Consider the following 57,671-nt stretch of genomic DNA (forward strand, 5'->3'; position numbering starts at 1 on the left):
GCCAACCTGCTGACGATCATCCGGCTGATCCTCGTGCCGGTCTTCGTGCTGTTGCTGTTCGCCGGCCCCGACGACGACGGATGGCGGTACGCGGCCTTCGTCGCCTACGCCGTCGCCGCGATCACCGACCAGGTCGACGGGTCCATCGCCCGCCACTGGCAGCTGGTCACCGACTTCGGCATCCTCGTCGACCCGATCGCCGACAAGGCGCTGACCGGCGCCGCGCTGATCTCGCTGTCCGTGCTCGGGGAGCTGCCGTGGCCGGTGACGGCGGTGATCCTGCTGCGCGAGGTCGGGGTCACGCTGCTGCGGCTGTGGGTGATCCGCTTCGGGGTGATCGCCGCGAGCCGCGGGGGCAAGGCGAAGACGCTGCTGCTGAACGTGGCGATCGGGCTCTACGTGCTGCCGCTGGCAGGGGTCGCCGCGACCAGCCGGGCGGTGATCCTCGCCGCGGGGGTGGTGGTCGCCGTCGTCACCGGGGTCGACTACGTGTACCGGGCGCTCGCGCTGCGGCGCCGCGCCGCGCGCGGCGCCACCGGCGAGCCCGCGGCCGGGACGGGCATCACCGACGACGAGGGGCTGACGGATGCGCGCTGAGCTGCTGGCGGTGGGGGACGAGCTCCTCTACGGCGACATCGTGAACGGCAACGCCGCGTGGCTCGGCCGCCAGCTCGCCGACGTCGGGGTGACGGTCGCGACGTCCACGGTCGTCGGCGACGACGTCGACGTGATCGCCACGGCGATCCGGGTGGCGCTGGAGCGCGCCGACGCCGTCGTGATGACCGGTGGTCTCGGGCCGACCCAGGACGACCTGACCCGCGAGGGCATCGCCGCGGCGGCCGGCGTCGAGCTGCGCCGCGACGACTTCCTGGAGGCCGAGCTGCGTCGGCGGTTCCGGACGATGGGCCGGCGCGCCGCCCGCGACGTCCCGGTGATGAACTACCGGCAGGCGGACCTGCCCGTGGGAGCGCAGCCGCTGCCCAACGGGCCGGGCACGGCACCGGGCATCCGGATGGAGATCGGCACGGGCGTCGTGTACGCCATGCCGGGCGTGCCCTTCGAGATGAACGACATGTTCACCGGCAGCGTCCTGCCCGACATCCTGCGCCGCGCGGGCCAGCCGGCGGTGGTCGTGCACCGGGTGCTACGCACGGCGGGGATGTGGGAGTCGGTGGTCGCCGAGGCGCTCGCGGCCGAGGTCGACCGGCTGGCGCCGATCGGCAACCCGCGGATCGCGTTCCTGGCCAGCGGCGGCCAGACCCGGGTTCGCATCACCGCCCGGGCACGCGACCGGGCCGAGGCCGAGACGTTGATCGCCCCGGTGGAGGCCGCGGCGCGCACGGCGCTCGGCGCCGGGGTGTACGGCGGCGAGGAGGACTCGCTGGAGAGCGTCGTGCTGGGGTTGCTGCGCGCGCGGTCGGCGACGCTCGCCGTCGCCGAGTCCATCACCGGCGGGCTGCTCGCGGGCCGGCTGACCGACGTGCCCGGGGCAAGTGTGGTGTTCCGCGGTGGCGTCGTATCCTACGCGACCGACGTCAAGGCGTCGGCGCTCGGGGTCGATCAGGCCCTGCTCGCCGCCGAGGGGGCGGTGTCGGCCAACACCGCCGCGGCGATGGCGGCCGGAGTGCGGGCACGCCTCGGTGCCGACTATGGGCTGGCCACCACGGGTGTCGCCGGGCCGGGGGAGCTGGAGGGCAAGCCGGCGGGTACGGTGCACCTGGGCCTCTCGGGCCCGGACGGGACGATCACCCGCTCGCTCCGTCTGCCCGGCGATCGCACGCGGGTGCGTGCCTTCGCCGCCGTGACCGCTCTGGACCTGGTGCGGCGTACTCTGGCGGGACTGCCGGGCAGCGAGATCGCCACCTTCGGTGACGACACCGCCAGCGGGTCGCGGGAGTAATCGCCGGACCCGAGGTGCTTACACAGTTACAGTCCCATCAACGAGGGCCCGAGGGCCACGGTGGTGGGTATACGGTGAACGCATCCCGCGGACGAAGGAGGAGGCTCGATGGTCCTGCTCCGACGCATGATCGGCGAGGCGTTGCGCCGCCGCCGTCAGGATCAGCACCGCACGCTCCGGGAGGTGTCCTCGGCGGCCAGGGTGTCGCTGGGCTACCTCTCCGAGGTGGAGCGTGGGCAGAAGGAGGCCAGCTCCGAGCTGCTCGCAGCCATCTGCGAGGCGTTGGGAGTCCGGCTCGCGGACCTGCTGCGCGAGGTGAGCGAGGACCTGGAGCTCGCCGAGCTGGCGGTGGGTGCGGGCGTCGGCGGGGCCACGGTCGTGGTGCCGGCCCGCCCGACGGTCGTGGATCGGGCTGCCTGAGCTCTCCCGGTCGCGCCCGCTCGACGGCCGCAGGCCCTGCCTTGGGCCGGTCTTCGCGTGCGACCTCCCGCTGGTCACTGCCGGTGTTCGAGGCCGGCCAGGCTTCGTGTGCTGTGGTCCGCACTAGCATGGTTCCTGTGCGTCGACGGTCTTCGGTGACGGAGTGGGACGGTACCGGGAGCTCCGCGTACGGATCTCTTTCCGGGGCACGCCAAGGAACGCAAGCGGCTCCGACCCGAGAGGACGAGCATGAGTGCGATCCGTAGCCCGCTGTCCGACGAGGCCCGTTCCGTCACCGGCGAGGCGTTGCAGGGCGCCTTGGTCGATCTGATTGATCTGTCCCTGTTCGCGAAGCAGTTGCACTGGAACGTCATCGGCCGGAACTTTCGCAGTGTGCACCGCCAGCTCGATGAGATCGTGGAGCTGGCCCGCCGCTACGCGGACGCCGTCGCCGAACGGGCCGTAGCCATCGGGGCGAACCCGGACGGCCAGTCGTCGACCGTCGCCCGCGGCACCCATCTGCACGGAGTCGAGGTCGGTTATCTCGCCGACGAGAAGGTGGTCCGGCTCATCGCCGACGTGCTCGCCGAAGTCGTCACCCGTATGCGCATCCGGATGGACGCGACCGAGCAGCCCGACCCGGTCACCCAGGATCTGGTCATCGACGTCGTGCGCGAGCTGGAGGAACAGCACTGGATGTTCCAGGCGATGGTCTGAGCCCGGCCCGCCACCGGGGCCGCCGCCACCAGGACCACCGGCCCGAACGGGCGACTCCGGTGGCGGCGCGCGGGTCGGTCTGNCACTCTCCCCGGGTAGTTCTCACGGTGCAGCTTGAGTCGGTCGTCGTCCCCCCGGGCATGGCTCCCGGGCCTGGCCCGCAGGGAGAGAAGATCAGGTGAGCACCGCCTCGCAACCCGAGGAGGATGACGCAGCCCCGGAGCACCTGCCGATCCAGGTCTGCAAGGCGTGTAACGGGTTGGGCGAGCAACTGGTCGTCTTCGCGACGGCGCGCGGNGGCTTCGTGCCGGCCTGCCGCTCGTGCGTGGTCTGCCAGGGACGGGGCCGCACCGCGCTGTGCCCGCCCGTCTGACGGGATGNCCGCCCGTCTGACGGATGGACGACGCGATTGGTGTACCGGCCGGGTCACCACCGGGCCGAGGTCGTGCGACGATCGTGGTATGGCGAATGTCGTCCGCAAGATTGCCCGGTATCTCTCTGCGTCGGCGAACCNCAAGTTCGACGAGCGGGCCGACCCGCGGGTGCAGATCGACCAGGCCATCGAGGAGGCGCGCCGCCAGCACGAGGCGCTCGTGCAGCAGGCCGCGCTCGTCGTGGGAAACCAGCGTCAACTGGAGATGCGGCTGGCCCGTCAGGCCGAGGAGGTCGCCGGCCTGACCGAGTCGGCCCGCTCCTCGCTGCTGCTGGCGGATAACGCGCGGGCCTCGGGTGACCCGGTCTCCGCGGCGAGCTACGAGGAGACCGCGCAGGCATTCGCCGGCCAGCTCGTCTCCGCGGAGACCTCCCTCGAGGATCTGAAGAACCTGCACCGCCAGGCGGCGGCCTCCGCGGCCCAGGCGCGCACGGCGGTCGAGGACAACACGGCGCGGATGCAGCGCCACCTGGCCGAGCGGGCCCGGCTGCTGACCCAGATCGAGCACGCCGCCATGCAGGAGCAGATGACCCAGGCGATGGAGGGCATGTCGTCGCTGGCCCCGGCCGGCGACACCCCGACGCTCGCCGAGATCCGCGACAAGGTCGAGCACCGCTACGCGGTGGCGCTCGGTCGCCATGAGCTCGCCTCGCAGGGGATGGAGGCGCGGATGGTCGAGGTCCGACGCGCGACCATGGACGCCCGGGCCCTGTCTCGGCTGGCCGAGCTGCGCGGCGATCTCGGCAGCGGGACGCCGGCGGCACTCGGTGCCGGGGCCGACCCGCAGCGGCCGTCGCTGACCAAGGGGCAGTCAGACGGCGAGCCGTACCGGGCGCCCGACGCCGGCGGCCGGGGCGCGCCACCGCCTGCCGCGGGCGGGCAGGGCGCCGACGGGCCCGCGTCCGCGCCCGGTGGGCCGGCGGCGTGAGCCGGGTGGGGAGCCGACGGTGACGGACTGGCCGACGCGCGACGGTCGGGCGGACTCCCCCGGCGCCCCCGGTCCCGCAGCCTCCCCCGGTCCCGCGGCCTCCCCCGGCGCCCCCGGCCGGGCGTGGGATCGTGTTCAGGCGCTTCTCGACGGGCGGTCCAGCGTGGCACGCGCGACCGCGGCCGCCGCAGCCGCCGTCGTACCCGCTCTGCCGGCCTGGGTCGGCGCCGACGTCGAGCGACGGTCGCTGGAGCGGGCCGAGCGCCGGGCCGGGCGCGGGCTGCGCTGGGCCCGGCGGCGGGAGGCGGCCAGCGTGTCGATCTGGACCGGGGTCGCCGCGCTGACCCCCGTGGCCGCCGTGGCGTACGACTCCTGGGGCTGGCTGGTGGCCGGCGGGGCCGCGCTCGCCCGGGCGGCCCTCGCCGGGCGCGAACTGGGACTGCTGCGGCGGGCCGACAACGGGCTCCCGCTGCCGCGTACCCCCGCGCCGAGCCTGTGGGAGCTGCGTCGGTCTGCGGCCGCCGAGCCGCTGCGCCGCGGGGAGGCGGGGCTGGCCGCGCTCGTGGCGATGACCCGTTCCCTCGGCCCGGGCCCGGCCCGAACGTTCCTGCAGACGGCAGTGGCCGGCGCGGCGGAGCTGGTCGACGGGCTGCGCGTCGGTGCGGCCCGGGTCGTCGCCTGCGAGGCGGCCGTTCGGGCGATCTCCCATCCCGGGCGGCGGGCCGAGCTCGCCCGGAGCACCGAGGCCCTGGTGGCGACGATGGCGACGTCAGTCGCCGTCTTCGACGACCTGCTCGCCGCGGCCGGCGAGACGGTCGGTACCGTGTCGTCGTCGGCACCCGGCCTGATCAGGCTGCGCGAGGACACCGAGGCGCTGCGGGAGTACGCGGCGGCCCTGCGGGATCTCGCGGGCGTCTAGCCGTCCGGCTTGCCGCAGCCCCGCCGCGCGCGGCTGGAGCACCCATGCTCGGGCCGGTACGAACTGCGAGGCTCCGACCACGTGTCGTCTATTCGACTGGGTGGCACCTTCGGGTCGTAGATCGCCACGTTTACAGCCGGTTCACTGAATACGGTGCGTAACGAATGGCAATTAGGCATACGGTCCGTTGGGCTGGAGAACGCCATTCTCTTGGCTTTCTCGGCGTTTTGTCACCGTTTGGTGGTGTTGCTCCGGCGTAGGAGCGTTGGTTCCGGGTCCGTGGAGCGTACGGTGCGTGCATGTTGGGCGGCCGTGCCGCGTGTACGGAGAAGTCGGGACTGGCTTGCCCAGGAGTGGATGTGTAATGTCCGGCTTGTCCAAAGTCCGCTGCTTGGCACTCAGCGGACATAGAAGACCAAGGCGCATCGCGGTTCTGCTGGTGCTGGCGCGCACCAGGCCGGCCGTGATCGCGCTGGGGGGTGGCGCGGTCCGAGCAAGTCAGAGGTGGACTGAACCGTGACATGCCCTGCCGGGGAGTTCCCCCCGGTTGATTCCGCAACCGCGACGGCAACTGCAACGTCCCTGGCCGAGCTGGACCGGCCCTACAGCGAGCAGCGTTGGTCGCTGATGCTGCCCCACCGGNAGCGGCTGATCCACATCGCTCGCCGTCGGCTGCCGAGCAAGGCCGACGCGGAGGACTGCGTGCACGAGGCGTTCATCCGTGCCGCGGGCTTCCGGGACCTCGACGCAAGCCGAGTCGGTCAGTTCCTGACGACGACGGTGCTGCGCCTGTGCGTCGACCACCACCGGGCCCGTCAGCGCGCGGAGCGGGCGGTCGTCCGCGGGTACCTGCAGCCGTGGGAACCCGCGCCCGACGACGCCGTCTGCGACCGGGCGGAGGCCCGCTGGCTGCTGGCCCGGGCCGGTTCGCTGCGTGGCCGTGAGCGTCAGGTGATCATGGCGCGGGCGGCCGGGATGAGCACGCGGGAGGCGGCGGCGGACCTGGAAATCAGCCTCAAGGCGGCCGAGGGTGCCTTCACCCGTGGCCGGGCGCGGCTGATCTCCTTCTCCCGGAACTGACGGTTCGCCAGGATCGGGCGTGTACTACGCGCCATCACGCACCATCAGGCACCACCTTCCCCGGCATCAGGCCGGCGGACGCGGCCGGAGCGCGCCTCGGCGCCTCGGTTCGCACGTCCGCGACGGGCGACGGCTCCTGCGGGAGCCGCCGGTCCGGCCTGGCATCGGGGGCACCAGGTGGTGCGCCGGCTCTCGTCGTCGACCCGGCCGGGTATCCGGCTCTGGTCGGCTGTGAGTATCCGGCTCCCGCACCGCCGGCAAGGCCGCCCGGCCCGGCCGTAGACCCAGTGCTCCTCCCCGGGTCGCATTGACCCGGTCGTCACCTGATGCCCACCGTGGGCGCCGGTCCTGATCATCGCTTGGGCTCGTCGCACGAGTCCCGGTAGATCGGGTACGTCGCCCACGGGCGTCCAGGGTGACACCCCGGCGACAAAGCAGGCCTCGGTCCGCCAGATGTTGCCCAGGCCGGCGATGATGCGCTGGTCGAGCAGCGCGGCACCGATCTGCCGCTGCGGCGTTGCCCGCAGCGCCGCCACCACAACGTCCAGATCCCAGTCCGCGCCGAGCACGTCCGGGCCGAGATGGCCGACGGCGTCCTGTTCGCGNCTCGTCGCCAGCAGCTCGACGACCGCCAGCCGGTACCCGACCGCAACCTGCTCCGCGGTGGTGAGCACGACCCGGATCTGCCAGGCCGGACCGCCCGACCAAGCCACCCCCGGACGGTAGAGGTGCCACGAGCCCTCCATCCGAAAATGGGTGTGCAGGCTCAGCCCGCCGTCGAACCGGGTCAGCAGGTGCTTGCCGCGCGCCGCCACCTCGATGATCCGCTGGCCGGAGAGGTCGGCCGTGGCCAGGTGGGGCACCCGGAAGTCGGTGCTCAGCAGCCGCGCGCCGGCGAGTGCGGCGTCCATCCGCCGGGCCGCCCGCCACACGGTGTCGCCCTCGGGCATCCCCGCCTCCCCCCGCATCCTCCGCGCCTGCGTGGCCGATGCCTGCGCCGTCCACCTTCCGCCGTTCGACGCCTCACGTCACCTGCCGCTGCAGGTCCGGTCCCGGTCCCGGTCCCGGTCCCGGTCACGGTCACGACTGGGGCGCATCGGCCGGGCGGGGCGAGCGGCGTTGCGGGAGCCGCCGGGCGACCACGATCGCGCCGAACAGCCCGATGCCGACCGTGAGGCCGAAGGCGACCGCGAGCCCGGTGTCCGGCGCGCCGGTCGTCGCCTGGCTCGCCGCGACCGCCACACCGCTCACTCCGGCGCCGAACGCGGTGCCCAGGTTGTCGCTGAGTGCCACCGCGGTGCTGGCCACCCCGTGCCGGTCGGGCGGCGTCTCGCCGAGGACCAGCGTGACGATCGTCGAGTACGACAGACCGATTCCCACCCCGGCGACTCCCCAGCAGGCGATCGGGACGGCCAACGGCACGCTCGCGGGCAGCAGCACGGTGGCGAACCCGCCCGTGCCGAGGGCGACCAGTCCGAGTCCCGCCCCGATGAGCTCGCGGTACGACCGGCGCTCGGCGAGTCGGGCCTGCGTCCAGGAGCCCGCCGTCCAGCACAGAGTCGCCGTGGACACCGCGAGTCCCGCCGTGGTGGTCGACGCGTGCCGCACCGCGGTGATCGACAATGGCACGAAGGTGTCCGCGCCGAAGAAGGCCCAGGTCAGTAAGCCCCGGGCGGCCACGGCGGCGGGGACACCGGGACGCAGGCGTAGGGTGCCGGCCGGCAGCAGCCGGCGCAGCGGGCCGAGACCGCAGGCGACGCCGGCGGCGATCAGTGACAGGCCGGGCGGCGAGCGGTTCGTCAGCCCGGCCAGGACGAGGCCCGCGCCGCCGCTGATCCGCGCCGCCGCGACGATCGGGATCCGGACGTGCCCGCCAGCCGGCCGTCCCGGTAGCGCGCGCAGCGCCCGGAAGGGGATGCCCCCCGCGGCGACGGTCAGCGGCAGCAGCCCGCCGAAGACCCAGCGCCAGCCGGCGTGGGCGGCGATCAGGCCGGCCAGCGCCGGCCCGCCGAGGCCCGGCACCACCCAGGCGGTGGAGAGCACCGCAAACACCCGGGGGCGCAGCTCGGCGGGGTAGACGCGGCCGATCATGGCGTAGGCGATCGCCGGGATCGCCCCGCCGCCGAGGCCCTGCAACCCCCGGCCGACGACGAGCACGCCCATCGTCGGCGCCAGGGCGGCGAGCAGCAGCCCGGCGCAGAAGAACAGCAGCCCGACGGCGAACGGGCGGGCCGGCCCGGCCCGGTCGGCGNCGGCGCCGGCCAGCACGATGCCGACCGTCGTGCCGAGGAAGAACGCACTGGTCGCCCAGCCGTACAGGCCGACGCCGTCGAGATCGGCGGCCACGTCCGGTAGCACCGTGACCACGGCGAGGGCCTCGAACGCGACCAGCGTGATGATCGTGACGAGACCGACGGTCAGCGCCCTGATCCGTCGGTCCCACAGGGACCGCACCGCCGGCCCGCGACCGCCTTCTTCGCGTGCCCCGACCTGGTCGGTCAAGCCCGCAGCCGCAGGCCGCGCGGCGTCGGATGGAAGCCGGCGCGTTCGAGGGCGGCNCCGAGGCCACTCGCGGCGATCGGCTCCCCGTCGGCCTTCTCCACGGTCAGCCGGCCGAGTGATCCGTCCGTGACGGCGCGGGCCAGGGCGTCCACGGCGGTCCCGGTGAGGCGTTCGTCCGCCGTCCACGACAGCAGTGACCGCCCGCCCCGCTCCACGTAGAGGACGAGTTCGCCGTCGACGAGGACGACCAGCGCTCCTGCCTTACGGCCGGGTCGGTGCCCGGCCGCCGCGTCCACCCCCGGTTCCGGCCGGTCCGGCCACGCCAGTGCGGCACCGAAGGGGTTGGCCGGATCGGTGGCCGCGAGAACCACGGCCGCGGGCCCTGCACCGGCCCGGCCCACCGCGGAGGCGGGCCGGCGGGGATCCGCCTGCGCCCACGGCCCGCCGTCATCCGCCGAGGTGCCCAGGTCGGATCCGATCGGAGGCGGCGCCCAGGAGGGGGCCTGGGCCGCGTCGCGCTGCGCTGCGGCGATCGCCCGTAGCCGATCGACCGCGCCGGGCACGGCGAACTGGGCGGCGCCCAGCGACTCGACGAAGTAGCCGCGCCGGGCCCGGCCCGCGTCCTCGAACGCGCTGAGCACCCGGTAGACCGCGGCGAAACCGCCGGGCGGGCGCTCGCTGGTCACCGCCCCCCGGGTGACGATGCCGTGCCGGTCGAGCAGCGCCTCCGCGAGCGCGTGGCCACGGCGGGTCGGGTCCTCGTCGCGCTCGGGTAGCAGCGACCACCGGCCGGCCGCGGTGGGGGGGCCGGTCCGCCGCGGCAGCATCGGCCGACCGTAGCGGGACTGCCGCGGCCGCGGGGCCCGTCGCCCCGCCCCGGGTCCGGCGGTCCCGCCGGTGGCACTCAGGGCGACGCGCAGCGGCGCGAGAGTGTCGTTGGTGATCAGGCCCGCCCAGACGAGATCCCACAGGGCCGCGGTCAGGGCGGTGTCGTCGAGCGAGCCGACCCGATCCGACAGGGCCCGGAAGAACAGCGCCGCGCCGTCCGCGAGGGCGTCGAGGACCGCGGCATGCGGCTGCCCGGCGGCGGCGTCGAGGTCGGCCGCGGGCAGCAGGAGGGCGGCGGCATCGGCGGTTACCAGCGTCAGCCAGCCGTCGCCGCCGGGCAGGCCGCCGGCACCCGCCCAGTGGACCTCGCCGGCGGAGCACAGTTCGTCCAGCATCGCGGGGGAGTAGTCGGTGACCCGGGCTGGCAGGACGAGCTGCTCCCAGGCGCTCGCCGGGATCAGGACGCCCTGCAGTTGTTCGACGGCCCGCAGCACGCCGTCGACCCCCCGGCCCCGACCGCTGGTCACCCCCTGCCAGGTGGGTAGGAAGGCGCCGAATGCTCGGGTCGGCACGGCCTCGACCTCGCGGCGCAGCGCGGCGAGACTGCGCCGGCGCAGCGCGCGCAGCACCCCGGCGTCGCACCACTGCATGCCCGTGCGCTCGGGATGCAGCTCGCCGCGCACCAGCCGGCCCTCGGCCGTCATGGTCTCGAGCACCCCGACGACGACCGCCGTGCCCAGTCCCAGACGCCGCGCCGGTTCCTCGGCATCGAACGGACCGTGGGTGCGGGCGTACCGGGAGATCAGATCGCCCAGCGGGTCGCGCGCCGGCTGGGTGAACGCCTCGGGCACCCCCACCGGCAGGGGGACGCCGAGGGCGTCGCGCAGCCGGCCCNCGTCCTCGACCGGCACCCAACGTTCCTCACCGGCGATGCGTACCCGCAGGATCCTGCGATCGTGCTCCAGCTCGGCCAGCCAGGCCGGGGTGGCGCCCCGGTCGATGGCCTCCTGCATGGTCAGGTCGCCGACGATGCGCAGCAGGTCGGCGACCCCCTCGGCGTCGCGGGCGCGCCGCTCGGGAGCGAGCCGGGTGAGTTCGGCGGTCACCTGGGCGAGCGCGGCGGGATCGATCAGCTCCCGCAGGTCGGCCTCGCCGAGCAGCTCGGCGAGCAGCGAGCTGTCCAGCGACAGCACCTGGGCGCGGCGTTCGGCCAGTGGTGCGTCGCCGTCGTACAGGAACGCGGCGACGTAGCCGAACAGCAGCGACGAGGCAAACGGCGACGGGGACGCCGTCTCCACCTCGACCACCCGCAGCGATCTGGCTGCCACCGCACGCATGAGCCCGACCAGCGCCGGGGTGTCGAACACGTCCTGCAGGCATTCCCGCATCGTCTCCAGCACGATCGGGAAGTCGCTGAACGTGGCGGCGACGGTGAGGAGCTGAGCGCTGCGCTGGCGCTGCTGCCACAGCGGGGTCCGCCGCCCGGGGGTGCGCCGCGGCAGCAGCAGGGCCCGCCCGGCGCACTCCCGGAACCGGCTGGCGAACAGGGCGCTGCCGCCGATCTCCGCCCGCACGATCGCGTCGATCTCGTCCGGATCGAACAGCGCGAGATCCGCGCCCGGCACCTCCGCCGCGTCCGGGATCCGGGCGACGATGCCGTCGTCGGTGTGCATGATCTGCACCTCGGTGCCGTACCGCTCCCGCAGCCGGGCCCCGAGCGCCAGGGCCCAGGGCGCGTTGACCGGGGCGCCGAACGGCGAGTGCACGGCGAGGCGCCAGTCGCCGATCTCGTCCCGGAACCGCTCGACGACGATCGTGCGATCGTCTCCCAGGTGCCCGACGGCGGCCCGCTGCTCGTCGAGGTAACGCAGCAGGTTCGCGGTGGCCCAGTCGTCCAGCCCGGCGGCCCGCACCCGCTCGGCCGCGGCCGGCGCCGGCAGCCGGCCGACCTCGCGCAGGAAGGCGCCGAGCGCGCGACCGAGCTCGGCGGGCCGACCGGGGGCGTCGCCGTGCCAGAAGGGCAGCCGGCCGGGGCGGCCCGGCGCCGGGGTGACCAGCACCCGGTCCGCGGTGATCTGCTCGATCCGCCAGCTTGACGAGCCGAGCAGCACGACGTCACCGACCCGCGACTCGTAGACCATCTCCTCGTCGAGCTCGCCGACCCGGCTGGCCTTCTCCCCGACCAGGAACACACCGAACATGCCCCGGTCGGGGATCGTTCCGCCGCTGGTCACCGCAAGCCGCTGCGCGCCGGGCCGGCCACGCAGGATGCCGGTGGTTCGGTCCCAGGTGATGCGGGGACGCAACTCGGCGAAGGCATCGGAGGGGTAGCGCCCGGCGAGCATGTCGAGCACGGCCTCCAGGACCGAGGCCGGCAGGGACGTGAAGGACGCGGCCCGCCGGGCCAGCGCGCCGAGATCGTCGACGGACCAGTCGTCCATCGCCGTCATCGCCACGATCTGCTGGGCGAGCACGTCCAGCGGGTTACGCGGAGCGTGGACCTCCTCGATCGCCCCCGCCCGCATCCGCTCGGCGACCACGGCGCTCTCGAGCAGGTCCCCGCGATGCTGCGGCAGGACCACGCCGAGGCTCGTGGCGTCGACCTGGTGACCGGCGCGGCCGACGCGCTGCATGCCGGCGGCGACGCTGGGTGGCGAGCCGATCTGGACGACGAGGTCGACCGCGCCCATGTCGATTCCCAGTTCCAGGCTGGAGGTCGCCACGACCGCCGGCAGCCGCCCGGCCTTGAGATCATCCTCGATGAGCAACCGCTGCTCCCGGCTGACACTGCCGTGGTGTGCCCGCGCGACCTCCGGCCACCCGGCGGTGCCGCCGCCCTGGCCAGCCGCGCCCATCATCGCGGCCGGGGCCACGCGCGCCGGGGTTGCCCCGGTGCCGTCGAGCCCGGCCGCGACCGGGCTCGACTCCGGCCCCCCGGCCGCGGCTGCGGCCTCGACCAACCGGTCGGCGTAGAGCTCGTTCAGCCGGGCGCACAGCCGCTCGGCGAGCCGCCGCGAGTTGGCGAACACGATCGTCGACGAGTGCGCCAGCACCAGGTCGAGNACGCGTTCCTCGACCGCCGGCCAGATCGACGCCCGTGGCGGGGCGGCCGCGGCGGAACCGTCCGACGGCGCGTCGACGAGCGGCTCGCCCAAGTGGGTCATGTCCGCCACGGGGACCACGACCTCGATCTCGAGGGTCTTCGCCGCCGGCGGCCGGACCACCGTCACCGGGGCCGCCCCGCCGAGGAAGCGCGCGACCTCCTCGACCGGGCGCACCGTGGCCGACAGGCCGATCCGCTGCGCCGGCGTCTCCAGCAGCGCGTCGAGGCGCTCCAGGCTGAGCGCTAGGTGGGCGCCGCGCTTGGTGCCGGCCACCGCGTGCACCTCGTCGACGATCACCGTGCGGACTCCGCGCAGCGCCTCGCGGGCCGCGCTGGTCAGCATGAGGAACAACGACTCCGGCGTGGTGATCAGGATGTCGGGCGGACGGGTCCCGAAGCTGCGCCGCTGGGCGGCCGGAGTATCGCCCGAACGGACGCCCACGATGATGTCGGGCTGGGGCAGGCCAAGGCGTTGAGCGGCGCCCCGGATCCCCGCCAGCGGGGCGCGCAGGTTGCGTTCCACATCGATGCCGAGCGCCTTGAGCGGGCTGATGTAGAGCACCCGGCACCGGCGCGTCGGCTCGGGCGGCGGCTGCGAACGGGCAAGTGTGTCCAGGGACCACAGGAACGCGGCGAGCGTCTTTCCGGAGCCCGTCGGGGCGACGACCAGCGCGTTGCCGCCCCCGCGGATCGCCCCCCACGCACCGTGCTGGGCGGGCGTCGGGGCGGCGAAGGCCGCGCCGAACCAGCTCCGCGTCGACGCGGAGAACGGCGCGAGCGGATCCGGCTGGTCGGTGGAGCTGCGGCTGGGCACGTCGTCCAGTCTGCGACGCGGTACCGACAGATTCCGGCGTCCGCGGTCCGTCGGGCTCGGTGGTCCAGCCGGGCCGGCCCGGCTGCGCCGGGTGCGTTCGGGTCCGGCGGATGCCCNCCGAGGCGTGGACCGATCGCCGCGGCGGCGGTTGACCCGGTCCTTTCCGGGCGGTGCACACTGGTGAGGTGCGGCTGACCGAGTTCTGGGCGAAGATGGACACACGGTTCGGTTCGGCCTACGCGGAGTCGTTTGCCCGCGATCATGTGCTCGCGGGGCTCGGCGGCGCGACGGTGGAGGCCGCCCTGGCCCGCGGTGACGACGCCAAGACCGTGTGGCGGGCCGTGTGCGACGCGTTCGACGTGCCCGCTCGGGAGCGTTGAGCGGGCGGATCGGCGTGTCGCCGATCCGTCGAACGCTTGTTCGGCTAGAGTTATCCCCATGCGGGCACTTATCCACAGATCACCCCCGGCCCTCGAAACTGTCGGACCCACGGCCTAACGTCACCCCCGTGGCCAAGAATCGACGACCTCAGCATGGAGTAACTCCAATGGCGGCAGGACTCGACCGTGACAAGGCGCTGGACAATGCCCTGGCGCAGATCGACAAGGCGTTCGGCAAGGGATCAGTCATGCGATTGGGGGACGACACCCGGNCGCCGATCCAGGCCATCCCCACGGGCTCGATCGCGCTGGATGTCGCGCTCGGTATCGGCGGCCTTCCGAAGGGCCGCGTCATCGAGATCTACGGCCCGGAGTCGTCCGGGAAGACGACCGTCGCCCTGCACGCCGTGGCGAACGCGCAGGCGGCCGGCGGCATCGCGGCGTTCATCGACGCCGAGCACGCCCTCGACCCGGAGTACGCGGGGAAGCTCGGTGTCGACATCGACAACCTGCTGGTCTCCCAGCCGGACACCGGTGAGCAGGCACTCGAGATCGCGGACATGCTCGTGCGGTCCGGTGCGCTGGACATCATCGTCATCGACTCGGTGGCGGCGCTGGTCCCGCGGGCCGAGATCGAGGGTGAGATGGGCGACAGCCACGTCGGCCTCCAGGCCCGGCTGATGTCGCAGGCCCTGCGCAAGATGACGGCCGCGCTGGCGAACTCCGGCACGACCGCGATTTTCATCAACCAGCTCCGCGAGAAGATCGGCGTCATGTTCGGTTCGCCGGAGACCACGACCGGTGGAAAGGCGCTGAAATTCTACGCGTCGGTGCGCCTCGATGTCCGCCGTATCGAGACGCTCAAGGACGGCACGGAGGCCGTGGGTAACCGCACGCGGGTCAAAGTGGTGAAGAACAAGGTCGCCCCACCGTTCCGGACCGCCGAATTCGACATCGTCTACGGCGGTGGTATCAGCCGCGAGGGNTCCCTCATCGACATGGGCGTCGAACACGGCATCATCCGCAAGTCCGGTGCCTGGTACACCTACGACGGCGACCAGCTCGGCCAGGGCAAGGAGAACGCCCGGTCGTTCCTGCGGGACAATCCCGACCTGGCCAACGAGATCGAGAAGAAGATCAAGGAAAAGCTCGGCATCCTGCCCAGCGTCGAATCCGACGTTGTGGCACCGGTCCCCGTCGACCTCTAACCGATGGTGGGAGCCGGTCGGCGCGATGCCGAACGCCGTCTGACCGCCGGCACCGACGCCGCAGGCGATCCCGGTGCCGGTCGGCCGACGGATCCGGTCGTCGTCGCGCGGGAGATCTGCCTGCGCCTGCTGGCGACGCGGGCGCGCAGCAGGGCCGAACTGGCCACGACCCTGCGCCGCCGAGGCGTGGCCGACGACGTCGTCGCGACGGTCCTCGACCGACTGGCCGCGGTCGGGCTCGTCGACGACGGTGCCTTCGCCGCCGCCTTCGTGTCCTCGGCGCGAACCCACCGCGGGCTCGGTCGGCAGGCGCTCGCCGCGGAACTGCGCCGGCGAGGGGTCCAGCCGGACGTGGTCGAGGCGGCCACGTCCGTTCTCGCCGCGGAGGACGAGGAGGAGACGGCCCGAGACCTCGTGCGGCGCCGGCTGCGATCGATGGACCGATTGCCCGAGCAGGCGCGGGCGCGACGGCTGCTGGCCATGCTCATGCGGCGGGGCTATCCGGCCGAGCTCGCGATCCGGGTCGTGCAGGAGCAGGTCGGCGCCGGTGCCGACGAGGGCGAGCCGCCGCCGACGACGTGGGACGACGGCGACCTCGACCCCTCCGCCTGAGCGCTAGCGGGAATTCCGCCGATTGTCAATGTGACGAATTTCTTGACCGGAGAATGTGACCCGACTTATTCTCCCAGAAAGGTGACAGGATCCCCCGCGGGGACGCGGTGACGATAGCTCGTTCAACTTCACAAGGAGGCAGCCGCCGCGAGCGGGTGTCCGAGTCGCTATGCCGGGTGGGCCATCACTGTTGATGGTCTGCTCCAGCGTGCCGTCGTGGGCTCCTTATCGTAATGGTGGAGTCCGCGTGCTGCCCCTCCACGGCTGTGATCGCGCCGGGTCGTGGGTCCTTCGCCGCTCCGATCCAGCCCGCCTGGGCGGGTCCGACGATAGCGGAGGGAGCAGCGGTGGACGGCGTTCTCGTCATCCTCTTGTCACTCGTTCTCGTCGTGCTCGCCGCGCTTATCCTCGCCGTGGCGTGGCTGGTGCGCACGGCGCGGGGGGATCGGCATTACGGCGCCGCGATACGCGCAGCCCGGAGCTCCTCGGGTATCGCGGCCTCGGCCGACGCGCTTCCGCTCGACGACGACTCCGAACCCGCGGTGCGGGTGCTGCCCCCCGTCCGGTCCGCGGCCGGTGGCGACCAGCAGGCGCATGACGCTCCCGCTGCGGCCGGCGGTGAGTCAGCGGCCGCACCGGACGCCGGCGCCGACCCCCCAGCCCCCCGGACGCCACGCCACGATGCGGCACCCGCGTCGGGGCCCGGGGCAACGGGCGGTGGCGCGCCCGCGCCGGCCACCGGATCGCCCGCCGACGCGGATGCGGGCCGGATCGCCGAGACGGTCGTCACCGGGGCGACCAGGCAGGATGCCTCGACGGAGGTGGCATCGGTCGATGGGCCGTCGCGGGAGCCGGCGTCGCGGGAGCCGGCGGCCGTGTCGGCGGTGTCAGCGGTGTCGGCGGAGTTGTCGGGGTCGGTGCGGCGGGCGGCCGAGCGGGAGGCGGCGCAGATTGTCGCGCGCGCGGAACGTGAGGCCGCGGAGCGGCTCGCCCGGGTCGAGCGGGAGGCCGCGGAAATCCGCCGACGTGGCGAGGACGAGGTCGCCTCGCTGCGCAACCAGGCCCGCGCCGAGGCCGCAGCCGATGCCTCCCGCGCGGAGGCCGCGGTGCGCGACGCGGCCCGTGTCGAGCTGGAGGCCGCCCGGGCCGAGATCGCCTCGGCCCGGACCTCCTTCGAGGACGAACTACGAGTCCGGCGGGCCGAGCTGCGCGGCCGGGAGGAGGCGCTCGCGGCCCGGGAACAGCGGGTCGAAGAGCGCACCGCCGGTCTGGACGAACACGCCAGCCGGGTCGCCGGGCGTGAGCAGGATCTGCTCGACCGGGAGGACGAGCTGGCCCGCAGGACGGCCGAGGCGGCGGATGTCGAGGCCGCCCGGCAGGCGGCGCTGGAGCGGATCGCCGAGCTGACCGCCGCCCAGGCCCGGGCGGAGCTGGTCTCGACCATCGAGCACGAGGCCCGCCGCGAGGCCGCCCTGCTGGTCCGTGAGATCGAGTCGCGGGCCGAGGAGGAGGGAGAGGAGCGAGCCCGCCGGATCGTGACCACGGCCATCCAGCGGGTCGCCTCCGAGCAGACCACCGAGTCGGTCGTGACCGTGCTGCACCTGCCGGGCGACGAGATGAAGGGCCGGATCATCGGCCGCGAGGGGCGCAACATCCGGACCTTCGAGTCCGTCACCGGGGTGAACGTGCTGATCGACGACACCCCGGAGGCGGTCCTGCTGAGCTGCTTCGACCCGGTGCGCCGGGAGATCGGCCGGATCACGCTGGCGGCGCTGGTGTCCGACGGGCGCATCCACCCGCATCGCATCGAGGAGGAGTACGCGCGGGCCCAGGTGGAGGTCGAGGAGCGCTGCGTGCGGGCCGGCGAGGACGCGCTGCTCGAGACCGGGATCTCCGAGATGCACCCCGAGCTGATCACTCTGCTCGGGCGGCTGCGTTACCGCACCAGCTACGGCCAGAACGTGCTCGCACACCTCATCGAGAGCGCTCACCTCGCCGGAATCATGGCAGCGGAGCTGCGGATGGCACTGCCCCTGGCGAAACGCGCGGCCCTGCTGCACGACCTCGGCAAGGCGCTGACGCATGAGGTCGAGGGTTCCCACGCGCTCATCGGCGCGGACGTGGCGCGCCGCTACGGGGAGACCGAGGAGGTCGTGCACGCGATCGAGGCGCACCACAACGAGGTCGCGCCCCGCTCCCTGTGCGCCGTGCTGACCCAGGCGGCCGACCAGATCTCCGGCGGCCGACCGGGGGCGCGCCGCGACAGCCTCGAGTCGTACGTGAAGCGGCTCGAACGGATCGAGCAGATCGCCGGTGATCGCCCGGGGGTCGACCGGGTGTTCGCGATGCAGGCGGGCCGGGAGGTGCGGGTCATGGTCGTCCCCGAGGAGGTCGACGACGTCGCCGCCCACCTGCTCGCCCGCGACGTAGCCCGGCAGATCGAGGACGAACTCACCTATCCGGGCCAGATCCGGGTGACCGTGGTCCGCGAGACCCGGGCGGTGGACACGGCCCGCTGACCAGGCGGCCGGCCGGTTCAGGTCCGGGGCGGTTCAGGTCCGGGTACCGCCCGGCCCACCCTGCTCGGGCACCGCTGCCGCCGGCCGGGCGCCCGTGGCCACCGCGCCGTCCACCGGCAGCTCCGCGTGCCCCCCGCCGAGCCGGCGGTTCTGCTGGCGGTCGAGCCATCGGGCCAGTGCCGACAGCAGGTTGTTGGTCACGATGTAGATCACGGCGATCACCGTGTAGATCGGCAGGGCATACCGACTGCCGAGGAACTCCACGGCGCCGCGCCCGGAGCGCAGCAGCTCGCTGTAGGCGATGACGAAACCGAGCGAGGTGTCCTTGAGCAGGGTCACCAACTGGCTGATCAGCGTCGGGCTCATCCGCCGGACCGCCTGCGGGAACTGGATGAGTCGGAAGATCTGCACCGGCCGCAGCCCGAGCGCGGCGGCGGCCTCGGTCTGCCCCCGGTCGATCGAGGCGATTCCCGCCCGGAAGATCTCGCTGATCACCGCCCCGTTGTAGGCAGTCAGGCCGAGCACCAGGGCCCAGAAGGCCGACAGCTTCCAGCCGAGCGCCGGCAGCCCCAGGTAGGCGAACAGGATGAGCATGAGCACCGGCAGGCTGCGAAACAGCTCGACCACGGCGACGGCGGGGATGCGCACGGCCCGGTGCCGCGACATCCGGNCCATCGCCAGCGCGACGCCGAGGATCACGGCGAGGACCATCGCCGTCAGTGCCGCGCGCAGCGTGTCGAGCAGGCCGTTCCACAGCAGGGTCCGCAGGTCGGGCTGGTCGACGAACACGCTCCACAGCTCGCCGTCGAGCTGACCCTTGCTCGCCAGCCGCAGCAGGGCCAGCGTGACCAGACCGGCGATGACGACGAGCGCGATGATGCTGGAGATCAGGATGCGTCGCCGACCCCGGGGGCCGGGCGGATCCGCCAGGACGATCGGCGTGCCGCTCATCGTGCCCTCGCCACCCGTCGTTCGGTCAGGGCCAGCGCGCCCGCCAGCGCCAGGGTGAGGATCAGGTAGGCGACCACGCCGCCGAGCAGCACGGCGATGACCGAGTCCGGGTTGGCCGTCGTCAGCCGCTGCACCACCCCGGTCAGCTCCTGCACGCCGAACGCCGCGGCGATCGAGGTGTTGCGGATCAGGGCGCTGATCACGCTGCCGAGTGGCTGGAGCACGTTGCGGAACGCCTGCGGCAGCACGATCATCCGCAGCGTCTGGGTGAAGGTCAGACCGATCGCGCGGGCGGCCTCGGCCTGTCCCAGGTCGACTCCGTTGATGCCCGAGCGGACCGCCTCGCAGACCAGCGCCGCGTGGTAGATCGACAGGGCGACCACCGCGAAGGTGAAGTAGGAAAACACGATGTCGACCTGCGGCAGGACGAACACGACGAAGAAGAACACCACCGTCAGCGGGGTGTTGCGGACGATCTCCACGTAGGCGGTGCCGAACCAGCGCAGCGGGGGCACCGGGGAGACCCGCATCGCCGCGAGCGCGGTGCCGAGGATCAGCGCCGCGATCGCCGCGAACAGGCTCAGGCCCACCGTGCGGCGGAACCCCTCGGCGAAGATGTCGAGGTTGTCGAAGACGGCGTCGATCGCGATGCTCCCTCGTGCGGTGGAACGCCTGGTCGCGGTGACCGGTGGAACCAGCCGATCACCGCGACCAGTGGGTCAGGAGGTGTAGCGGTCGACGGGCGGCGGAGTCGGCGTGTTCGGCTCCACCTTGCCGACGGTCGAGCTGAACGCCTTCGCCCAGCGGCCGTCGGAGTACGAGGCCTCCAGCGTGTCGTTGATGAAGGTCCGGAAGGCGGTGTCGCCCTTCTTGATCCCGATGCCGTACGGCTCCCTGGTGAAGGTGCCGCCGACGAGCTTGAAGGCGTCCGGATCCTTGTCGATCAGGCCGAGCAGGATCACGTTGTCGGTGGTGACCGCGTCCACCTGCCCGTTCTTCAACGCGTCCGCGCACTTGCTGTACACGTCGAACANCACCAAGTGGGCGGCCGGCGCCACCTTGCGGATGTTCTCCGCCGGGGTGGAGCCGCTGACCGAGCACACCTTCTTGCCGGCGAGGGAGTCCTTGCCGGTGATGTCGGTGTTCTTCTTCGCCACCATGATCGATTGTCCGGCGACGTAGTACGNGCCGGCGAAGTCGACGACCTTCTTGCGCTTGTCGTTGATCGTGTACGTGGCGACGACCATGTCGACGCGGCCCTGCTGAATGAACGGCTCGCGGTTGGCCGACACCGTCTCGACGAAGTTCACCTTGTCGCGGGGGATCCCGAGGGCATCCGTGATGATCTCCGCGATCTGGACGTCGAAGCCCTCGGGCTTGCCGCTGAGGTTCTTCAGGCCGAACAGGTTCTGGTCGAACTTCGTCCCGACGGTGATCTTCCCTGCGTCGTGGAGGCGGGCCATGGTGGTGCCGGGGGCGAAGCTGGTCGCGGGGGTCGGGGCGGCCGAGTCCCCGCCGTCGTCGCTGCCGCAGGCGGTCAGGCCGAGGGTGGCGAGCATCGCGGCGCCGAGCAGCAGCGCGCCGCCGCGCCGCCGGGCGCGGCCGGCCCCGCCGGACTGTCGGGGCGAGCCCGCGCCGGGCTGCCCGGGGTCCCCGGGAAGACGCCCGGCGGTTGGCCGCCGGCCCCGACTGAACGGTGTACGCATGACCGATCCTCTCGCGATGCCCCGGACCGCCGGATCCGGAGCGGGGGCTGGTGTCGAATGAGGTGTCCCGGTGCTGCTCGGGGCGCGGCTCCCGCCCGGCGCGCGCCGGGCCATGGGGGTGGCCCTGCGCCGGAGCCGAGGCCGTCCCCGTCCCCATCAGTGCTGCGGTCAGTGCTGCGATCAGTGCTGCAGGATTCGGGCCAGGAAGTCCCTGGCCCGTTCGGACTTGGGCGCGCCGAAGAAGTCGTCGGGCGGTGCGATCTCCAGAATGCGACCGTCGGCCATGAAGGCCACGCGGTCGGCGGCGGAGCGGGCGAATCCCATCTCATGGGTGACCACGATCATGGTCATCCCGGTCGCGGCCAGGGACCGCATGACGTCGAGTACCTCGGAGATCATTTCGGGATCCAGCGCCGAGGTCGGCTCGTCGAACAGCATGAGAACCGGGTCCATGGCCAGCGCCCGGGCGATGGCGGCGCGCTGCTGCTGGCCGCCGGAGAGCTGCCGGGGCAGCCGGTCGGCCTTGTCCGCGATGCCGACCCGGGCCAGCAGTTCGCGGGCGCGGGCCTCGGCCTGGCCCCGTTTCTGCCCGAGCACCTTCGTCGGCCCGAGCGTCACGTTGTCGAGAATCGTGCGGTGGGCGAACAGATTGAACGACTGGAAAACCATTCCCACCCGGGACCGCATCCGAGCGAGTTCCCGCCCCTCCGCGGGCAGCGGGTTCCCCTCGAACAGGATACGGCCCTCGTCGATCGTCTCCAGCCGGTTGATGCAGCGGCACAGCGTTGACTTCCCGGATCCGGAGGGCCCGATGACGACAACGACCTCCCCTGCCTCGACGGACAGATCGACGTCGCTCAGTACCCGGTTGTCGCCGAAGGATTTCCCGACTCCCTCCAGGGTCACCAGGGGCACATCGACCTCCCGACACAATGGCAGAACGGTGTGGTGGTGGACCGAGCATCCCGGCGGATCCGGGACGGACGGGCCAGGCGCGCGGATAGTCGTGGGTCGGACAGGTGGACGGTCGCTGCGCTGGCGTTTCCGGACCGTTGCAGCGACATTCGCGGATGATACGCGACCGNCCGCCGAAGTCCGCGAATCTGTATATTTAGTGACATTGATTCGGGGGTGCTCGTCCCTCTGGGTGCCGTTCCGGCGCTGTCGTCCGGCCCGGCGGGGCGCCGGTCGCCCGCCGGGCTGCGGGCGACGCGCCGTAGGCTGGTTGACGTGATAGGCCGCAGCTACGAGGTACGCACGTTCGGGTGCCAGATGAACGTTCACGACTCCGAACGGCTCTCCGGACTGCTCGAGTCCGCCGGCTACGTCCCGGCCGCCCCCGGCAGCGAGGCCGACGTCGTGGTGTTCAACACCTGCGCGGTGCGGGAGAACGCCGACAACCGGCTGTACGGCAATCTCGGCCAGCTCGTCCCGATGAAGAAGAGCCACCCGGGGATGCAGATCGCCGTCGGGGGCTGCCTGGCGCAGAAGGACCGCTCGACGATCCTCGACCGGGCTCCCTGGGTCGACGTCGTCTTCGGCACCCACAATCTGCATCGCCTGCCGGTGCTGCTGGAGCGGGCCCGGCACAACGCCGCCGCCGAGCTGGAGATCGCCGAGGCGCTGGAAGTGTTTCCCAGCTCGCTGCCGACGCGGCGGGCCAGCCACCACTCGGCCTGGGTCAGCATCAGCGTGGGCTGCGACAACACCTGCACCTTCTGCATCGTGCCCAGCCTGCGTGGCCGCGAGCGCGATCGCCGGCCGGGCGAGGTACTGGCCGAGGTCGAGGCGCTCGTCGGCGAGGGGGCGCTGGAGATCACCCTGCTGGGGCAGAACGTGAACTCCTACGGCCGTTCGCTGGGCGATCCCGGGGCGTTCGCCAAGCTCCTGGTCGCCTGCGGCCGGGTCGACGGCCTGGAGCGGGTGCGCTTCACCTCGCCACATCCGCGGGACTTCACCGACGACGTCATCGAGGCGATGGCCGCCACGGCCAACGTCTGCCACCAGTTGCACATGCCCCTGCAGTCCGGTTCGGACGACGTGCTGCGCCGGATGCGCCGCTCCTACCGCCGGGACCGGTTTCTCGGCATCGTCGAGCGGGTGCGGGCGGCGATGCCGGACGCGGCCATCACCACCGACATCATCGTCGGTTTCCCCGGCGAGACCGAGGCGGACTTCGCCGACACCCTCGACGTCGTGCGCCAGGCGCGCTTCTCCGGGGCGTTCACCTTCCAGTACTCCCNGCGCCCGGGAACCCCGGCGGCGACGATGGACGGCCAGATCGACCGGGCCACCGTGGCCGAGCGGTACGCCCGCCTGGTCGCACTGCAGGACGAGGTCTCCTGGGAGCAGAACCGCGAGCTGGTCGGCCGGCGGGTCGAGCTGCTCGTCGCGGAGGGCGAGGGCCGTAAGGATGACGCCACCGGCCGGTTGTCCGGTCGGGCGCGCGACGGTCGTCTCGTGCACTTCCGGGCCGGTCCGGGACCCGTGGTGCGGCCCGGTGACGTCGTCGAGACCGTGGTGACGCGGGGGGCGCCGCACCATCTCACCGCCGACGGTTCGCTGCTGTCCCACCGCCGCACCCGCGCGGGTGACGCCTGGGAACTCGGCCGCACCGCTGCCGCCCACACCGGCGGCGGCGAGGGCGGCGGCACTGCGGCGGCCCGGCAGACCGTCGCCCTCGGCATGCCGTCGGTGGGGCCGGCGCCGAGCCCGGACCGCCGGTGACCTTCGTCGCCGCGGCCGTCTGCCCGCACCCGCCGCTGCTGGTCCCCGAGGTCGGCCGCGGCGAGCAGGTCCACGCCCGCGCCGCAGCCGTGGACGCGGTGCGGCGGCTGTGCGCCGCGCGGCCGGACCGCATCGTGGTGGTCGGGGACGCGCCGGCCGAGACGCGCTACGGGCCCGAGTCGGCCGGGTCGCTCGCCGGCTTCGGGGTGGACCTGCACGTGCCGCTCGGACCGCCCGCCGCAGGGCCGCCCGCCGCCGCGGCGCCGTCGCTGCCCCTGTCGTTGACCGTCGGCGCCTGGCTGTTGGCGAGCGCCGGCTGGTCCGGGGACCGCACGGCGCTCGGGGTGCCGGCCGGTCATTCCCCGCGGCAGGCAGCCGGCCTCGGTGAACGTCTCGTCGCGCAGGTGCGGCGCGGGGAGCGGCTCGCCCTGCTCGTCATGGGTGACGGGTCGGCGCGGCGCACCCTGAAGGCGCCGGGAGGGCTCGACGAGCGCGCTGCGGCGTTCGACGCCGCCGCCGCGGCGGCCCTGGCCGGACCTGATCCGGCCGCGCTGCTCGACCTCGATCCCGAGCTGGCGGCCGAGCTGCTGGCGGCCGGCCGGGCGTCGTGGCAGGTCCTCGCCGGTGCGCTACTCGCCGCGACTCGGGACGACACGCCAACCGAAGCCTGGTCCAGCGAGCTCATCTATGACGACGCGCCCTACGGTGTCGGCTATCTGGTTGCCGTATGGAATCGGNGGGGCGCGCAACGTGGTAGGGAGTCCGGCTGAACTGCCGCCAGGTGTGTGGCGGACCGATGTCGCCGGCCTGGCCGCGCTGAGGTGCGGGTCGGTGGACGCCCCGGGGGTCCTCCTGCTGCCGGGCTACGCGGCAAGCAAGGAGGACTTCCTGCCGATCATGCCGGCAGTGGCCGCTGCGGGCTTTGCCGCGACGGCGCTTGATCAGCGAGGCCAGNACGAGTCGCCCGGCCCCGACGAGATCGCGGCGTACAGCCTGGAGGCGTTCGCCGACGACGTACATCGCGTGATCGACGCGCTCGGACCGGGGGGTACGGGGGGCGTGCACCTGGTCGGGCACAGCTTCGGCGGCCTCGTCGCCCGCGCGGCGGTCATCGCCGACCCCGGCCGGATACGCACGCTGACCCTGCTGTCCTCCGGACCCGCCGGGATCGTCGGGCGGCGTCAGGCCGCGTTGCGCACGATCCGGCTGCTCCTGGAGCGGGGCGGGCCGGCCGCGGTGTGGGCCGCGCTGCACGCCGTGGAGCGGCCCCGGCCGGCGCCGACGGCCGACTTCCTGCGCCGGCGGTTCTTCGCCCACAACCAGACCGCTCTGATGGCGATCGCCCAGCATCTGCTCGACACCCCCGACCGGGTTGCGGACCTGGCGGAGACCGCCCGCGGCGCGGGCCTGCCGGTGCTCGTCGCGCACGGGGAGAGCGACGACGGATGGCCGGCTGCCGTGCAGGCCGACATGGCCCGCCGGCTCGCGGCCCGCTACGAGGTGCTGCCGGGTGCCCGCCACGATCCGGCGGCCGATGCCCCGGACGCGCTGGTCGCCGCGCTGGTCGGCTTCTGGCGGTCGCCGGGCCTGCCGGTGCGGCGCCCGGCGCCCGCCGGCGCCGAGGCCAGCTCCGGGGTCGGTTGACCGGCTGGGCCGGGACGCCGACCGGGCGGGCGCGCCGGCGCCGCGCCGGCGCGTGGCACGATCGGGGCGATGAGCAAACGGGAGCGGTCAGGGTCGGGACCGGTGGTGGCGGTGGTGGGGCCGACGGCCGCGGGCAAGAGCGATCTCGGCATCGAGCTCGCGCTCGCGCTCGGCGGTGAGGTCGTCAACGCCGACTCGATGCAGCTCTACCGCGGGATGGACATCGGCACCGCCAAGGTCCCGCCAGCGCAGCGCCGCGGGGTGCCCCACCATCTGCTCGACGTCTGGGACGTGACGCGCACCGCCGACGTCGCCAGCTTCCAGGCCGACGCCCGCCGGGTGATCGACGGTCTGCTCGCGGCGGGCCGGACCCCGGTGCTGGTCGGCGGCTCCGGGCTGTACCTGCGCGCCGCTCTCGACGATCTGACCTTCCCGGGCACCGATCCGGCAGTACGGGCGCGCTGGGAGCGGGAGCTGGCCAGCCGCGGCGCGCCGGCGCTGCACGGTGAGCTGGCGCGGCTCGCGCCGCGGGCCGCCGAGGCGATCCTGCCCAGCAACGGTCGCCGCATCGTGCGCGCGCTGGAGGTCGTCGAGCTGACCGGAACCTTCGAGGCCACCCTGCCCGAGCACCGCTCCGTCTACGACGTCGTCCAGATCGGGGTGGACCGGACCGATCTGGACGAACGCATCGTCGAACGGGTGGAGGGAATGTGGGGCGCGGGTTTTCCTGACGAAGTGCGGAGGTTGGCGGAAATGGGCCTCAGGGAAGGTCGTACGGCGTCCCGTGCGCTGGGATACGCTCAACTGCTCGCCTGGTTCGATGGAGCAATGGACTCCGCCGAGGAGGCCAAGCAGGCCACAATTACCGCGACGCGACGCTTTGCCCGACGGCAAAGGTCCTGGTTTCGTCGCGACGAACGGATAGTCTGGCTGGACCAACCGGATGTCACCCAGGTGCTACGGCTGGTGGGTTCGCTCTGACGGGTGATCGGTCAAACGGCTCCGGGGCGACGGGTCGGCGCCGAACCACGGCGTCGCCGACGCCCGGCGTGCGGCGGCCGGTCCCGCTCGGCGTCTGGAGAGATCGATGTGACCGCGCCCTCCGCTGCTGCCGGTTCCCCACCCGACCTGACTCTCGTNCCCGCCCTCTACGCCGCTTTCGACGACGGCTCGTTGCGATTGCATTTCCAACCCGAGGTGGACCTGCGTAACGGGTCGGTTCCGGGAATGGAAGCCCACCCGCGCTGGCAGCATCCTGAGCGCGGCGTGCTCGGCCCGGCGGAGTTCATGCCGATCGCCGCCGCCGCCGGCCTCGTCCACCAGGTCGACCAGTGGGTCCTGCGGATGGCGGTGACGGAGGCGCGCACCTGGCACCGGATGGCCNCGGGCACGCCGATCCGGCCGCCCCGGCTGTGGATCAACGTCGACGGCCGCCAGCTCGCCAGCCCCGCCTTCGTCGCCGAGATCGACCGGTTGCTCTCCGGCCGGCTGCTGCCAGCGGGGGCGATCGGCCTGGAGTTCAGCGAGCGGGACCTCGGGCTCGCCGCGCCGGTGGTGCCCCGTCTGCTGGAGCGGCTGCGCGCCCTCGGCGTCGCGATCGCCGTCGAGTCGTTCGGCACCTGGTTCGGGTCGCTGGCGATGTTCGACCTGCTGCCGCTGGACCACGTCAAGCTCGATGGCGTCTTTCTGCGGGCGACCATGCGCGATCTGGAGGGAGAGGCGGTCGTCGCGGCGATCGCTCGGCTGGCCCACCAGCGGCGGCTCACCGTGGTCGCCGACGGCGTCGACACCGCCCGGCTGGCCATCCGGGTGGTCGACCTCGGCTGCGACCGGGCGATCGGGCCGGTGTTCTGCCCGCCGGTCCCGGTGGAGGACGCCCGGCTGATCGCGCTGGGCCGGGGCCGCCCGGACCGCTGGTACAAGCCGCCGGCCCGGACCGACGACCGGATGCGGGAGTGGGTGCGCGCCGCCGGGGGATGAGCCGCGGCGGCGGCCCGGGCGGCTCGGGCGGTCTGGGCGGCCTGGGCGGCTCGGCGGCCTGGGCCGCAGCGCCGTACGATCGCCTCGTGCGGGACGACCGGGAGCTGCGCTTCGTCAAGGGCCACGGCACGGGCAACGACTTCGTCGTGCTTCCCGACCCGGACGGCGACCTCGACCTCACCGCGGACCTGGTCCGCGCGCTGTGCGACCGGCGCACCGGCGTCGGCGCGGACGGGGTGCTGCGGGTCGTGCTGTCCGCCGCGGTCCCCGAGGCCGCCTCCCTCGCCGGGATCGCCCGCTGGTTCATGGACTACCGCAACGCCGACGGGTCCGTCGCCGAGATGTGCGGAAACGGCGCCCGCGTGTTCGCCCGCTACCTGGTGGCCGCCGGTTACGCCCAGCCAGGCCGGTTCACCATCGCGACCCGGGCCGGCCTGCGGGTTGTGGAGGTGCCGGCCGCGGGGGATGTCACGGTCGACATGGGGCCGCCGAGGCTGTCCGCCGGGCCCGGGTCGGCGGTGACCGTCGCCGAACGCGATTTCACGGCGGTCGGAGTGTCGATGGGCAACCCGCATGCGGTCTGCTTCGCCGACGATCTCGACGTGCCCGCGCTGCGCGGCCTCGACCTGACCCGCCCCCCCGCGTTCTCCCCGGTGGACTTCCCGGACGGGGTGAACGTCGAGATCGTCGTGGACCGGCCGGGCGGAGTCGCCATGCGGGTCTACGAACGCGGGGTCGGGGAGACGGCCTCCTGCGGCACCGGTGCCTGCGCCGTCGCGGTGGCCTGGGCTGCCCGCCGTGGCCTGCGTCCCGCGCCCGCTCCCGGGGCCGAGGGAGGCGCGGCGGCTGCCCGCCCATCGGCCGCGGCGGGGGTGCGTAACGGCGCCGGCGCGGCGCCGCCGGCGGTCGAGGTCGAGGTCGACGTCCCGGGCGGCGGACTGGTGGTGGTCTGGCGTCCCGACACCGTGCTGCTGCGGGGGCCGGCCGAGCTGGTCTTCGACGGCGTGCTGCGCTCGGCGTCCCTGCGCTCGGCGGCCCCGGGCGGGCATGGTGCGGCCGCGAGCGCGGATGCGGCCGGGGTCGGCGACGCCACCGAGATCCTGGCGGCCGCCGGGCTGACCGACTCTCCCACCCGCTGACCCGCTCCGGGGGACCTCGGGCGTGTCCTCCGACGGCGACGTCCGTTTTCGACAAGACCGCCTGGCCTGGGGCGTCCTACGGTGCGGTCATGCCATCCACGTTCAACCTCATCGGCCTGATCGTCGCCGACATGGCCCGCAGCCTGGCCTTCTACCGCCTGCTCGGGCTGGACCCGCCGGCCGGCGCCGAGGCCGAACCGCATGTCGAGGTGACCCTGCCCGGCGGGCTGCGCCTGGCCTTCGACACCGAGGAGACGATCCGTTCCTTCGACCCGGACTGGGCGCCGGCGACCGGCGGTGCCGGGCGGGTGAGCCTGGCCTTCGCCTGCGACAGCCCCACCGAGGTCGACGCGCTCCACGCCGAGCTGCTCGCCGCCGGCCACACCGGCCATCTGCCGCCCTGGGATGCCTTCTGGGGCCAGCGCTACGCGACCGTTCTCGACCCGGACGGCAACCACGTCGACCTGTTCGCCCCGCTACCCGCCGTTCAGGCGCCCTGACCGAGTGGGCCGGCGGGCCCATCCTTATCCGGCAGCCCCGGCAGCCCCGGCAGCCCCGGCGGTTCCGCGAGACCCGCTGGTGCCGGGCTGCTCGGCCGGGCGGGGCCGAGCAGGCTGGTCAGCGCGACGCCGGTCAGAGCGCGCACCTCCCGGGCCAGATGGGCCTGATCGGCGTAGCCGGCGTCGGCCGCCACCACGGCCAGGCGTCGGCCGGTCCGCGCCGAGCGCAGCGCCTCCTGCAGCCGCAGGATGCGGGCGAGCGTCTTCGGGCCGTACCCGAACATCTGCCGGCAGCGGCGCAGGAGCTGACGTTCGCTGAGCGCGGCCGTTCGTGCCACATCCGCCACCGCTGACCCGGCCCGGATTCCGGCGAGGATCGCCGGCACCAGCGGATCGCCCAGTCCCGGATGGCAGGGGCGGGCGGCGACGCATGTCTCGAGCACCAGCGCCGGGTCGCCCNCATCGGCGAGCCGTTCGGCGAGTCGCCGGGCCGGCCCCGCACCCCACAGGTCGGCAAGGTCCGGGCGGCGGTTGCGCAGCTCAGCGGCGGGCACCCCGAGCCGGGCCGGCCCGCGCCCGGGGTCGAAGCGCAGGCCAAGGTGGCGCACCCCCGGCGCCCAGCTCGCGAGCGTGGCGACCGTGTCCGGGCCGGCGACGATCAACCGGCCGTCGGAGCTCCAGATGATGTCGATGCAGCCGTCGGGCAGGATCCGGTGGACCTGCGCGGCCCGCCCGGCGGGGGTCGGATCGCCCGCCGGCAGGCGTGGCCGCGGCGGGCTGGCATCCGCCTGAGCGAGGTCGTAGGGGGGCCCGGACGGGCCTTGCGCGGACCAGAGCATCGCCGGCAGCCGGGTCGTCGGCCGTTCCCGGTACACGGCGTCGACGGTACGCGGCCGGCGACCAGCAGGGGCGCCTCTCCCGTTGGGGTGCCTGTCCCGTTGGGGTGCCTGTCCCGTCCAGGTGCCCGAGCCGGCCGGTGCGAAGGTCACGGCGTTCCAGCCCGGAAACCGTTCGCGATCGTCACGGCGGCGTGGGACCCTGGTCGGAGACGGGATGAATCCGCAAGCGAAGCGGCCGGCGCCCCGCNCCGACCCTTGCTGCGGACCTCATCAGGTCGCCGGAACCCGCGCGCGTGACCTGGCCGGACGAAGCGGCGCGGAATCTCGCGGCAGCGAGCCGCGTTGAGAACGGATGGTATGACTCTTCCTGCCGACGCCCTGACGGCGTCCACTTTCGACAGATCCTTCATCGACCTCGCCGATTCGGATTCGGCGTACCTCTCGGGTTTCTATGACGATTCGGGGGACGGCTTCGACCTGGAGGAACGCGCGGCACTGCGCCGCGTNCCCGGTCTGGCCACCGAGCTCGACGACGTCACCGAGGTCGAGTACCGCCAGCTGCGGCTGGAGCGGGTCGTCCTCATCGGCGTGTGGACGTCGGGTTCGCTGCGGTCGGCCGAGGCCTCCATGGCGGAGCTCGCCGCCCTCGCGACCACGGCGGGTTCGGTCGTGCTGGATGCGCTCGTGCAGCGTCGCGACCGGCCGGACGCGTCGACCTACGTCGGGTCCGGCAAGGCCCGCGAACTCGCCGAGGTCGTCACCGCGACCGGCGCGGACACGGTGATCTGCGACGGCGAGCTCACCCCCGGCCAGCTACGCCAGTTGGAGGAGATCGTCAAGGTCAAGGTCATCGACCGGACCGCGCTCATCCTGGNCATCTTCGCCCAGCACGCGACGTCTCGGGAGGGCAAGGCCCAGGTCGAGCTTGCCCAGCTTCAGTACATGCTGCCCCGTCTGCGCGGCTGGGGTGAGTCGATGTCCCGGGCCGCGGCCAGCGGTGGTGGGCGCGCGCCCATCGGTACCCGTGGGCCTGGCGAGACGAAGATCGAGACGGACCGCCGGCGGCTGCGTGCCCGGATGGCGCGCCTGCGCCGGGAACTCGCCGGGATGGCGACCGTGCGGGAGACGAAGCGGTCGGCCCGCCGGCGCGGCGAGGTGCCCGCGGTGGCGATCGCCGGCTACACCAACGCCGGCAAGTCCTCGCTGCTCAACCGACTCACTGGCGCCGGCGTCCTCGTCGAGGACGCACTGTTCGCCACGCTGGATCCCACCGTGCGGCGCGCGACCCTGCCGGACGGCCGGGCGTTCACCCTCACCGACACGGTCGGGTTCGTCCGACACCTCCCNCACCAGATCGTCGAGGCGTTCCGCTCGACCCTGGAGGAGGTCGCCNACGCGGACCTCATCCTGCACGTCGTCGACGGCTCCGCCCCCGACCCGGCCGCCCAGATCTCGGCCGTGCGCGAGGTGCTCAACGACATCGACNCGGGCGACGTCACCGAGCTGATCGTCGTGAACAAGGTCGACGCCACCGAGCCGACCGTCCTCGCCGGCCTGCGCCAGCTCGCGCCCGACGCGGTCTTCGTCTCGGCGCGCACGGGGGAGGGGCTGACTGCGCTCGTCGACGCCCTGTGCGTCCGGGTTCCCCACCCCGACGTGGAGATGAAGGTCCTCGTCCCGTACACGCGGGGCGATCTCGTCTCCCGGGTACACGCCCACGGCGAGGTGCTCGAGTTGGAGCACACCGCGGACGGCACCCGACTGCTCGCGAGGGTGTCCCCGTCGCTCGCCGCGGAACTGCACACCTTCCAGCCCTGACCGTCACCCAGCCCTGACCGTCACCCAGCCCTGACCCGTCAGCCCTGATCTGTCGGGACCGGCATCGACCCGCCGTCGGCGAGCACGGCGCGGTCGGCGGGGCACATCGCCCGGTCCACGGCAGCCGAACCGGCCGGCCGCCTCGCGCGGCCGGCCGTCCACGGTCAGACCCGGCGCAGCACGGCGACGATCCGCCCGAGGATCGTCGCCTCCTCGCCGGGGATGTCGCTGAACGTCGGGTTCTCCGGGTGCAGCCAGACCTTGCCGTCGCGGACCCGCAGCCGCTTGACCGTCGCCTCGCCGTCGATCATCGCGGCGACGATCTCACCGTTGTCCGCGACCGGCTGCTGGCGCACCACCACCCAGTCGCCGTCACAGATCGCGGCGTTGATCATCGACTCGCCGACGACCCGGAGCAGGAACAGGGTGCCCTCGCCGACGATCTCCTTCGGCAGCGGAAAGACGTCCTCGATCGCCTGCTCGGCCAGGATCGGGCCGCCGGCGGCGATCCGCCCGAGGACCGGCACGTAGGCCGCGGACCCCTCGCCGCTCGCGCCCGCCGGGGCCGCCGCGGCACCCGGGAACGTCGACACGACCGCCGCCGCGCTGGAGTCTGCCTTGCGCCGCGGCCGATCGGGGCTGAGTACCTCCATCGCCCGCGGGCGGTTCGGATCCCGGCGCAGGTAGCCCTTCTCTTCCAGCACCTTGAGCTGATGCGCCACGCTGCTCGTGCTGGTCAGCCCCACCGCCTCCCCGATCTCCCGCACGCTGGGCGGGTATCCGCGCCGTTCCACCTCGGCCCGGATGACCTCGAGCACCTTACGCTGCCGGGGGGTCAGGCCGGCTGCGTCCGCGGGGTTTTCGGGAAAGGCCCGTACGTTGCCGCGGGCCCCGCCCCGGCGTGTACCCCTGCCTTGGCTGGTCATCGCCTACCGCTCTCCTCGTCGCCTACTCTGTCGCCGGGGGCCGCCGCTCGGTCGCGCGCCGGACGTGCGCGCGGCTGTCGGCGCTCGCCCGGCGAGACCGGCACCCCCACGGCACCCGGCTGTCCGCGACCGGGGGAGACCGCCCGGTGCAAACCTGATCGTCTCGACGGTAACCGCCTGGTCGCGGAATCTCAAACGTCTGTTCGAGCGTGTCCCTTTCCCCGGCGGGACTCCGGTGCGACAATCGATCAGGAGTTCGATCGAACGGGAGTTCGTGGCGTCGACGACGTGGTCCGGGGCGCCTTGGGAGGAAGCCGTGCACAGCGCGCACACCACACAGGTGGTCGATCTGGCGGCTGCCCGGGAGCGGGCGGCGCGCCGGGCCGGGGGATGGCCGGCGGGCGGTCCGGCACGGATGCGGGTGGCCCGGCCGGCCGCCGGGGTCGGTGCCAGGAGGCCGGTTGTGGGGGCATGCCCCCCGCGCTCGCCGGTTCCCCGGTCGACGAGGTCCGAGGCGCAGAACCCCCAGGCGCGGAACTCCCAGGCGTCGAGGTTCAAGGCATCGGGATCGCGGTCGCGGAGGTCCCCGTCGTCGGGTTCGCCGCGGCAGCTTGCCCGCGGACCAGGATCCCGGCCGACGGTGCGCCGCGCCGCCGGCGAACCGCTGCCGCCGCTGCGGCTGACCCACCGCGGCCGGGTGGTCGTGGTCGCCGTCGTCGCGCTGGCGATCGCCGCGGTGCTGGTGCTCGTCCTGCCGCGCGCCTCGATCGCGTGGTCCGGCGAGCCGCCGCGGGGTCACCTGGTCCTCGCCGGGGAGACGTTATGGGAGATCGCCGTCGCGCTCGATCCCGACGCCGACACCCGCGCCGTCGTGGATCGGCTGATGCGGATCAACCATCTCCCCTCGGTCGAGCTCACCCCCGGCCAGTTCCTGTTACTGGGCTGACCCTCCGGTTGGCCGGTCCACTCCGGCACCGTCCGGTCCCGATCGGCGCTCGGCGGCTCGCCGCCGTGACGGGCCGGTGTCCGGCGGCAGCGGGCGGGTGAGGCGCCCTCGCGCAGGGTTGTCGCGCCCCCGCGGGCTGATGTCCTGGTGTGACACGCGGGGGGGTCGGTGTCCCCATCACTGGGGTTGTGCGCTAGGTTGGACACAACATCTGGTGCTTACGAGGGTGTAAGTCATCCACAGGTTGATGCACAGGCTTTCCACAGAGGTGCGGGCGGCTGTCCACAGGGGCGGNTCGGCCGGTGNGGGGGCGCGGGTCGGTTCACGACTCGTCCTCCCGCCACGCCGGGTGGTTCGCGCCGGACCGGACGAAGGAGGCGTATCGCGTGCGATGCCCGTTCTGCCGNCATCCGGACAGCCGTGTCGTCGACAGCCGGGAGGCTGAGGAGGGCTCGGCGATCCGGCGGCGGCGGTCCTGCCTGTCGTGTGGTCGCCGGTTCACCACCATGGAGGAGGCGTCGCTGCGGGTGCTCAAGCGCAGCGGCGTGGCGGAGCCGTTCAGCCGCGCGAAGGTGATCACCGGCGTGCGCAAGGCCTGCCAGGGCCGGCCCGTGCGCGACGACGATCTCGCCCTGCTGGCCCAGCGGGTGGAGGACGCCGTGCGCTCCTCGGGCTCGGCGGAGGTCCCCGCGGAGGCGATCGGCCGGGCGATCCTCGGCCCGCTTCGCGAGCTCGACGAGGTGGCCTACCTCCGCTTCGCCTCGGTGTACCTGGCCTTCGAGTCGCTCGGCGACTTCGAGAGCGCGATCGCGGCGCTGCGGGCCGAGACGTCCGGCACCCGCCGCGGCGCCGAGCCGGACGACCTCGACGACCTTGACGAGCTGGGCGATCCGGCCGTCCGTCCCGCCGGTGGGGCGTTCACCGACCCGGCGGACCCGTCGCAGCGCGCCGGTCCCGCCGGCCCCCCGCCCGGCGGCCGGCGGGTCGACCCGGATACTCCACGCCCCGGCCGTCCAGGCCGGGACACGCTCGCCGCCGTCCGCGAGCCCCCGGAGACCCCGGGCCGCCGCGGCGGCGGAAACCAGTTGAACATCGTCGAGGGCGGGCTCGGCCGGGCCGAGCCGACCACGGGGGAGTACAAGGTCGGCCGGGCGCGCGGCGCCTCGGCCACCCGCACCTGACGGGGTCGCCGAGGCCCCGTTCCGCCCGTCCCGCCAGCAGCTCGCCGCCCCGCCGGCCCGTTCCCGTGTGCACGGGACGACCTGACCCGGCCGGCGTGGGCGTCCGATCCCGCGTGACCCGGTTTCGCGCGTCCTGCCCGCCACCCGTACCCGGCCGCGCCCGTGGCCGGACGGCGCGGGGACGGGGGCCGGACCGCCGGGGCCGGTGTGTTCGTCATGCGTGCCGTTCCCGCCGGACCCGGTCGACCCCGGGGTCCGGCGTCGGCCGGCACGCCGATATGCCCGCGGTCCGCCGTCCACGCGTGCAGTGGACGGGCCCGGGCGGGGATGCCACCACCAGTGCGCCAGCGCGCGCCGATGAGAAGACAGGACGAGGAGCGTCATGACCGAAAGTCGCGGCACGAAGGCGGGCAGGTCTGCGGCCAGGGCGGGCGGATTGAAGATCCGGCGCTCGCGCACCACCGCCGGNGTCCACCCGTACGACGAGGTCACCTGGGAGACCCGGGACGTCGTCATGACCAACTGGCGGGACGGCTCGGTCAACTTCGAGCAGCGCGGGGTGGAGTTCCCCGAATCCTGGTCGGTCAACGCGTCGAACATCGTGACGAGCAAGTACTTCCGCGGGGCGCTGGGCACGCCCGGGCGGGAGTCCTCCCTGCGCCAGCTCATCGACCGGGTCGTGCACGCCTACGGCGCCGCCGGCCGCGAGCACGGCTACTTCGCCGCCGACGCCGACGCCGAGATCTTCGAGCATGAGCTGACCTGGATGCTGCTTCACCAGGTGTTCAGCTTCAACTCCCCGGTGTGGTTCAACGTCGGAACCCCGGCCCCCCAGCAGGTGTCAGCGTGTTTCATTCTTTCAGTTGATGACACCATGGAGTCGATTCTCAACTGGTACCGCGAGGAGGGGCTGATCTTCAAGGGCGGCTCGGGGGCCGGGCTCAACCTGTCCCGCATCCGCTCCTCGAAGGAGCTGCTGTCCTCCGGCGGCACGGCGTCCGGCCCGGTGAGTTTCATGCGCGGTGCGGACGCGTCGGCGGGCACGATCAAGTCGGGCGGGGCGACCCGGCGGGCCGCGAAGATGGTCGTGCTCGACGTCGATCATCCGGACATCGTCGAGTTCGTCGAGACGAAGGCCCGGGAGGAGGACAAGATCCGGGCGTTGNGGGACGCCGGGTTCGACATGGATCTCGGCGGGCGCGACATCGCCTCCGTGCAGTACCAGAACGCCAACAACTCGGTCCGGGTCACCGACGAGTTCATGCGCGCGGTCGTCGACGGAGGGAGCTTCGACCTGCGGGCGCGCCTCGACGGCCGGACGATCGAGACGATCGACGCCAAGGGGCTGTTCCGCACCGTCGCCGAGGCGGCNTGGGCCTGCGCGGACCCCGGCATCCAGTACGACGGCACGATCAACGACTGGCACACCTGCCCCGAGAGCGGCCGGATCAGCGCCTCCAACCCGTGCAGCGAATACGTGCACCTGGACAACTCCAGCTGCAACCTCGCGTCGCTGAACCTGCTGAAGTTCCTGCGCCCGGACCGGACGTTCGACGCCGAGGGGTTCGTCGCCGCGGTCGAGCTGATCATCACCGCGATGGACATCTCGATCTGCTTCGCGGACTTCCCGACGCCGGAGATCACGGCGGTCACCCGCGCCTACCGACAGCTCGGCATCGGGTACGCCAATCTCGGGGCGCTGCTCATGGCCAGTGCCCGCGCCTACGACTCCGACGGCGGCCGCGCGCTCGCCGCGTCGATCACCTCGCTGATGACCGCCACCGCCTACCGGCGCTCGGCGGAGCTCGCCGGCATCGTCGGCGCCTACGACGGCTTCGCCCGCAACGCCGACGCGCACCGCCGGGTGGTGCGCAAGCACTCCGCCGCGAACGACGCCGTGCGGTCCGTGCACACCGAGGACACCCGGGTCCTCGCCGCGGCGTCCAAGGAATGGGCGCGGGCGCAGACCGTCGGCGACCGGCACGGCTGGCGCAACGCCCAGGTCAGCCTGCTCGCCCCGACCGGCACGATCGGCCTGGCGATGGACTGCGACACCACCGGCATCGAGCCGGACCTCGCCCTGGTGAAGATGAAGAAGCTGGTCGGCGGCGCCAGCATGCGGATCGTCAACCAGACGGTCCCGGCGGCGCTGCGCGCGCTCGGCTATCCGGAGGAGACGCTGGAGGCGATCGTCGAGTACATCGCCGAGCACGGCCACGTCGTCGACGCCCCCGGCCTGCGCCCGGAGCACTACGACGTGTTCGACTGCGCGATCGGCGAGCGGGCCATCTCCCCGATGGGGCATGTGCGGATGATGGNCGCGGTGCAGCCGTTCCTGTCCGGCGCGATCTCCAAGACGGTGAACATGCCCTCGACCGCGACCGTCGAGGAGGTCGAGGAGATCTACCTGGAGGGCTGGCGGCTGGGTCTGAAGGCGCTGGCGATCTACCGGGACAACTGCAAGGTCGGCCAGCCGCTGTCCGACGTCCGGGGGGCGAAGCGGGATGCCGCGGCGAGCGCCGCGACCGCCGCGGCCCTGGCGGCGCCCCCGGCCGGCGCGCCCGCGCTCGTCGGGACCGCCGCGGGCGCAGCCGCCGAGATCGAGTACCGGCCCGTGCGCCGGCGGCTGCCGAAGACCCGCCCGTCACAGACGGTCTCCTTCGCCGTCGGCGGTGCGGAGGGCTACCTGACCGCGGGCTCCTACCCGGACGACGGCCTCGGCGAGGTCTTCATCAAGATGTCGAAGCAGGGTTCCACGCTGGCCGGCGTGATGGACGCCTTCGCGATCGCCATCTCGATCGGCCTGCAGTACGGCGTGCCGCTGGAGGCGTACGTCAGCAAGTTCATCAACATGCGCTTCGAGCCGGCCGGGATGACCGACGACCCGGACGTCCGGATCGCCCAGTCGATCATGGACTACCTGTTCCGCCGGCTGGCCCTGGACTACCTCGACGCCGACCGTCGCGCCGAGCTCGGCATCTCCACCGCGGCCGAACGGGTCCGCGAGGTCAACGGCCGCTACGGCCCGCAGGCCGACCCGGCCGTCGACGCCGTCGCGGCGCCCGCCGGGTCGCTCGCGGACGCGCTGCCCGGCGTGGACGCCCCGAACCCGGGCGCGGGTCCTGCTGGGGGTTCCGCGGTGGGTGGTCCTGCCGGAGGTCCGGTCGGCGCCGGGTCGGCGCCGACCGCGGGCCGTCCGGGGACGGGCAGCAACGGGGTGGCCGTCGGTCACGGGCCCGCGCACGTGGCCCGCGAGCTGCGGCTGGCGCCTCCCGGGGAGTCGCTGGTCGCCCAGACGGTCGTTGATGCCCCGCTGTGCTTCACCTGCGGGGTGACGATGCGCCCGGCGGGGAGCTGCTACGTCTGCGAGCAGTGCGGCTCCACCAGCGGCTGCAGCTAGGCCGAACGGCGCCCACCGGGCGTCCTGGCCCGGCCGGGAGGCGATGTCCCCCGGCCGGGCCGCCGGGCGAGGAGTCACCCCTCCCCGCAGGGGTGACCGTCACGCATGTGTCGGCGGAGGCGGCCGGGGTGGTCCGGCTGCGGCCCGGGGGTCGGGTGCGCAAGGTCAGCGTCTCCCTGCCGGAGGAGCTGACCGCCGCCGTGCGGGATCGAGTCGGGCCGGGGGCGTTCAGCCAGTACGTGACCGAGGCCGTGGCCCGGCGCCTGGAGCTGGATCTCCTCGCCGAGCTGGCCGAGCAGCTCGAGACCGAGCACGGCCCCGTCCCGGAGGCGGCGCTCGCCGACGCGGGCGCCGCGTGGCCGGACGCCGAGTAGCCGTCGGCGGGTCGCTGGTCCTCGACAGTGACGGGCTGGTCAAGCTCGCCACGGGTGCCGCGAGGGCGCGCGTTCCTGCAGACCGCGCACGGCCGGGGTGCGGGGGTGGTCGTCAGCGCGGTCACGCTCACCGAGGTGTTGCGGGGCGGCCCGTGGGATGCGGCCGTGCACCGCGTGCTGGCCAGGATCCGGGTGCTCCCGGTGACGCCGGACCTGGCCCGGTCGGCCGGCGAGCTGCTCGGCGCGACCGGCCTGTCCGGCCACCGGTGCGCCCTTGAGGCGGTGGTGGCCGTCACGGCGCTGCGGGCGGACCGGCCGGCCGTCCTGCTGACCAGCGACGTCGGCGACCTGCACCGGCTCGTCGACGAGCCCGATCGTCCCAAGGACAGTCGGGTCGTCGTCGTGCACGTCTGAGTGCACGTCCGCGGCGCGCCCGGCGTACGGGCGCGGCGCGGTCAGTGGTCGGCGGCGAGCAGGTCGATGAGCAGCGCGGCCGTCCAGGAGAACCGGTTGCTGCCGGCGCCCGAGCCGTCGAGCGGCGAGTAGTACTCGAACATCGCTTCGGAGGAGGCGATCACGTCGACCGTGTTGCGGCGCAGGTCCTCGGCGGCGTCGAGCCGGCCGTAGCGCTCCAGCCCGTCGGCGATCAGCCAGTTCATGTTGACCCAGAGCGGGCCCTGCCAGTAGCAGCGGGGCAGGAAGTTCGGGTCGTCCAGGGGAACGCTCGCGACGCCGAAGCGCGACCAGTAACGCGGCGAGGTGATCGTCTTGACCATCTCGTCGACGCGGTCCTCGGGCACGACGCCGGCATAGAGCGGCAGCAGGCCGGCGATCGTCTCGTGGCGCAGCAGGGTCCGGGTCCGAAAGTCGCGGCTGTAGTAGACGCCGTCGACGACGAGCTCTCCCATCGCCTCCCGGGTGCGGCGCGCCGACCGGCGCAGCCTGGCCGGGATGACCTCGCCGATCTCGGCGGCGATGGTGCTCAGGTGCTCGTTGGCGCGGACCAGGATCGCGTTGAACGCCACGTCCTGCACGAGGGGGACGATGGTCCGCCGAATCTCGCGGAAGTTGTAGTGCGCCCGGCGCAGCTCGCGCACGATCCGGTACAGCGTGAACAGGTCCCCCGAGGTGAGCCGCTCATCCGAGGGGACCTCCTTGGAATCGCGGCGCAGCGCGTCCAGGGCGTCGTCGCCGTTCACGCGCCGAAGCGCCCGCACGCCCAGCGGCGCCACCGGCCTGGTGATCTCCATCCAGGTCGGGGTGTTGTCCATCCCGGACTCCCAGGAGTGAACCAGGGACACCAGGCCGTCGTCGTCCGGGTCGCGCTCGTCGTAGAGCCACTGGTGAAAGCGCAGCAGCCCGGGGAACAGCCGGCGGTAGAACTCCCCGCGTTCGGAGTCGGACATCATGGCGCCGACCCGGACCGCGGCCTCGGCGATCATCGGCGGCTGGGTGACGCCGGTGCTCTGCGCGCCGCCGGCGGTGGTCNTCACCCGGTCACAGCGCCAGCGCTGCGGACCCGCGTGGTAGAAGTTGGTGGTTTCCGCGAAGATCACGTGCGGGATCATGCCGTTCGGCCACTGCCCGCGCAGCAGGGAGAGGATCTCGGCGGCGGCGCGCTGCGGGTCGAGGTGGCGCAGCCCGATCGCGATGAAGCAGGAGTCCCACAGCCACTGGTGTGGATACAACGTCGGCGACGGCCGGGTGATGTCGCCGAGGTCGTTGCCGCGCAGCACGGAGACCGCGGTCTCGCGCAACGCCGCCAGCTCTGCCGGGAGGCTGGGGACGGACATCGTGTGAGAGTAGCCGTCACACGCTGTGCACAGGTGAAGGGCGCCCCTGGTGTGGTCTGCCTAACGAAAACCTCGTTGGCGCCCCGCGGCCGCCCCGATGCGCCGGGCGACCGGCCGGCCCACGCCGCGACCGCGGGCTCTCGGAGGCGTGGGGCTCTCGGAGGCGTGGGGCTCTCGGAGGTGAGGTGCTCGCGGGGAGTGCGGCCGGCCGGTCGCCCGATGTCGCCCGAGTGGGCGGNGCGAGTATGCCGATCCGGCCCGATCCGAGTCCGGGGCACGCTGCCGAGCCGGTTCTCGAGGGGGTCTCGGGGGGCATCGGGAGGGCATCGGGGAGACGCGGCGGCACTGTCGGGATTGTCGGATGGCCGACCCCGCCCGATGGCGGTACTGGACGGAAAATGTGGTGCGGACGNCAGCCCCTCGAAAATCCTCACTTCCCGTGAGGGGGCAAGTGCGTAGCGTTCAGTATCTGGGCTCTCGACGGGGGTCTCGCCACGCGAGAAGGTCAAGATAGTTCGCGGAACGCGCCACACCACGGGATCTGCCAGGTAGTCTTCGCGACAGCGAGTTCAGCGTCTCGAGGGCATGGGTCTACACTGCCGGTAGGCCCGGCGATCGCTGATGTCCGGGTGCGCCTGCACGGGGAATGGTTCCGCGACTTCGTTCGTTACCTCCCACGTGCACGGAAACAGACGTCCCACCCGCACCGACCATCGGATTTGCCACTGATGACGCTGCCTGCCCTGGAACTTGCCGAGCGCACCGACGAGAACCGCCCGCGTAGCCCGCGGCGCACTCGCCGGTCCGCTGCCTCTGCCCGTACCGCCCCCAGCCGTTCGCTGGCCGCCGTTCCCGATGACGGCGACGAACTCGATGTGAGTGCCGTCGCCGAGGTCATCGCGCGCGGTCGCGAGTCCGGCGAGATCAGCCGGTCCGAGCTGCGTGACGCGCTCGAGTCCGCGGACATCGGCCTCGAGCTGTTGCCCGCGCTGATCGCCAAACTGAGCGCCGCCGGCGTCGAGCTCCTCGAAGAGGAGGAGACGACCGACGAGGTCACCGCCGCCACCCGCTCCACCGCCGAGCACGCCGGCACCGCCGACCTCGTGCGCATGTACCTGCGCGAGATCGGGAAGGTGCCGCTGCTCAACGCCGCGCAGGAGGTCGAGCTCTCCAAGCGGGTCGAGGCCGGTCTCTTCGCCGAGCACAAGCTGGAGTCCGACCCCGACCTGCCCGCGGACCTCCGCCGCGACCTGGGTCTGCTGGTGAAGGACGGCCATGCCGCCAAGCAGCAGCTCGTCTCGGCGAACCTGCGCCTGGTCGTCTCCGTCGCGAAGAAGTACAGCGGCCGCGGGATGACCCTGCTGGACCTGGTCCAGGAGGGCAACCTCGGGCTCATCCGCGCGGTGGAGAAGTTCGACTACGCCAAGGGCTACAAGTTCTCGACCTACGCGACCTGGTGGATCCGCCAGGCCATCGGTCGAGCGCTGGCCGACCAGGCCCGGACCATCCGGATCCCGGTCCACGTGGTCGAGCAGATCAACAAGATCACGCGGCTGCAGCGCCAGCTCGTCTCGACGCTCGGCCGCGAGCCGACCGACGAGGAGCTCGCCCTCGAGCTGGACATGCCGATCGAGCAGGTCGTCNAGCTGCGCCGCTACGCGCAGGACACGGTGAGNCTGGAGACCTCCGTCGGCGACGACGGTGACTCCGTGCTCGGCGACTTCATCGAGGACTCGGACGCGACCTCCCCCGCCGACGCCGCCTCGTACGGCGCGATGCAGGACGAGATCGAGAACGTGCTCGGTGGCCTCAACCCGCGGGAGCGGGAGGTGATGCGGCTGCGCTTCGGCCTCGCCGACGGCAAGCAGCACACCCTCGCCGAGGTGGGTAACCGGCTCGGACTCACCCGTGAGCGGATCCNGCAGATCGAGCGGGACACGCTGCGTGAGCTGCGCAAGCCCGCCGTCGCCGGCCGGCTGCGGGAGTTTCTCGACTGACCGCTCGCGGCCGAAGACCGCCGGCACGGCGGGCGCGCACAGGGTCACGGGTGGCATCCCCCGCGGGGGGCACGACACGCCGGTGACGGCGTGGCCGTGTGTTCCATGGAAGCCGGATCTTCGCTGGGACCAGCGAAGATCCGGCTTTGCTGTCGGCGGCGGGCGCGGTCCCGGGGTACGGGCGGTCAGTCGTCCGGTGTGGTGATGGGCGCCCCGGCGGCCTGCTCGGCCGTGGCCGCTCGGGCCTGTTCGGCGGTGGCCGCGATGGCCAACAGGGCCTGCGGGTTGGCGACCGCGTCGAGGCTCACCACGTCGGCCAGCGCCGCGCCGGCGAGCAGCCGCTTGACCGGGACCTCCAGCTTCTTGCCGGTGTGCGTCCGCGGCACCGCGGCGATCTCGAGGATCCGGTCCGGCACATGCCGCGGGCTGAGCTCGGTGCNCACCGTCTGCCGGATCCGCTGCGCGAGCTCCGCCGTGAGCCCCGGCTCGGCGAGGGCGACGAACAGCAGCAGCTCTCCGCCGCCGGGGGCGTCCGAGGTATCCACGGCGAGGCTGTCGGTGACCTCGGCAAACTGCTCGACGACGCTGTAGAGCTCGCCGGTGCCGATCCTGATCCCGCCGCGGTTGAGGGTGGCGTCCGACCGGCCCTCGACGACGACGGCACCGTCGGATGTGATCCGCACCCAGTCGCCGTGCCGCCAGACCCCGGGGTAGGTCGCGTAGTAGCTGTCATGCAGCCGGCTGCCGTCCGGATCACCCCACAGGCGCAGCGGCATCGAGGGCATCGGCGCGGTCACGACGAGCTCGCCGACCTCGTCGACGACCTCCTTGCCGTCGGCGTCGAAGGCCGCCACGGCGCAGCCCAGCGCCCGCGAGCCGATCTCCCCGGCGCGCACCGGCATCGTCGGCAGCCCGGCCACCAGCGCCGTGCAGACGTCGGTGCCGCCACTGATCGACGACAGCATCACCTGCGGGCTGACTGCCTCGTACACCCAGGCGTAGACGGCGGCGGACAGCGGCGACCCGGTTGACCCGATGGTGNGCAACAGGGACAGATCGGCATGTTCGCGGGGCACGAGGCCCGCGTCCCGGCAGGACTGCAGGTAAGCCGCGGACGTGCCGAGGCACGTCACCTCCAGCGCCTCGGCCAGGCCGAACAGGGTGCCGAGCGCCGGGTAGCCGGCGGCGCCGTCGTAGAGCACGATCGTCGCGCCGACCAGCAGGCCGGAGACGAGGTAGTTCCACATCATCCAGCCGGTCGTGGTGNACCAGCAGTACCGGTCGTCGGGGCCGAGGTCGAGGTGCAGCGCCAGCGCCTTGAGGTGTTCCAGCAGGATGCCGCCGTGCCCGTGCACGATCGCCTTGGGCGGCCCCGTCGTGCCGGAGGAGTAGAGGATCCACAGCGGCGCGTCGAAGGCGACCCGGGTGAACTCGAGCTCGGCGCTCTCCGCGGCCATCAGCTCGTCCCAGGTGAGCAGGCCCGGCAGCCCCGCGCCGCGGGCCCGGGCGAACGCGTCCGGCGCCAGATAGGGCACGATGACGGTCGCGACGAGTCCGGGCAGGTCGGCGGCGAGGGTGCCGAGTGCGGCGATGGTGTCGTAACCCTGACCGCGGTAGGTATAGCCGTCGACGCCGATGAGTACCTTCGGGGCGATCTGGGTGAAGCGGGCGGCGAGGGCGGTGGCGCCGAGCTCAGGCGAGCATGACGACCACACCGCGCCGATGCTGGCGGCCGCGAGCATCGCCACCGTCGCGTAGACGGTGTTCGGCAGCACGCCGCAGACGCGGTCGCCCTCGGTGACCCCGAGGGCGCGCAGTCCGGCCGCGGCCCGGGCGACCTGGCGGCGCAGCTCGTCCCAGGAGACCACCGCGGTCGCGCCGTCCTCCCGCACGGCGATCACCGCCGGCGCGGCACCGCGCCGGGTGAGCGCGTTCTCGGCGTAGTTGACCCGGGCGCCGGGGAACCACACGGCTCCCGGCATCTTGGCATCCGTGAAGGCGGGGCCGTCGGCGAGGGCGGGGCCGTCGCCGCGCTCGCCCTCGACGGCGCAGAAGTCCCAGATCGACTCCCAGAAGGGGCCGAGCTCGGTGACCGACCACTCCCACAGGGCCGCCTCGTCGCCGAGATCCACCCCGCGTTCGGCGGCGAGNCAGCCGCGGTAGTTCGTCACCGCCGCCTGCTCGATCCGCCGCGCGGAGGGCTCCCACAGCGGCGTGCCGGGACGCACCTGGGTCGAGCCGGCGGCCGCGGGATGCTCCGCGCCTGCCGGCGCCGGACGCTGCGGTGCCGTTCCGTCTGCTGCCACGGGCACTGACCCTAGGGCATTTCGCGCGGATCTATGGTGAACCTCGATCCGCCGACGGTCGGTCGAGCTTGTCACCACCGCTACCGGCACAGGACCCGTTCGGGCTACCGTCGAGGGGTGACGGTGCCGGGCGGAACACAGCGGTCCGGCGGCACCCTGCCGCCGGCGGTCGAACCCACCATCCTGGCGTGGGATCCCGCCATGGCCGACTACGACTTCGGGCCGCAGCATCCGCTGCACCCCGTCCGGCTGGGCCTGACGATGGACCTCGCCGAGAGTCTGGGCGTGCTCGACGCGCCGGGGCTGCGGATCGCCACCCCGACCCTGGCTCCCGACGAACTGATCGAGCTTGTCCACGATCCCCTGTACCTGAACGCGGTCCGTGCCGCGCCCGACCCCACCCGGGCCCGGATGGCGGCCCTGTTCGGCCTCGGCACCGCCGACACCCCCGTCTTCCAGCGGATGCACGAGGCCGCCGCCCTGATCACCGGCGGCACGATCGAGGCCGCCCGGGCGGTGTGGGGGGGGCCGGCGCGCCACGCCGTGTCGATCGCCGGCGGTCTGCACCACGCGATGCCGGGGATGGCCAGCGGCTTCTGCATCTACAACGATCCCGCGATCGCGATCGCCTGGCTGCTCGCCGCCGGGGCGACCCGCATCGCCTACGTCGACGTGGACGTGCACCACGGCGACGGGGTGCAGACGGCGTTCTACGACGACCCGCGGGTGCTCACGATCTCGCTGCACCAGACCGGGCGGACGCTGTTCCCCGGCACCGGCTTCCCCGACGAGGTCGGCGCGCCGGGCGCCGCGGGCAGCGCTGTGAACGTCGCGCTGCCCGCGTTCACCGGTGACGCCGGCTGGCTGCGGGCCTTCTCCGGCGTCGTCCCGGTGCTGCTGCGGTCGTTCCGGCCGCAGGTGCTGGTGACCCAGCACGGCTGCGACACCCACGCCCTCGATCCGCTGGCCGATCTGGAGCTGTCGGTCGACGGGCAGCGGGCCTCCTACGAGGCGTTGCACGCGCTGTCCCACGAGCTGTGCGACGGCCGCTGGCTGGCCTGCGGCGGCGGCGGGTACGCGCTGGACGCGGTGGTGCCGCGGGCGTGGACGCAACTGCTGGCGGTCGCCGCCCACCACCCTCTCGAACCCGGCACCGCGTTGCCGGCGCAGTGGCGCGCCGAGGCCCCGCAACGGGTGCGGGCCGTCACCGGCCACGACTCCGTCGGAGCCACGGCGGGGATGCCCCGGACCCTCGGTGACGGGGTGAGCGTGCGTTACCGGCCCTGGGACGCCGGCGAGGGCGACCCCGACGACCCGCTGGACCGGGCGGTCGCCGCCACCCGGCGCGAGGTGCTGCCCCTGCACGGTCTCGACCCGACCGTGGACCGGTGAGCGCCGCGCNGCTGCCGCCCCCGGCCGGGGACGAGACGCCTCTGGCGTACCCGGCGGAGTGGGAGGCCGATGTCATCCTCACCGACGGCGGCACGGCCCACATCCGGCCGATCCTGCCGACCGACGGCCCGCTGCTGCGGGCGTTCTGGACCCGGCTGTCCCCCCAGTCGATCTACTTCCGCTTCTTCACCGCTCGCCGGGCGCTGAGCGACGCCGACATCCACCGGATGACCGTGGTGGACCAGCGGCTGCGCGGCGCCATCGTCGCCATGATCGGTGACGATCTCGTCGCCGTGGCGCACTGGGAGGGCACCGCGGCCCGGCCGACCGAGGCGGAGGTGGCCTTCCTGGTGGAGGACGCCCAGCAGGGTCGGGGCCTCGGCTCGGTGCTGCTGGAGCACCTCGCCGCCGCGGCCTGGGACCGCGGGATCCGTCGCTTCGACGCCGACGTGCTCGGCGAGAACCGGCAGATGATCCGCGTCTTCCTCGACGCCGGCTACACCGTCGCCCGGGCCTGGGACTCCGGCGCCGTCCGGCTGTCGTTCGAGATCACCCCTACCGAGCAGTCGGTGACGGTGATGCGCGCCCGCGAGCACCGCGCGGAGGCGGCCTCCATCGGCCGGCTGCTGCATCCCCGGTCGATCGCCGTCATCGGCGCCGGGCGGGCCGCGGGCTCCGTGGGCAACTCGGTGCTGCGCCACCTGCTCACCGGCGGCTTCGACGGGCCGGTCTACCCGGTGAACCCGGCCGCCGCGGCGGCCGGCACCGCGGTCGCCTCGATCCGCGCCTACGGCGGCATCGAGGAGGTGCCCCGCCCGATCGACCTGGCCGTCGTGTGCGTGCCGCCGGCCGAGGTGCCCGGGGTCGTCGCCGCGTGCGGGCGGGCCGGCGTGTGGGGGCTGGTCGTGCTCACCGACCAGCGTGACGATGCCGCCGACGCCGCCCTGGCCGCCGAGGCGCGGGCCGACGGCATGCGCGTCGTGGGCCCGGCCAGCATGGGCATCCAGAACCCGGCGGGGGGCCTGAACGCGTCGATGGTGCCCCAGATGCCGCCGGCCGGGCGGGTCGGCTGCTACTCGCAGTCCGGACCGTTCGGCGGGGCGATCCTGCAGGCGGCCGCCGCGCGGGGGGTCGGGCTGTCCGTGTTCGTCTCGGCGGGGGATCGGGCCGACGTCAGCGGCAACGACCTGCTCCAGTACTGGGAGGAGGACCCGGAGACCGACGCGGTGATCATGCACCTGGAGACGTTCGGCAACCCGCGCAAGTTCGCCCGGCTGGCGCGCCGTCTCGGCCGGCGCAAGCCGATCGTGACCGTGTACTCCGGCCGCTCGGCCCTCGACGACGCCCTGCTGCGGCAGGCCGGCGTGATCGGCGTGGACCGCATCTCGCAGGCTTTCGACGTGGCGCTGCTGCTCACCTCGCAGCCGCTGCCCGCGGGAAACCGGGTCGCGGTGATCGGCGACTCCCGGGCGCTGGTCCGGCTCACCGCGCACGCCGCCGACGCCGCCGGTCTGATCGTCGAGGAGGTCCTGCTGCCCGCGGGCAGCGGTTCGGCGGCGTTCACGGCCGCGCTGCTCGCCGCGGCGCAGCGGTCCGACGCACTCATCGTGACGCTGGCCCGCCTGCCGCCCTCGTCGCCGGGCCCGGTCGCCGCCGGGGCCGTCGAGGCGGCCGAGCGCATCACCGTGCCGATTCTGGCCTCTATGCAGGGCGTCGACCTGCCGGGCGAGCTCGCCGGCATCCCGGCCTACGCGTCACCGGAGGCCGCGGTGACCGCACTGCGTCGCGTCGTTGGCTACGCGCAGTGGCGGTCTCGCCCGACCGGTATCGAGCCGGTGACGGCCGTGCGGACCGACGAGGCCCGCGCGATCATCGCCGGCCTGGCCGGTCGGCTGCCCGAGGAGCGGGCCGCCGCGCTGTTGGACTGCTACGGCATCACGGTGCAGCCGGCGGAGCTCGTGACCTCGCCGCGGCGCGCCGTCGAGGCGGCTGCGCGGCTCGGCTACCCGGTGGCCGTCAAGGCCCGGTCCCGCCCGTACCGGCACCGGCCGGACCTGCGCGGGCAGCGCCTCGACCTGCCCGACGCGGCGGCGGTGCGGGCGGCCTGGACGTCGCTGCGCTCCCAGCTCGGGCCGGAGGTGCCGATCGTCGTGCAGCGGATGGCGCCGGTCGGCGTGTCGGTGGTCGTCGGGTCCGAGGAGCATCCGCAGTACGGCCCGCTGGTCTCCTTCGGCCTGTCGGGCCCGGCGACGGAGCTGCTCGGTGACCGCGCCCACCACATCCTGCCGCTGACCGACGTCGACGCCGCCCGGCTGGTCCGCTCGGTGCGGGCGGCGCCGCTGCTGCTCGGCTACCTCGGTTCGACTCCCGTCGACATCGCAGCGCTGGAGGATCTCGTGCTGCGCGTCGGCCGGCTCGCCGACGATATCCCCGAGGTGGTTCATCTCACTCTTGACCCGGTCATCGTGTCGACCGGGCGGGTCACCGTGCTGTCGGCGGAGGTCGTGACCGGCCCTTCCATGCCCAGGGCGGACGCCGGACCGCGGCGTTTCTGGACCCCGGCGCTGCCTGTAGTCGACCGACCTCCCGTCCGGGGCGGTTCGGCACAACATGGTCACACCGTCCACAATCGTCTCCCATGACGTCGCCGTACTCCGGGCAGCCGCCCGTCTGGCCCGCATCCGGCGCCTTTGGGGTGCCGCAGTCCGATTCCGGGGGGCCCATCGAGGCCATGGGTATCCCCGGGGTGAGGGCACCCGGGCAGGCGGAGCTGGTGCCGATGTACGGCCCGGAGCGGGGCGCGCAGCGGCCGCCGGAGTCGGGGGCGACGGGTCCCGCCGGAAGCGGTCCGGAAGACGCCGGGCCGATCTCGACCGGGCCGATCTCGACCGGGCCGGTCTCGGGGCCGATCATGCCGGGTCAGGTTCCCGGGCCGGGTCGGCCGGACGTGAGCGGCGGGGGTCGCTCGATCGACGGCACACCGACTGCCCCGCCGACCCGCGTGCCCGGCCCAGCTCTCGCGCCGGGCGCCCGCCCCGCGCCGGGCGGCGTCGCCGGCGGTTCCGGCGGCTCCGGCGGCGGGTCCACGCCTGGCCCTGGTGCCGTGGCGAGCCCTGGTTCGCTGGCAAGCCCCGCTTCGCTGGCGAGCCCTGGTTCGACGGCGGCCCCCGGCCCGAGCCTGGTGCCCGGCCAGGATCCCGAGAGCGGCGGGGGCCGAGACCTGCCCGTGCTGCCCGAGGGATGGCCACTGGTCCCGCGGGCCGATCCGCCGGTGGCCGGCACGGCGATGCCGCGCGACGTGATCGACGGGACCGGCCCGCGGCGAGGCCCCGAGGACGTCCCCCCGGAGCGCGGGCCGCTGAGCCTTGCCCGTGGCGGGCCACCGGCACCGGGTGGCGGTGGCAGCGGTGGTGGCAGCGGTGGTGGCAGCGGGGTGGATCCCGCGGTGGCGGCGTACGCGATGTTGGATGCCCTGTTCGCCCGGGCTCCGGTCGGACTCGCCCTGCTCGACCGGGCTGGCCGGTTCGTGCGCGTCAACGAGGCGCTCACCCGGTTGGACCGCCGGTCCGCCCGGGACCACCTGGGCCGCACCGTGTCCGAGGTGCTCGGTGACAGCGATGCCGAACTCGACGCTCTGCTGGCCCGGGTGCTGCGTACCGGCGAGGCCGTGGTGGACCTGGAGGTGGGGGTCGCGGGCCCGGCCGGAACACCGCTGATCTGGCTGGCGAGCTGGTTCCCGGTGAGCGATCCGCAGCTCGGTCCGGTGGGGGTGTCCTTCGTCGCGTTGGACGTCACCGGCCTGCAGATCGCCGATCGGGAGCGGCTGCGGGCGCAGGCGCGCTACCGCGGGCTCGCCGACGCCGCCGGCCTGGATGTGTTCCACGCGACGGCCGACGGCGCCCTCGACGTCGACCTGCCCGGCTGGCGTTCCGCCACCGGNCAGCAACCGGGGGCGTTGGCCGGTGGCGGCTGGCTGTCCGGGGTGCATCCGGATGACCGGGACCGGGTCGCGCGGCTGTGGCGGGGGGCGGTCGAACGCGGCGAGACCTTCGAGGCCGAATTCCGGATCTCCGCGCCGAGCGGCGTGGGCGCCGCCGAGCGTGTCGTCACCGCCCGGGTGCTGCCCGTGCCCGGACCTGCGGTGGATGCCGCCGGCGGTCAGGCCGCCGCCGGCACCGGTCCAGCGCGCGACGGGCGGCCGGCCGAGTGGCTCGGCGTGGTCCGCGACCTCACCGGGGAGCGGGCCGCCGAGGCGGCGCGGGCCGATGCCGATCAGCGGGCCGAGGCGGCCGTCGAACAGGCCGAGGCGGCCGCGCAACGGGCCGAGTCCGGCGGGCTGTTCTCCGTCGCGCTGGCCCGGGCCAGCACGGTCGACGAGGTCCTCGCGGCGATCCTCGACGTCGGCGGTCAGGCGGCGCGGGCGGCCGGGCGCGGGGTCGCGCTGGTCGACGACGGCCAGGAGGAGCTGCGGTTCGTCCGACCCGGCGAGGATCCGGCACAGCGGTCCGGCCGCTGGCCGGACGTGGCGCTGGGAGCGGTGCATCCGGTGGCCGAGGTGGTGCGGGGAGCCCGGCCCCTGTTCCTGGCCGACCGGGAGGAGCTGCTCGCTCGCTGGCCGGTGTCCGGTCTCGCCGACGCCACCGCGGCGGCGGGTGAGCAGGCGTGGGCCATGCTGCCGCTGGTCGCCCCCGACGGTTCGGCCTTCGGCGTGGTGACCTTCGCCTTCCCGGCGCCGCGGACCTTCACCGCCGCGGATCGGGCCTACCTCGGTGGCATCGCCGCGGCCGGCGCCCGCGCGCTGGAGCGGGCCAGGGCACACGAGCGGCTCGTGACCGAGGCGGCGGGGGCCCAGGCGGCGCTCACCGCGGCGGACGAGGAGCGCGAGGCCCGGCAGCGCGCCGACCGGCGGCTGCGCCTGCTGACCCGGGCCACGGAGATCGTGACCGCGGCCGAGGACCCCGAGCCGTCCTTGCGGGCCGTCGCGGANCTGATCGTGGCGGAGATCGCGGACCTGTGCGCGGTCCACCTGGTCACGGCCCATCCGGCTCTCGCGCCCACCGCGGTTGCGGCGGCTGAGGGCGGCGCGCAGGTCACCGGGATCGAGCAGGACGGCGGTGGGCAGGTCACCGGGACCGAGCAGGACGGCGGTGGGCGAACGGGCGGGACGGCGCAGGCTCCGCGGCTGCGGCCGCTGATTGTCGCGGGTTCCGCCGCGACCGGCGCCGCGCCTTCGACCGGCGCCTGGATCGCGGCGCTCGCCTCGCCGGCGAACCCGATCACCCAGGTCGCGGCCCGTGGGATCGGGGAGGTCGTCAGCCACGCCGGGGACGGCTGGGAGCCGCCGTCCGACATCGCGCGCTGGATCCGTCAGGCCGGCGCCCACACGACGGCCGTGCTGCCCGTGGTGCGGGCCGGCCGGGTCGCGGCCGTGCTCAGCCTGACCGCCGTCGGTGACCGGGCCCCGTTCACCGAGGCCGACCTGGCCTTCCTGACCGAGCTCGCCGCGCGCGCCGGGGTCGCCCTGGAGCGCATCGACCGCGAGCACAGCGCGCACAGCGGCGCCGTGGAGCTGCACGAGGCCCTGCGCGGCGCGGCACCGGTGGTGCCCAAGGGATTGCAGGTGGCTTCCCGCTACCTGCCCGCCGGGGCCGAGGGGGACGCCGGCGGGGAATGGTTCGACGTGATCGATCTGGGGGCGGGCCGGGCCGCCCTGGTGATCGGCGGCGTCCGGGGTCGGGGGCTGCGCACGAGCGCCGTGATGGGGCAGCTACGCGCCGCCGCGCGCGCCTGCGCCCGCCTCGACCTGCCACCCGGCGAGGTGCTGGCGCTGCTCGACGGGGTCGTCGCGGACCTGCCGGGACGCGAGGTCGCGACCTGCATCTACGCGATCGCCGAGCTCGACACGGGCGTGTTGACGCTGGCCAGCGCCGGCCATCCGCCGCCCCTCGTGGTCGCCCCGGACGGGCTCGTCTCGCGGCTGTACATGGCGGTCGGCTCCCCGCTCGGCGATGTCCACCGGGATCCGTCGGGATACACCGACGCCACCGAGTACACCGTCCGCCTGGGCCGGGGCTACCTCATCGCCCTGTTCACCGAAGGCCTGGTCCGCGGGGGCGGCCGGGACGTCGATGCCGGCGTCTCGGATCTCGCGGCCGTCCTGGCCCGCACCAGCGAGGCACCCGACGACAACCTCGACGCGCTGGCGACCGCGGCCTGCGCGGGCCTTGGCCGCGACAACCAGCCGGCGCCCGCCGACGACGCCGTGGCGCTGCTGCTCGCCCGCCTGCCCGACGAACCGACCGCCGGACCGACGCTGCTCGACGTCACCGTCGACGGTCCGTCCGGGCTGCGCGCGGCGCGGGCACAGTGCCGGCTCGCGCTGGAGAACGCCGAGCTGCCGGTCGAGATCATCGACACCGTCGTCCTGGTTCTGTCCGAGCTGACGAGCAACGCCGTGCGTCACGGCCGGCCGCCGTTGTCCGTGCGACTGCGGCGGCTCGGTGACCGGGCTGTCGTCGAGGTCGCCGACGGCGGCGGCCGGCTGCCCCGGCGCCGGCACGCCTCGCCGGACGACGAGGCCGGGCGTGGGCTCGGCCTGGTTTCCCGGCTCGCCGTGCGGCACGGTTTCCGCCCGATCCCCGACGGCAAGGTGGTCTGGGCGGAGGTTGACCTGGTGGGGCCGGCCCCCGCCGATCCGGGCGCGTCGTGATCGGATCGCCCGGGCGGGCGGCGCAGGGCGGGTGTGGCGGGGTCGGGCTGTCCCGCCGCCGCCGGGCGGGCACGTCTCGCGTAACGTGAGCGGCATGCCGGACGCGGTGCTGCGGCTCGACAATGTCAATGTCGTGCGGGATGGGTCGTACCTTCTGCGAAATGTTGCCTGGGAGGTGTTTCCCGGTCAGCGATGGGTCGTCCTCGGCCCCAACGGTGCGGGAAAGACGACCCTCCTGCAGGTGGCCTCGGGCCGGCTGTTTCCGACCTCGGGCACGGTCGACCTGTTCGGTCACCGGCTGGGCACGGTGAACCTTCTCGAGCTGCGCTACCGGGTCGGCGTCGTCAGCCCGGCGCTGGTCGAGACGCCGCCCCCGGACGAGCGGGTGCTCGACGCGGTGGTCACCGCCGGCTGGTCGGTGCTCGGGCGCGGCGACGAGCCGTACGACGACGTCGACCTCGCCCGCGCCGCCGGCCTGCTGGCCCAGTTCGGCTGCCGGGAGCTGCGGGACCGGCGCTTCGGGACGCTGTCCGAGGGCGAACGCAAGCGGGTGCTGATCGCCCGGTCGCTCATGAGCGACCCGGAACTGCTCCTGCTCGACGAGCCCGCCTCCGGGCTTGACCTCGGGGCCCGAGAGGCACTGCTGCGCCGGCTGACCCGCTTCGCCGCCGACCCCTCGGCGCCCGTCAGCGTCCTCGTCAGCCACCACGTCGAGGAGATCCCGGTGGGCGTCACCCATGCCCTGCTGGTGCGCGGCGGCCAGGTGCGGGCCGCGGGTCCGGCGGCTGAGGTGCTCACCGCGCCCAGGCTGTCCGACTGCTTCGGGATTCCCCTCGACGTCAGCGTCACGGCCGGGCGCTACGCCGCCCGCCTGGCCGCCGGCCCGCCGCCGCGGCGACCGGTGTCCGTCGGCGTCTGAGCCTGCGTCCCGCCCGGTGCCGCCTCGCCCGGCCCCGGCCGGGCGTCCGCACGGCGCGTCTCAGGGACCGCCTGGCGGATCAGGACGAGCCGGGCGTCCGCAGCCGGCGCCGCGCCCGAGGACCGCCGCTCGGGCGATCCTCGCGGGCCTCCGGCCGGGTTTCCCGGGCGATGCGTGGTCGACGCGGCGCGGACTGGTGCGCCAGGGCGACGCGAGGCCCTCAGAAGGCGTCAGACCCGCGCTGGCACCACGGTCGGGTCTTTTTCTCCCATAGCACCCTTCCGGCCCCGCACGCGCGTTGGGAGCCCCGGAAGGGGTATGCCGGACGGGCCGACCCGGAAGCGGCCGGGCGGTGAGCCCGGTGGGCGGAGCCGGGTGCAGCCGAGAACCGCGCGGGCGCGCTTACCGCCGAAGCCGGTCCCGCAGCCAGCCGGCGCCACGCACCTCGCCGCCGAGGGCGCGGACGCGGGCGGTGAGCCCGCGATCCGAAGTGATCACGATGACGCCGGGGCCGGCGTCGCGGGCGGCGTCGACGATCGCGTCATCGCCGTTCCCGGGCGCGTGGACGACGGCGAGTGAGGGTGCGGCGCTGTCGTCGTTCGTCGCGTCCGATCGGTCGGCGCCGTTCCCGGAATTGCCGTCGCCGTCGCCGTCGCCAGGCGAGCGGCGGCCCTTCCTCGCGTAGCTGTCACCGTTCTCGGCCGAGTGGTCGCCCTTCCCCGTAGACCGATCGCCCTTCCCGCGTGGCCGGCCGGTGTTCCCGGCCGGCTGGTAGCTGTTCCCGGCCCGCCGGTCCGTGTTCCCGCTCGGCTGATCCGTGTTCCCGCTCGGCTGGTCCGTGCTTCCGCGTGACTGGACATGGTCATCGTCGGGAGCCAGGGACTTCGCCGGAGTCGGCTCGACGACCACCGCGGCGGCGGGAACCCCGGCCCGGGCCGCCCCTTCCAGAACGACCACGATCCCCGTCGGCCATTCCGCTGACCCGGGCGATCCGACGTGCCCGTCGGACCCGGCGATCCAGGCCGAAATATCGGCGAGCAGGCGCCGGGCCGCGCCCGGACGGTCGCGCCACCAGCCGTCGGCCCGGGACCCAATGACGTTGGCACCGTCCACCACCCACGTCCGTGGGTACTCGTCCGTGCGCCGAGCCATAGGGTCGGCGCCGGAATCAGGCGTACTCATCCGCCGCCACGATCGCCTTTGGCATTCGTACCGGTCGGTTCCGCTCGCGGCGCCAGCACCCCAAAGCACCCACCGGCTGATGCCTGCCGATTGCCCGGCAATCGTCCGGGGAGTCGGTAGACGAACACGATCGGTGTCCCAAGGTCGGCGGACATGGTCGCCGCCCGGCCGACGGCGGCCCAACTGTCCGCTTGCGGCCGGCGTTTCGGCTCGGAAGGTGTGATTCGCAGAACATGATCGCCCCTATCATGCCGAGCTTGGCCACCGTCTTTGGGTTCCGCACTCCGACAGCCTCACCAGCGTGCCTAGACCGGTGTCTTCGTGTTCGGCGGCCCCAAGTCTGCGAGTCCGTCGAACCAGGCGTGACAGTTCCCGGTGTTCTCGTGGTAATACTAGACGCGTGAGTTCTGCGGTCCGCTGACCTGAAGGAGTGTGGCATGGCCCAGAAGACCATCGTCTCGTTGATTGACGATCTCAGTGGAGAAGAGGCCGACGAGACTGTCCGCTTCGGACTCGACGGTGCGCAGTATGAGATCGACCTGTCGGAGAAGAACGCGACGAAGTTGCGTGAGTCGCTGGCCCCGTTCGTGACTGCGGCCCGCCGTTCCGGCGGCCGTGCGGCGGGCAGCCGCCGTGGCGTGCGTACCGCTTCGCGGCGTACCGGCGGAACCGACCGCACCGCCGACATTCGCGAGTGGGCGCGCAGCAACGGATACACGGTGAGTGACCGTGGCCGTATCGCCTCCAACATCGTCGAGGCGTACGACAAGGCCCACTGATCCTGGTCTTGACGACTTTTCCGGGTCGAGACTCGAAGCGGTGGACCCCGTAGTACCCGCCGTGCCCGCGGTATTCGGCCGTGGGCCGCAGGCCCCGGCGCCCAAAGACCTGCTGATCAGGTTTTGCCAGGGCAGGTTCCTGCCACACCGGCCTGGCCGGTGTGGCAGGAACGTTTGACCTCCGAGCCGACGCGCGCTGTCGTCGGCTCTGTTCGTTGCGTCAGTTCGGCAGATGCCGGCCCATCCAGTTTTCGACGTCTTCCGAGGTTCGCGGAAGCCCGGCGGACATGTTCCGCCTTCCCTCGCCGGTGACCAGGATGNCATCTTCTATCCGGACCCCGATGCCGCGCAGCTCGGGCGGAACGGTGAGGTCGTCGGGCTGGAAGTACAGGCCCGGTTCCACCGTCAGCACCATCCCCGGCTCCAGTGCCGCATCCCGGTAGGTCTCGTCCCGCGCCTGGGCGCAGTCGTGCACGTCCAGCCCGAGCATGTGCGACGTGGCGTGCAACGTGTATCGGCGGTGGATCCCCGCGCCCGGTGCGTGGGGATCCTCCGACAGCGATGCCTGGGCCCCATCCGGCAGCAGCCCCCAGTCCGCCAGCGCGGTGGCGATGACCTGCATCGCCGCTCGGTGTGGAGCCAGGAACGAGGCTCCCGGGCGGACCGCGTCGATGCCGGCCTGCTGCGCGCGGAGAACCACGTCGTATACCTGGCGCTGCAGGTCCGTGAAACGGCCGGTGATCGGCAGCGTGCGGGTGACGTCGGCGGTGTAGAGCGACCTCCCCTCCACCCCCATGTCCAGCAGGGCCAGCTCACCGGCGCGCACCGGTCCGTCGTCGCGCACCCAGTGCAGGGTGGTTGCATGGTGCCCNCAGGCGACGATGGAGCCGTAGCCGACGTCGTTGCCGTCGACGCGAGCGCGCCGCCAGAAGGTGCCCTCCAACCAGCGTTCCCCGTTGGGCAGCTCCATCGCGCGGCCGATTTCCCCCACGCACTCGGTGAAGCCTCGCGCCGTCGCCGCGACCGCCTCGTCCAACCGGGCGATCTCGAAGTCGTCCTTGACCAGCCGCAGCTCGGAAAGGGCCTGCGCGAGGACCACATCGCGGTCGTCGCCCGATCTGTCGTCGGACCACCGCAGCACCGAGCGGTCGACCAGTGGATCGATTCCCCGCAGCGTCCTGGTGTTTCCCGGCGCCAGTCGGGCCAGNGCGCCCCGCAGATCGGTCAGCGGCCGGCACTCGATCTCCAGGGCGGCGGCTGTCTCGCGAACCCCCGGCCGGGGACCGACCCAGAGTTCCCCGTATCGGCGGTCGGTGTAGAACGCCGAGCTCGACCGGTCCGAGCGGCCGGCGACATACAGCGTGGCATCGTGCTCACCGGCCGCGTTGGGTAGCAGAACCAGCACCGCATCGGGTTCATGACAGCCTGTCAACCAGAAGAAGTCACTTCCCGGACGGAACGGAAAATCCGTGTCGTTTGCCCGTACCCGCAGGCCGCCGCTGGGCACCACGAGGGCATCGGTCGGGAACCGTGAGCCCAACAAGGCGCGGCGTTTCGCGGTGTAGGGTGCACAGTCATCGCGGGATGGCACAGCGTCGTCAATGGGCGCCCAGCCGGTTGCCATAAACCGCCGGAACGCCGCGTGTGGTTCCTCATCGTGGTTGGCCTGGCCGGGTTCGCGGCCGGAAGGCGCCGTCGGTTCGACCGTCGACTCGCCGGTCCCGGCGGTCGCGGGCTCCGAATCCGACTCCNCGCCAGCGGAATCCGTCGTCGCCCCGGGTACATCGATGCGGGGGCGGACAACGTCCGCTTCGCCGGCTGTGCTGACGTTCTGGTCACGCTCCGCCGGGGCTCCCTCGGGTACCCCCGTGCCGGCCGGTGGAGGTGTGCTTTGGTGGGACTGGGCACTCATACCGTTAACGGTAGGCCGGGTCGCGCTCCGGCGGGTAGTGCTGAACCGGTCCGCCGTCCATCGAGACCGCAGCGGACATCTCGCCGGGGTCGGAGCCGGATTTTCGGTACGCCGATCGTCCGGATGATGTGAGCCGATCCGGATGGCGCCCGACCCGATCCGTCGCTCGGCGATCGGGTACTCGTGCG

The 57,671-nt window shown here is 73.5% G+C and carries 31 protein-coding genes and 44 pseudogenes (1 of these 75 cut by a window edge); 48 read left to right on the forward strand and 27 right to left on the reverse strand.

Annotation, left to right across the window (positions count from 1 at the left end; genetic code table 11):
• The 7 genes and pseudogenes from FF86_RS02050 to FF86_RS02085 form a co-directional block, all read left to right on the forward strand.
• Nucleotides 1-597 (forward strand): annotated as a pseudogene (locus tag FF86_RS02050) (CDP-alcohol phosphatidyltransferase family protein) (its annotated part extends 146 nt beyond the left edge of the window); the annotation flags it as partial.
• Complete coding sequence (locus tag FF86_RS02055; protein WP_044883791.1) at nt 587-1,900, forward strand: competence/damage-inducible protein A; 1,314 nt, start codon at nt 587-589, stop codon at nt 1,898-1,900. The pseudogene FF86_RS02050 and the gene FF86_RS02055, both read left to right, overlap by 11 nt.
• Before the next feature lie 108 nt (nt 1,901-2,008).
• Entirely contained in the window at nt 2,009-2,320 is a 312-nt protein-coding gene (locus tag FF86_RS02060; RefSeq protein ID WP_009742389.1) for a helix-turn-helix domain-containing protein, read from the forward strand.
• A gap of 249 nt (nt 2,321-2,569) precedes the next feature.
• Entirely contained in the window at nt 2,570-3,037 is a 468-nt protein-coding gene (locus FF86_RS02065; protein WP_044883790.1) for a Dps family protein, read from the forward strand.
• A gap of 514 nt (nt 3,038-3,551) precedes the next feature.
• Nucleotides 3,552-4,398: pseudogene (locus tag FF86_RS02075) on the forward strand (PspA/IM30 family protein); the annotation flags it as partial.
• A 19-nt stretch (nt 4,399-4,417) separates the two neighbouring features.
• Nucleotides 4,418-5,317: a phage shock envelope stress response protein PspM gene (locus tag FF86_RS02080; protein ID WP_052680967.1), complete on the forward strand. Its 900-nt coding sequence runs from the start codon at nt 4,418-4,420 to the stop codon at nt 5,315-5,317.
• A gap of 643 nt (nt 5,318-5,960) precedes the next feature.
• A pseudogene (locus tag FF86_RS02085) lies at nt 5,961-6,397 on the forward strand (RNA polymerase sigma factor); the annotation flags it as partial.
• Between the two features lie 44 nt (nt 6,398-6,441).
• Here FF86_RS02085 and FF86_RS38395 read toward each other — a convergent pair.
• The 7 genes and pseudogenes from FF86_RS38395 to FF86_RS38420 form a co-directional block, all read right to left on the reverse strand.
• Nucleotides 6,442-7,002 (reverse strand): annotated as a pseudogene (locus FF86_RS38395) (Fpg/Nei family DNA glycosylase); the annotation flags it as partial.
• A gap of 1 nt (nt 7,003) precedes the next feature.
• Nucleotides 7,004-7,347 (reverse strand): annotated as a pseudogene (locus tag FF86_RS38400) (DNA-formamidopyrimidine glycosylase family protein); the annotation flags it as partial.
• 130 nt (nt 7,348-7,477) lie between these two features.
• The coding region (locus tag FF86_RS02095) for an MFS transporter (RefSeq protein ID WP_242418018.1) at nt 7,478-8,648 on the reverse strand (1,171 nt) is incomplete at its 5' end.
• 1 nt (nt 8,649) lies between these two features.
• A pseudogene (locus tag FF86_RS38405) lies at nt 8,650-8,851 on the reverse strand (MFS transporter); the annotation flags it as partial.
• Nucleotides 8,852-8,956: 105 nt separating this feature from the next.
• Nucleotides 8,957-10,621: pseudogene (locus FF86_RS38410) on the reverse strand (DEAD/DEAH box helicase); the annotation flags it as partial.
• Between the two features lies 1 nt (nt 10,622).
• Nucleotides 10,623-12,789, reverse strand: a pseudogene (locus tag FF86_RS38415) (helicase-related protein); the annotation flags it as partial.
• 1 nt (nt 12,790) lies between these two features.
• Nucleotides 12,791-13,644, reverse strand: a pseudogene (locus tag FF86_RS38420) (DEAD/DEAH box helicase); the annotation flags it as partial.
• A 185-nt stretch (nt 13,645-13,829) separates the two neighbouring features.
• Between FF86_RS38420 and FF86_RS02105 the strand changes: the two are divergent.
• The 6 genes and pseudogenes from FF86_RS02105 (at nt 13,830) to rny (ending at nt 18,363) form a co-directional block, all read left to right on the forward strand.
• A complete protein-coding gene (locus tag FF86_RS02105; protein WP_044883859.1) occupies nt 13,830-14,024 on the forward strand; it encodes a DUF3046 domain-containing protein in 195 nt (64 codons plus the stop codon).
• 167 nt (nt 14,025-14,191) lie between these two features.
• Nucleotides 14,192-14,296: pseudogene (locus FF86_RS38425) on the forward strand (DNA recombination/repair protein RecA); the annotation flags it as partial.
• Nucleotide 14,297: 1 nt separating this feature from the next.
• Nucleotides 14,298-15,009: pseudogene (gene recA, locus FF86_RS02110) on the forward strand (recombinase RecA); the annotation flags it as partial.
• A gap of 1 nt (nt 15,010) precedes the next feature.
• Nucleotides 15,011-15,232: pseudogene (locus tag FF86_RS38430) on the forward strand (DNA recombination/repair protein RecA); the annotation flags it as partial.
• 3 nt (nt 15,233-15,235) lie between these two features.
• On the forward strand, nt 15,236-15,844 hold the full coding sequence (gene recX / locus FF86_RS02115; RefSeq protein ID WP_044883783.1) for a recombination regulator RecX: 609 nt from the start codon (nt 15,236-15,238) through the stop codon (nt 15,842-15,844).
• Between the two features lie 347 nt (nt 15,845-16,191).
• Nucleotides 16,192-18,363, forward strand: coding sequence for a ribonuclease Y (gene rny, locus FF86_RS02120; RefSeq protein ID WP_055863928.1), 2,172 nt, complete (start codon nt 16,192-16,194; stop codon nt 18,361-18,363).
• Between the two features lie 33 nt (nt 18,364-18,396).
• Here the strand turns inward: rny and FF86_RS02125 are convergent.
• The 7 genes and pseudogenes from FF86_RS02125 to FF86_RS02140 all read right to left on the reverse strand — a co-directional run.
• Nucleotides 18,397-19,033: amino acid ABC transporter permease (locus tag FF86_RS02125; RefSeq protein WP_242418019.1), on the reverse strand; the 637-nt coding region annotated here is incomplete at its 5' end.
• 1 nt (nt 19,034) lies between these two features.
• Nucleotides 19,035-19,314 (reverse strand): annotated as a pseudogene (locus FF86_RS38435) (amino acid ABC transporter permease); the annotation flags it as partial.
• Nucleotides 19,311-19,958, reverse strand: coding sequence for an amino acid ABC transporter permease (locus FF86_RS02130; RefSeq protein WP_044883780.1), 648 nt, complete (start codon nt 19,956-19,958; stop codon nt 19,311-19,313). The pseudogene FF86_RS38435 and the gene FF86_RS02130, both read right to left, overlap by 4 nt.
• 75 nt (nt 19,959-20,033) lie before the next feature.
• Nucleotides 20,034-20,347 (reverse strand): annotated as a pseudogene (locus FF86_RS38440) (transporter substrate-binding domain-containing protein); the annotation flags it as partial.
• A gap of 1 nt (nt 20,348) precedes the next feature.
• Nucleotides 20,349-20,500: pseudogene (locus FF86_RS38445) on the reverse strand (ABC transporter substrate-binding protein); the annotation flags it as partial.
• Nucleotide 20,501: 1 nt separating this feature from the next.
• Nucleotides 20,502-21,020, reverse strand: a pseudogene (locus FF86_RS38450) (transporter substrate-binding domain-containing protein); the annotation flags it as partial.
• Between the two features lie 180 nt (nt 21,021-21,200).
• Nucleotides 21,201-21,935, reverse strand: coding sequence for an amino acid ABC transporter ATP-binding protein (locus tag FF86_RS02140; protein ID WP_044883778.1), 735 nt, complete (start codon nt 21,933-21,935; stop codon nt 21,201-21,203).
• 315 nt (nt 21,936-22,250) lie between these two features.
• Between FF86_RS02140 and miaB the strand changes: the two genes are divergently transcribed.
• From miaB to FF86_RS02175, 10 genes and pseudogenes are all read left to right on the forward strand, one after another.
• Nucleotides 22,251-23,262, forward strand: a 1,012-nt coding sequence (gene miaB, locus FF86_RS38455; protein WP_255355682.1) for a tRNA (N6-isopentenyl adenosine(37)-C2)-methylthiotransferase MiaB, incomplete at its 3' end; no start/stop codon positions are given.
• Between the two features lies 1 nt (nt 23,263).
• A pseudogene (locus tag FF86_RS38460) lies at nt 23,264-23,747 on the forward strand (tRNA (N6-isopentenyl adenosine(37)-C2)-methylthiotransferase MiaB); the annotation flags it as partial.
• Nucleotides 23,744-24,484, forward strand: a 741-nt coding sequence (locus tag FF86_RS02150; RefSeq protein WP_242418022.1) for a class III extradiol dioxygenase subunit B-like domain-containing protein, incomplete at its 3' end; no start/stop codon positions are given. The pseudogene FF86_RS38460 and the gene FF86_RS02150, both read left to right, overlap by 4 nt.
• A gap of 94 nt (nt 24,485-24,578) precedes the next feature.
• A pseudogene (locus FF86_RS61730) lies at nt 24,579-24,701 on the forward strand (alpha/beta hydrolase); the annotation flags it as partial.
• Nucleotide 24,702: 1 nt separating this feature from the next.
• Nucleotides 24,703-25,391: pseudogene (locus FF86_RS02155) on the forward strand (alpha/beta fold hydrolase); the annotation flags it as partial.
• A gap of 69 nt (nt 25,392-25,460) precedes the next feature.
• On the forward strand, nt 25,461-26,372 hold the full coding sequence (gene miaA, locus FF86_RS02160) for a tRNA (adenosine(37)-N6)-dimethylallyltransferase MiaA (RefSeq protein WP_044883775.1): 912 nt from the start codon (nt 25,461-25,463) through the stop codon (nt 26,370-26,372).
• A gap of 159 nt (nt 26,373-26,531) precedes the next feature.
• Nucleotides 26,532-26,774: pseudogene (locus FF86_RS38470) on the forward strand (EAL domain-containing protein); the annotation flags it as partial.
• A gap of 1 nt (nt 26,775) precedes the next feature.
• Nucleotides 26,776-27,371: pseudogene (locus FF86_RS02165) on the forward strand (EAL domain-containing protein); the annotation flags it as partial.
• Nucleotides 27,372-27,457: 86 nt separating this feature from the next.
• Complete coding sequence (gene dapF, locus FF86_RS02170; protein WP_055864007.1) at nt 27,458-28,510, forward strand: diaminopimelate epimerase; 1,053 nt, start codon at nt 27,458-27,460, stop codon at nt 28,508-28,510.
• Nucleotides 28,511-28,599: 89 nt separating this feature from the next.
• Nucleotides 28,600-29,010 carry a VOC family protein gene (locus FF86_RS02175; protein ID WP_044883773.1) on the forward strand — a complete coding sequence of 137 codons (411 nt, stop codon included), beginning with the start codon at nt 28,600-28,602 and terminating at the stop codon, nt 29,008-29,010.
• On the opposite strand, the gene FF86_RS38475 is transcribed toward FF86_RS02175, so the two are convergent.
• Both FF86_RS38475 and FF86_RS63910 read right to left on the reverse strand, forming a co-directional pair.
• Nucleotides 28,998-29,469 (reverse strand): helix-turn-helix transcriptional regulator (locus tag FF86_RS38475; protein ID WP_396229735.1); only part of this gene is annotated, 472 nt, incomplete at its 5' end. The two genes, FF86_RS02175 and FF86_RS38475, sit on opposite strands and share 13 nt — an antisense overlap.
• Before the next feature lies 1 nt (nt 29,470).
• Nucleotides 29,471-29,849 (reverse strand): annotated as a pseudogene (locus FF86_RS63910) (DUF6597 domain-containing transcriptional factor); the annotation flags it as partial.
• 357 nt (nt 29,850-30,206) lie between these two features.
• On the opposite strand from FF86_RS63910, the pseudogene FF86_RS38480 reads away from it, so the two are divergent.
• From FF86_RS38480 to FF86_RS38505, 6 pseudogenes are all read left to right on the forward strand, one after another.
• Nucleotides 30,207-30,355 (forward strand): annotated as a pseudogene (locus FF86_RS38480) (GTPase HflX); the annotation flags it as partial.
• A 1-nt stretch (nt 30,356) separates the two neighbouring features.
• A pseudogene (locus FF86_RS38485) lies at nt 30,357-30,723 on the forward strand (GTPase HflX); the annotation flags it as partial.
• Between the two features lies 1 nt (nt 30,724).
• Nucleotides 30,725-31,195: pseudogene (locus tag FF86_RS38490) on the forward strand (GTPase); the annotation flags it as partial.
• A gap of 1 nt (nt 31,196) precedes the next feature.
• Nucleotides 31,197-31,241: pseudogene (locus FF86_RS38495) on the forward strand (hypothetical protein); the annotation flags it as partial.
• A gap of 1 nt (nt 31,242) precedes the next feature.
• Nucleotides 31,243-31,334 (forward strand): annotated as a pseudogene (locus FF86_RS38500) (hypothetical protein); the annotation flags it as partial.
• Nucleotide 31,335: 1 nt separating this feature from the next.
• Nucleotides 31,336-31,667 (forward strand): annotated as a pseudogene (locus tag FF86_RS38505) (GTPase HflX); the annotation flags it as partial.
• A gap of 164 nt (nt 31,668-31,831) precedes the next feature.
• Here the strand turns inward: FF86_RS38505 and lexA are convergent.
• The gene (gene lexA / locus FF86_RS02190; protein WP_044883771.1) at nt 31,832-32,593 is read right to left on the reverse strand and encodes a transcriptional repressor LexA; all 762 of its coding nucleotides are present in this window, start codon (nt 32,591-32,593) and stop codon (nt 31,832-31,834) included.
• 640 nt (nt 32,594-33,233) lie between these two features.
• Between lexA and FF86_RS02195 the strand changes: the two genes are divergently transcribed.
• The 9 genes and pseudogenes from FF86_RS02195 to FF86_RS02215 all read left to right on the forward strand — a co-directional run bounded on the left by FF86_RS02195 (nt 33,234) and on the right by FF86_RS02215 (nt 38,908).
• Nucleotides 33,234-33,539, forward strand: a complete 306-nt coding sequence (locus FF86_RS02195; protein WP_052680960.1) for a LysM peptidoglycan-binding domain-containing protein — start codon at nt 33,234-33,236, stop codon at nt 33,537-33,539.
• Nucleotides 33,540-33,946: 407 nt separating this feature from the next.
• A pseudogene (gene nrdR / locus FF86_RS64805) lies at nt 33,947-34,720 on the forward strand (transcriptional regulator NrdR); the annotation flags it as partial.
• Between the two features lie 382 nt (nt 34,721-35,102).
• A partial coding sequence (locus FF86_RS38510) for a hypothetical protein (protein ID WP_242418056.1) occupies nt 35,103-35,188 on the forward strand: 86 nt, incomplete at its 3' end.
• Between the two features lies 1 nt (nt 35,189).
• Nucleotides 35,190-35,885 (forward strand): annotated as a pseudogene (locus tag FF86_RS38515) (vitamin B12-dependent ribonucleotide reductase); the annotation flags it as partial.
• A 1-nt stretch (nt 35,886) separates the two neighbouring features.
• Nucleotides 35,887-36,091, forward strand: a pseudogene (locus FF86_RS38520) (hypothetical protein); the annotation flags it as partial.
• 1 nt (nt 36,092) lies between these two features.
• A pseudogene (locus FF86_RS38525) lies at nt 36,093-37,038 on the forward strand (vitamin B12-dependent ribonucleotide reductase); the annotation flags it as partial.
• Nucleotide 37,039: 1 nt separating this feature from the next.
• Nucleotides 37,040-38,120: pseudogene (locus FF86_RS38530) on the forward strand (vitamin B12-dependent ribonucleotide reductase); the annotation flags it as partial.
• Nucleotides 38,121-38,227: 107 nt separating this feature from the next.
• Nucleotides 38,228-38,494: a hypothetical protein gene (locus tag FF86_RS02210; protein ID WP_206778442.1), complete on the forward strand. Its 267-nt coding sequence runs from the start codon at nt 38,228-38,230 to the stop codon at nt 38,492-38,494.
• Nucleotides 38,495-38,548: 54 nt separating this feature from the next.
• Entirely contained in the window at nt 38,549-38,908 is a 360-nt protein-coding gene (locus FF86_RS02215; RefSeq protein WP_199865327.1) for a type II toxin-antitoxin system VapC family toxin, read from the forward strand.
• Nucleotides 38,909-38,949: 41 nt separating this feature from the next.
• On the opposite strand, the gene FF86_RS02220 is transcribed toward FF86_RS02215, so the two are convergent.
• Together FF86_RS02220 and FF86_RS38535 are read right to left on the reverse strand one after the other, a co-directional pair.
• A partial coding sequence (locus FF86_RS02220; RefSeq protein WP_242418023.1) for an MGH1-like glycoside hydrolase domain-containing protein occupies nt 38,950-39,982 on the reverse strand: 1,033 nt, incomplete at its 5' end.
• 1 nt (nt 39,983) lies between these two features.
• A pseudogene (locus tag FF86_RS38535) lies at nt 39,984-40,287 on the reverse strand (MGH1-like glycoside hydrolase domain-containing protein); the annotation flags it as partial.
• Nucleotides 40,288-41,015: 728 nt separating this feature from the next.
• On the opposite strand from FF86_RS38535, the gene FF86_RS02225 reads away from it, so the two are divergent.
• From FF86_RS02225 to FF86_RS61735, 3 genes and pseudogenes are all read left to right on the forward strand, one after another.
• A partial coding sequence (locus FF86_RS02225) for a sigma-70 family RNA polymerase sigma factor (protein ID WP_242418024.1) occupies nt 41,016-41,930 on the forward strand: 915 nt, incomplete at its 3' end.
• A 33-nt stretch (nt 41,931-41,963) separates the two neighbouring features.
• Nucleotides 41,964-42,207 (forward strand): annotated as a pseudogene (locus FF86_RS38545) (sigma factor-like helix-turn-helix DNA-binding protein); the annotation flags it as partial.
• Nucleotide 42,208: 1 nt separating this feature from the next.
• Nucleotides 42,209-42,284, forward strand: a pseudogene (locus FF86_RS61735) (hypothetical protein); the annotation flags it as partial.
• Between the two features lie 185 nt (nt 42,285-42,469).
• Here FF86_RS61735 and FF86_RS38550 read toward each other — a convergent pair.
• The 4 pseudogenes from FF86_RS38550 to FF86_RS38565 all read right to left on the reverse strand — a co-directional run.
• Nucleotides 42,470-42,723, reverse strand: a pseudogene (locus FF86_RS38550) (acetoacetate--CoA ligase); the annotation flags it as partial.
• A 1-nt stretch (nt 42,724) separates the two neighbouring features.
• Nucleotides 42,725-43,325, reverse strand: a pseudogene (locus FF86_RS38555) (acetoacetate--CoA ligase); the annotation flags it as partial.
• A 1-nt stretch (nt 43,326) separates the two neighbouring features.
• Nucleotides 43,327-43,550, reverse strand: a pseudogene (locus FF86_RS38560) (acetoacetate--CoA ligase); the annotation flags it as partial.
• A gap of 1 nt (nt 43,551) precedes the next feature.
• A pseudogene (locus FF86_RS38565) lies at nt 43,552-44,434 on the reverse strand (AMP-binding protein); the annotation flags it as partial.
• A 279-nt stretch (nt 44,435-44,713) separates the two neighbouring features.
• On the opposite strand from FF86_RS38565, the gene FF86_RS02235 reads away from it, so the two are divergent.
• The 6 genes and pseudogenes from FF86_RS02235 (at nt 44,714) to FF86_RS02250 (ending at nt 53,610) form a co-directional block, all read left to right on the forward strand.
• Nucleotides 44,714-45,982: an acetoin utilization protein AcuC gene (locus FF86_RS02235; protein ID WP_173667287.1), complete on the forward strand. Its 1,269-nt coding sequence runs from the start codon at nt 44,714-44,716 to the stop codon at nt 45,980-45,982.
• A gap of 11 nt (nt 45,983-45,993) precedes the next feature.
• Entirely contained in the window at nt 45,994-48,624 is a 2,631-nt protein-coding gene (locus FF86_RS02240) for a bifunctional GNAT family N-acetyltransferase/acetate--CoA ligase family protein (RefSeq protein ID WP_128423467.1), read from the forward strand.
• 818 nt (nt 48,625-49,442) lie between these two features.
• The coding region (locus tag FF86_RS38570) for a PAS domain-containing protein (protein ID WP_242418057.1) at nt 49,443-49,921 on the forward strand (479 nt) is incomplete at its 3' end.
• A 1-nt stretch (nt 49,922) separates the two neighbouring features.
• A pseudogene (locus tag FF86_RS38575) lies at nt 49,923-50,968 on the forward strand (GAF domain-containing protein); the annotation flags it as partial.
• 7 nt (nt 50,969-50,975) lie between these two features.
• Nucleotides 50,976-52,691: a SpoIIE family protein phosphatase gene (locus FF86_RS38580; protein ID WP_242418059.1), complete on the forward strand. Its 1,716-nt coding sequence runs from the start codon at nt 50,976-50,978 to the stop codon at nt 52,689-52,691.
• A 94-nt stretch (nt 52,692-52,785) separates the two neighbouring features.
• On the forward strand, nt 52,786-53,610 hold the full coding sequence (locus FF86_RS02250) for an ABC transporter ATP-binding protein (RefSeq protein WP_044883766.1): 825 nt from the start codon (nt 52,786-52,788) through the stop codon (nt 53,608-53,610).
• Between the two features lie 402 nt (nt 53,611-54,012).
• Here FF86_RS02250 and FF86_RS02255 read toward each other — a convergent pair whose 3' ends face one another.
• Nucleotides 54,013-54,723 (reverse strand): hypothetical protein, encoded by a 711-nt coding sequence (locus FF86_RS02255; protein ID WP_052680959.1) that lies wholly within the window; start codon nt 54,721-54,723, stop codon nt 54,013-54,015.
• Nucleotides 54,724-55,229: 506 nt separating this feature from the next.
• Between FF86_RS02255 and FF86_RS02260 the strand changes: the two genes are divergently transcribed.
• Entirely contained in the window at nt 55,230-55,571 is a 342-nt protein-coding gene (locus tag FF86_RS02260) for an Lsr2 family protein (protein ID WP_011606763.1), read from the forward strand.
• A gap of 321 nt (nt 55,572-55,892) precedes the next feature.
• Here FF86_RS02260 and FF86_RS38585 read toward each other — a convergent pair.
• From FF86_RS38585 to FF86_RS38595, 3 pseudogenes are all read right to left on the reverse strand, one after another.
• Nucleotides 55,893-56,442: pseudogene (locus tag FF86_RS38585) on the reverse strand (M24 family metallopeptidase); the annotation flags it as partial.
• Between the two features lies 1 nt (nt 56,443).
• A pseudogene (locus tag FF86_RS38590) lies at nt 56,444-56,778 on the reverse strand (aminopeptidase P family protein); the annotation flags it as partial.
• Nucleotide 56,779: 1 nt separating this feature from the next.
• Nucleotides 56,780-57,322 (reverse strand): annotated as a pseudogene (locus FF86_RS38595) (aminopeptidase P N-terminal domain-containing protein); the annotation flags it as partial.
• Between the last annotated feature and the right edge of the window lie 349 nt (nt 57,323-57,671).

The sequence above is a fragment of the Frankia sp. CpI1-P genome, from assembly GCF_001421075.1.
GTDB lineage: Bacteria > Actinomycetota > Actinomycetes > Frankiales > Frankiaceae > Frankia > Frankia torreyi.

Coding starts and splice junctions, on each gene's coding strand:
- FF86_RS02055 (WP_044883791.1), top strand. CDS start 587: ATGCGCGCTGAGCTGCTGGCGGTGGGGGACGAGCTCCTCTACGGCGAC.
- FF86_RS02060 (WP_009742389.1), top strand. CDS start 2,009: ATGGTCCTGCTCCGACGCATGATCGGCGAGGCGTTGCGCCGCCGCCGT.
- FF86_RS02065 (WP_044883790.1), top strand. CDS start 2,570: ATGAGTGCGATCCGTAGCCCGCTGTCCGACGAGGCCCGTTCCGTCACC.
- recX (WP_044883783.1), top strand. CDS start 15,236: ATGGTGGGAGCCGGTCGGCGCGATGCCGAACGCCGTCTGACCGCCGGC.
- miaA (WP_044883775.1), top strand. CDS start 25,461: ATGAGCAAACGGGAGCGGTCAGGGTCGGGACCGGTGGTGGCGGTGGTG.
- FF86_RS02175 (WP_044883773.1), top strand. CDS start 28,600: ATGCCATCCACGTTCAACCTCATCGGCCTGATCGTCGCCGACATGGCC.
- lexA (WP_044883771.1), bottom strand. CDS start 32,593: ATGACCAGCCAAGGCAGGGGTACACGCCGGGGCGGGGCCCGCGGCAAC.
- FF86_RS02250 (WP_044883766.1), top strand. CDS start 52,786: ATGCCGGACGCGGTGCTGCGGCTCGACAATGTCAATGTCGTGCGGGAT.
- FF86_RS02260 (WP_011606763.1), top strand. CDS start 55,230: ATGGCCCAGAAGACCATCGTCTCGTTGATTGACGATCTCAGTGGAGAA.